At 65.4% G+C, this 54300-nt stretch carries 62 protein-coding genes, 6 pseudogenes and 1 other annotated feature; of the genes and pseudogenes, 43 read left to right on the top strand and 25 right to left on the bottom strand.

The window, feature by feature from the left end; translation table 11 throughout:
* Window positions 1-98 precede the first annotated feature (98 nt).
* The 6 genes and pseudogenes from arsB to BLT64_RS20405 all read right to left on the bottom strand — a co-directional run bounded on the left by arsB (window position 99) and on the right by BLT64_RS20405 (window position 4677).
* Window positions 99-1172 (bottom strand): ACR3 family arsenite efflux transporter, encoded by a 1074-nt coding sequence (gene arsB / locus BLT64_RS20425; protein ID WP_041530546.1) that lies wholly within the window; start codon window positions 1170-1172, stop codon window positions 99-101.
* A 12-nt stretch (window positions 1173-1184) separates the two neighbouring features.
* On the bottom strand, window positions 1185-2138 hold the full coding sequence (arsC, locus tag BLT64_RS27845) for an arsenate reductase (glutaredoxin) (protein ID WP_011749597.1): 954 nt from the start codon (window positions 2136-2138) through the stop codon (window positions 1185-1187).
* Window positions 2131-2493 carry an ArsR/SmtB family transcription factor gene (locus BLT64_RS20415; RefSeq protein ID WP_011749598.1) on the bottom strand — a complete coding sequence of 121 codons (363 nt, stop codon included), beginning with the start codon at window positions 2491-2493 and terminating at the stop codon, window positions 2131-2133. Before BLT64_RS20415 ends, arsC begins: the two co-directional genes overlap by 8 nt.
* A gap of 303 nt (window positions 2494-2796) precedes the next feature.
* Window positions 2797-2958 (bottom strand): universal stress protein, encoded by a 162-nt coding sequence (locus BLT64_RS27840; RefSeq protein WP_371862688.1) that lies wholly within the window; start codon window positions 2956-2958, stop codon window positions 2797-2799.
* A 58-nt stretch (window positions 2959-3016) separates the two neighbouring features.
* Window positions 3017-3175, bottom strand: a pseudogene (locus tag BLT64_RS27835) (universal stress protein); the annotation flags it as partial.
* Between the two features lie 11 nt (window positions 3176-3186).
* Window positions 3187-4677, bottom strand: coding sequence for a SulP family inorganic anion transporter (locus BLT64_RS20405; protein ID WP_011749599.1), 1491 nt, complete (start codon window positions 4675-4677; stop codon window positions 3187-3189).
* Window positions 4678-4751: 74 nt separating this feature from the next.
* Window positions 4752-4809, bottom strand: a sequence feature (sul1 is cis-regulatory element that is thought to sense ions involved in sulfur or methionine metabolism; They are found in Alphaproteobacteria).
* Between the two features lie 363 nt (window positions 4810-5172).
* On the opposite strand from BLT64_RS20405, the gene BLT64_RS20400 reads away from it, so the two are divergent.
* The 6 genes from BLT64_RS20400 (at window position 5173) to BLT64_RS20380 (ending at window position 7666) form a co-directional block, all read left to right on the top strand.
* Window positions 5173-5370, top strand: coding sequence for a DUF1127 domain-containing protein (locus BLT64_RS20400; RefSeq protein WP_011749600.1), 198 nt, complete (start codon window positions 5173-5175; stop codon window positions 5368-5370).
* A gap of 156 nt (window positions 5371-5526) precedes the next feature.
* Window positions 5527-5748, top strand: a complete 222-nt coding sequence (locus BLT64_RS26540) for a hypothetical protein (RefSeq protein ID WP_128493045.1) — start codon at window positions 5527-5529, stop codon at window positions 5746-5748.
* 21 nt (window positions 5749-5769) lie between these two features.
* Window positions 5770-6180 carry a VOC family protein gene (locus tag BLT64_RS20395; RefSeq protein WP_011749602.1) on the top strand — a complete coding sequence of 137 codons (411 nt, stop codon included), beginning with the start codon at window positions 5770-5772 and terminating at the stop codon, window positions 6178-6180.
* The gene (locus BLT64_RS20390; RefSeq protein ID WP_241663492.1) at window positions 6138-6620 is read left to right on the top strand and encodes a class I SAM-dependent methyltransferase; all 483 of its coding nucleotides are present in this window, start codon (window positions 6138-6140) and stop codon (window positions 6618-6620) included. The genes BLT64_RS20395 and BLT64_RS20390 overlap by 43 nt, the downstream gene beginning before the upstream one ends.
* 95 nt (window positions 6621-6715) lie before the next feature.
* Entirely contained in the window at window positions 6716-7033 is a 318-nt protein-coding gene (locus BLT64_RS20385; protein WP_011749604.1) for an H-NS histone family protein, read from the top strand.
* Between the two features lie 15 nt (window positions 7034-7048).
* On the top strand, window positions 7049-7666 hold the full coding sequence (locus BLT64_RS20380) for a plasmid pRiA4b ORF-3 family protein (protein WP_011749605.1): 618 nt from the start codon (window positions 7049-7051) through the stop codon (window positions 7664-7666).
* Window positions 7667-7822: 156 nt separating this feature from the next.
* Here BLT64_RS20380 and BLT64_RS20375 read toward each other — a convergent pair whose 3' ends face one another.
* Window positions 7823-8596, bottom strand: a complete 774-nt coding sequence (locus tag BLT64_RS20375) for a class I SAM-dependent methyltransferase (RefSeq protein ID WP_011749606.1) — start codon at window positions 8594-8596, stop codon at window positions 7823-7825.
* A gap of 84 nt (window positions 8597-8680) precedes the next feature.
* Here BLT64_RS20375 and BLT64_RS20370 point away from each other — a divergent pair, with 84 nt between their 5' ends.
* The 13 genes from BLT64_RS20370 to BLT64_RS20310 all read left to right on the top strand — a co-directional run bounded on the left by BLT64_RS20370 (window position 8681) and on the right by BLT64_RS20310 (window position 16474).
* Window positions 8681-8953 (top strand): metal/formaldehyde-sensitive transcriptional repressor, encoded by a 273-nt coding sequence (locus BLT64_RS20370; RefSeq protein WP_011749607.1) that lies wholly within the window; start codon window positions 8681-8683, stop codon window positions 8951-8953.
* A 15-nt stretch (window positions 8954-8968) separates the two neighbouring features.
* Window positions 8969-9925: a CDF family Co(II)/Ni(II) efflux transporter DmeF gene (gene dmeF / locus BLT64_RS20365; RefSeq protein WP_011749608.1), complete on the top strand. Its 957-nt coding sequence runs from the start codon at window positions 8969-8971 to the stop codon at window positions 9923-9925.
* Between the two features lie 97 nt (window positions 9926-10022).
* Window positions 10023-10382, top strand: a complete 360-nt coding sequence (locus BLT64_RS20360; RefSeq protein ID WP_041530347.1) for a hypothetical protein — start codon at window positions 10023-10025, stop codon at window positions 10380-10382.
* 29 nt (window positions 10383-10411) lie between these two features.
* Window positions 10412-10870 (top strand): aminoglycoside N-acetyltransferase AAC(3)-Ih, encoded by a 459-nt coding sequence (gene aac(3)-Ih, locus BLT64_RS20355; protein WP_058096835.1) that lies wholly within the window; start codon window positions 10412-10414, stop codon window positions 10868-10870.
* 233 nt (window positions 10871-11103) lie between these two features.
* Window positions 11104-11520: a hypothetical protein gene (locus BLT64_RS20350; RefSeq protein ID WP_011749611.1), complete on the top strand. Its 417-nt coding sequence runs from the start codon at window positions 11104-11106 to the stop codon at window positions 11518-11520.
* A 428-nt stretch (window positions 11521-11948) separates the two neighbouring features.
* Window positions 11949-12626, top strand: coding sequence for a DNA methyltransferase (locus BLT64_RS20345; protein WP_011749612.1), 678 nt, complete (start codon window positions 11949-11951; stop codon window positions 12624-12626).
* A 74-nt stretch (window positions 12627-12700) separates the two neighbouring features.
* The gene (locus BLT64_RS20340; RefSeq protein ID WP_011749613.1) at window positions 12701-12991 is read left to right on the top strand and encodes a hypothetical protein; all 291 of its coding nucleotides are present in this window, start codon (window positions 12701-12703) and stop codon (window positions 12989-12991) included.
* 296 nt (window positions 12992-13287) lie between these two features.
* Entirely contained in the window at window positions 13288-13731 is a 444-nt protein-coding gene (locus BLT64_RS20335) for an acetyltransferase (RefSeq protein WP_011749614.1), read from the top strand.
* A gap of 754 nt (window positions 13732-14485) precedes the next feature.
* Window positions 14486-14896: a single-stranded DNA-binding protein gene (locus tag BLT64_RS20330; RefSeq protein WP_074810615.1), complete on the top strand. Its 411-nt coding sequence runs from the start codon at window positions 14486-14488 to the stop codon at window positions 14894-14896.
* A gap of 557 nt (window positions 14897-15453) precedes the next feature.
* The gene (locus BLT64_RS20325; RefSeq protein WP_011749618.1) at window positions 15454-15657 is read left to right on the top strand and encodes a hypothetical protein; all 204 of its coding nucleotides are present in this window, start codon (window positions 15454-15456) and stop codon (window positions 15655-15657) included.
* A gap of 54 nt (window positions 15658-15711) precedes the next feature.
* Window positions 15712-15921, top strand: a complete 210-nt coding sequence (locus tag BLT64_RS20320) for a hypothetical protein (protein WP_041530348.1) — start codon at window positions 15712-15714, stop codon at window positions 15919-15921.
* A gap of 34 nt (window positions 15922-15955) precedes the next feature.
* On the top strand, window positions 15956-16156 hold the full coding sequence (locus BLT64_RS20315; RefSeq protein ID WP_041530349.1) for a hypothetical protein: 201 nt from the start codon (window positions 15956-15958) through the stop codon (window positions 16154-16156).
* A 105-nt stretch (window positions 16157-16261) separates the two neighbouring features.
* Window positions 16262-16474 (top strand): hypothetical protein, encoded by a 213-nt coding sequence (locus BLT64_RS20310; protein WP_011749619.1) that lies wholly within the window; start codon window positions 16262-16264, stop codon window positions 16472-16474.
* Between the two features lie 20 nt (window positions 16475-16494).
* Here BLT64_RS20310 and BLT64_RS20305 read toward each other — a convergent pair whose 3' ends face one another.
* The 4 genes from BLT64_RS20305 to BLT64_RS20290 form a co-directional block, all read right to left on the bottom strand.
* A complete protein-coding gene (locus tag BLT64_RS20305; RefSeq protein ID WP_375790557.1) occupies window positions 16495-17019 on the bottom strand; it encodes a DUF2285 domain-containing protein in 525 nt (174 codons plus the stop codon).
* Window positions 17020-17038: 19 nt separating this feature from the next.
* A complete protein-coding gene (locus BLT64_RS27455) occupies window positions 17039-17305 on the bottom strand; it encodes a transcriptional regulator domain-containing protein (RefSeq protein ID WP_011749621.1) in 267 nt (88 codons plus the stop codon).
* A 146-nt stretch (window positions 17306-17451) separates the two neighbouring features.
* Window positions 17452-17715 (bottom strand): DNA -binding domain-containing protein, encoded by a 264-nt coding sequence (locus BLT64_RS20295; RefSeq protein WP_011749622.1) that lies wholly within the window; start codon window positions 17713-17715, stop codon window positions 17452-17454.
* 185 nt (window positions 17716-17900) lie between these two features.
* Window positions 17901-18116 (bottom strand): helix-turn-helix domain-containing protein, encoded by a 216-nt coding sequence (locus BLT64_RS20290; RefSeq protein ID WP_041530016.1) that lies wholly within the window; start codon window positions 18114-18116, stop codon window positions 17901-17903.
* 212 nt (window positions 18117-18328) lie between these two features.
* Here BLT64_RS20290 and BLT64_RS20285 point away from each other — a divergent pair, with 212 nt between their 5' ends.
* From BLT64_RS20285 to BLT64_RS20235, 11 genes are all read left to right on the top strand, one after another.
* Window positions 18329-18598 carry a helix-turn-helix transcriptional regulator gene (locus tag BLT64_RS20285; RefSeq protein WP_011746481.1) on the top strand — a complete coding sequence of 90 codons (270 nt, stop codon included), beginning with the start codon at window positions 18329-18331 and terminating at the stop codon, window positions 18596-18598.
* The gene (locus tag BLT64_RS20280; RefSeq protein ID WP_011746482.1) at window positions 18595-19464 is read left to right on the top strand and encodes a replication initiator protein A; all 870 of its coding nucleotides are present in this window, start codon (window positions 18595-18597) and stop codon (window positions 19462-19464) included. Before BLT64_RS20285 ends, BLT64_RS20280 begins: the two co-directional genes overlap by 4 nt.
* A gap of 255 nt (window positions 19465-19719) precedes the next feature.
* Window positions 19720-20220, top strand: coding sequence for a DUF2840 domain-containing protein (locus BLT64_RS20275; protein ID WP_011746483.1), 501 nt, complete (start codon window positions 19720-19722; stop codon window positions 20218-20220).
* Complete coding sequence (locus BLT64_RS20270) at window positions 20217-21725, top strand: DNA cytosine methyltransferase (RefSeq protein ID WP_011749623.1); 1509 nt, start codon at window positions 20217-20219, stop codon at window positions 21723-21725. The genes BLT64_RS20275 and BLT64_RS20270 overlap by 4 nt, the downstream gene beginning before the upstream one ends.
* Window positions 21722-22288: a S26 family signal peptidase gene (locus BLT64_RS20265; RefSeq protein WP_011749624.1), complete on the top strand. Its 567-nt coding sequence runs from the start codon at window positions 21722-21724 to the stop codon at window positions 22286-22288. The genes BLT64_RS20270 and BLT64_RS20265 overlap by 4 nt, the downstream gene beginning before the upstream one ends.
* 35 nt (window positions 22289-22323) lie before the next feature.
* Entirely contained in the window at window positions 22324-22659 is a 336-nt protein-coding gene (locus BLT64_RS20260; protein ID WP_011749625.1) for a DUF736 domain-containing protein, read from the top strand.
* Window positions 22660-22662: 3 nt separating this feature from the next.
* Window positions 22663-23481, top strand: a complete 819-nt coding sequence (locus BLT64_RS20255) for a lytic transglycosylase domain-containing protein (protein WP_011749626.1) — start codon at window positions 22663-22665, stop codon at window positions 23479-23481.
* Window positions 23482-23530: 49 nt separating this feature from the next.
* Entirely contained in the window at window positions 23531-24112 is a 582-nt protein-coding gene (locus BLT64_RS20250; RefSeq protein WP_011749627.1) for a hypothetical protein, read from the top strand.
* Between the two features lie 241 nt (window positions 24113-24353).
* Entirely contained in the window at window positions 24354-26093 is a 1740-nt protein-coding gene (locus BLT64_RS20245; RefSeq protein ID WP_011749628.1) for a relaxase/mobilization nuclease domain-containing protein, read from the top strand.
* A gap of 68 nt (window positions 26094-26161) precedes the next feature.
* The gene (locus BLT64_RS20240) at window positions 26162-26413 is read left to right on the top strand and encodes a type II toxin-antitoxin system Phd/YefM family antitoxin (RefSeq protein ID WP_011749629.1); all 252 of its coding nucleotides are present in this window, start codon (window positions 26162-26164) and stop codon (window positions 26411-26413) included.
* A 9-nt stretch (window positions 26414-26422) separates the two neighbouring features.
* Window positions 26423-26851: a PIN domain-containing protein gene (locus BLT64_RS20235; protein WP_198140541.1), complete on the top strand. Its 429-nt coding sequence runs from the start codon at window positions 26423-26425 to the stop codon at window positions 26849-26851.
* A 210-nt stretch (window positions 26852-27061) separates the two neighbouring features.
* On the opposite strand, the gene BLT64_RS20230 is transcribed toward BLT64_RS20235, so the two are convergent.
* Window positions 27062-27313 carry a hypothetical protein gene (locus BLT64_RS20230; RefSeq protein ID WP_011749631.1) on the bottom strand — a complete coding sequence of 84 codons (252 nt, stop codon included), beginning with the start codon at window positions 27311-27313 and terminating at the stop codon, window positions 27062-27064.
* Here BLT64_RS20230 and BLT64_RS20225 point away from each other — a divergent pair.
* Window positions 27276-27530, top strand: a pseudogene (locus BLT64_RS20225) (helix-turn-helix transcriptional regulator); the annotation flags it as partial. The gene BLT64_RS20230 and the pseudogene BLT64_RS20225 sit on opposite strands and share 38 nt — an antisense overlap.
* Window positions 27531-27768: 238 nt before the next feature.
* On the opposite strand, the gene otnC reads toward BLT64_RS20225, so the two are convergent.
* Genes otnC through BLT64_RS20190 form a run of 7 tightly spaced genes read right to left on the bottom strand, consistent with a single transcriptional unit; the run spans window position 27769 to window position 34663 of the window.
* Complete coding sequence (gene otnC, locus BLT64_RS20220; protein ID WP_011749633.1) at window positions 27769-28422, bottom strand: 3-oxo-tetronate 4-phosphate decarboxylase; 654 nt, start codon at window positions 28420-28422, stop codon at window positions 27769-27771.
* Entirely contained in the window at window positions 28419-29678 is a 1260-nt protein-coding gene (gene otnK, locus BLT64_RS20215; protein WP_011749634.1) for a 3-oxo-tetronate kinase, read from the bottom strand. Before otnK ends, otnC begins: the two co-directional genes overlap by 4 nt.
* A 17-nt stretch (window positions 29679-29695) precedes the next feature.
* A complete protein-coding gene (locus BLT64_RS20210; protein WP_011749635.1) occupies window positions 29696-30973 on the bottom strand; it encodes a TRAP transporter large permease subunit in 1278 nt (425 codons plus the stop codon).
* Window positions 30970-31530 (bottom strand): TRAP transporter small permease, encoded by a 561-nt coding sequence (locus BLT64_RS20205; RefSeq protein ID WP_011749636.1) that lies wholly within the window; start codon window positions 31528-31530, stop codon window positions 30970-30972. The genes BLT64_RS20210 and BLT64_RS20205 overlap by 4 nt, the downstream gene beginning before the upstream one ends.
* The gene (locus BLT64_RS20200; RefSeq protein ID WP_011749637.1) at window positions 31527-32198 is read right to left on the bottom strand and encodes a cyclase family protein; all 672 of its coding nucleotides are present in this window, start codon (window positions 32196-32198) and stop codon (window positions 31527-31529) included. The genes BLT64_RS20205 and BLT64_RS20200 overlap by 4 nt, the downstream gene beginning before the upstream one ends.
* 16 nt (window positions 32199-32214) lie before the next feature.
* Complete coding sequence (locus tag BLT64_RS20195; RefSeq protein ID WP_011749638.1) at window positions 32215-33222, bottom strand: TRAP transporter substrate-binding protein; 1008 nt, start codon at window positions 33220-33222, stop codon at window positions 32215-32217.
* Window positions 33223-33259: 37 nt separating this feature from the next.
* Window positions 33260-34663, bottom strand: a complete 1404-nt coding sequence (locus BLT64_RS20190) for an NAD(P)H-dependent oxidoreductase (protein ID WP_011749639.1) — start codon at window positions 34661-34663, stop codon at window positions 33260-33262.
* Window positions 34664-34943: 280 nt separating this feature from the next.
* Between BLT64_RS20190 and BLT64_RS20185 the strand changes: the two genes are divergently transcribed.
* Window positions 34944-35615, top strand: coding sequence for a GntR family transcriptional regulator (locus tag BLT64_RS20185; protein WP_011749640.1), 672 nt, complete (start codon window positions 34944-34946; stop codon window positions 35613-35615).
* Between the two features lie 254 nt (window positions 35616-35869).
* Here the strand turns inward: BLT64_RS20185 and BLT64_RS20180 are convergent, their stop codons facing one another.
* Window positions 35870-38155, bottom strand: a complete 2286-nt coding sequence (locus BLT64_RS20180; protein WP_139171647.1) for a sel1 repeat family protein — start codon at window positions 38153-38155, stop codon at window positions 35870-35872.
* Window positions 38156-38767: 612 nt separating this feature from the next.
* Entirely contained in the window at window positions 38768-39967 is a 1200-nt protein-coding gene (locus BLT64_RS20175; protein ID WP_011749642.1) for an NHL repeat-containing protein, read from the bottom strand.
* Between the two features lie 513 nt (window positions 39968-40480).
* Between BLT64_RS20175 and BLT64_RS20170 the strand changes: the two are divergent.
* Window positions 40481-41372 (top strand): annotated as a pseudogene (locus BLT64_RS20170) (tyrosine-type recombinase/integrase).
* 12 nt (window positions 41373-41384) lie between these two features.
* A pseudogene (locus BLT64_RS20165) lies at window positions 41385-41903 on the top strand (IS91 family transposase); the annotation flags it as partial.
* A gap of 456 nt (window positions 41904-42359) precedes the next feature.
* On the opposite strand, the gene BLT64_RS20160 reads toward BLT64_RS20165, so the two are convergent.
* A complete protein-coding gene (locus BLT64_RS20160; RefSeq protein WP_011749645.1) occupies window positions 42360-43232 on the bottom strand; it encodes a LysR substrate-binding domain-containing protein in 873 nt (290 codons plus the stop codon).
* Between the two features lie 100 nt (window positions 43233-43332).
* On the opposite strand from BLT64_RS20160, the gene BLT64_RS26535 reads away from it, so the two are divergent.
* From BLT64_RS26535 to BLT64_RS20145, 3 genes are all read left to right on the top strand, one after another.
* Window positions 43333-43611, top strand: coding sequence for a DUF1127 domain-containing protein (locus BLT64_RS26535; RefSeq protein ID WP_041530351.1), 279 nt, complete (start codon window positions 43333-43335; stop codon window positions 43609-43611).
* A gap of 386 nt (window positions 43612-43997) precedes the next feature.
* The gene (locus BLT64_RS20150) at window positions 43998-44477 is read left to right on the top strand and encodes a peptidase associated/transthyretin-like domain-containing protein (protein WP_011749647.1); all 480 of its coding nucleotides are present in this window, start codon (window positions 43998-44000) and stop codon (window positions 44475-44477) included.
* 5 nt (window positions 44478-44482) lie between these two features.
* Window positions 44483-45109, top strand: a complete 627-nt coding sequence (locus tag BLT64_RS20145; protein ID WP_011749648.1) for a ferric reductase-like transmembrane domain-containing protein — start codon at window positions 44483-44485, stop codon at window positions 45107-45109.
* A 143-nt stretch (window positions 45110-45252) separates the two neighbouring features.
* Here the strand turns inward: BLT64_RS20145 and BLT64_RS26965 are convergent, their stop codons facing one another.
* Window positions 45253-45945: a molybdopterin-binding protein gene (locus BLT64_RS26965; protein WP_049792398.1), complete on the bottom strand. Its 693-nt coding sequence runs from the start codon at window positions 45943-45945 to the stop codon at window positions 45253-45255.
* A 152-nt stretch (window positions 45946-46097) separates the two neighbouring features.
* On the opposite strand from BLT64_RS26965, the pseudogene BLT64_RS20135 reads away from it, so the two are divergent.
* Window positions 46098-46631 (top strand): annotated as a pseudogene (locus BLT64_RS20135) (transposase); the annotation flags it as partial.
* 40 nt (window positions 46632-46671) lie between these two features.
* Here the strand turns inward: BLT64_RS20135 and BLT64_RS20130 are convergent.
* A complete protein-coding gene (locus tag BLT64_RS20130; RefSeq protein WP_011749651.1) occupies window positions 46672-48075 on the bottom strand; it encodes a sensor histidine kinase in 1404 nt (467 codons plus the stop codon).
* A complete protein-coding gene (locus BLT64_RS20125) occupies window positions 48068-48772 on the bottom strand; it encodes a response regulator transcription factor (RefSeq protein ID WP_011749652.1) in 705 nt (234 codons plus the stop codon). Before BLT64_RS20125 ends, BLT64_RS20130 begins: the two co-directional genes overlap by 8 nt.
* Window positions 48773-48942: 170 nt before the next feature.
* On the opposite strand from BLT64_RS20125, the gene BLT64_RS20120 reads away from it, so the two are divergent.
* The 5 genes and pseudogenes from BLT64_RS20120 to BLT64_RS20100 all read left to right on the top strand — a co-directional run.
* Entirely contained in the window at window positions 48943-50184 is a 1242-nt protein-coding gene (locus tag BLT64_RS20120) for an ABC transporter substrate-binding protein (RefSeq protein WP_011749653.1), read from the top strand.
* 66 nt (window positions 50185-50250) lie between these two features.
* The gene (locus tag BLT64_RS20115; RefSeq protein WP_011749654.1) at window positions 50251-51123 is read left to right on the top strand and encodes a carbohydrate ABC transporter permease; all 873 of its coding nucleotides are present in this window, start codon (window positions 50251-50253) and stop codon (window positions 51121-51123) included.
* On the top strand, window positions 51113-51982 hold the full coding sequence (locus tag BLT64_RS20110) for a carbohydrate ABC transporter permease (protein ID WP_011749655.1): 870 nt from the start codon (window positions 51113-51115) through the stop codon (window positions 51980-51982). Before BLT64_RS20115 ends, BLT64_RS20110 begins: the two co-directional genes overlap by 11 nt.
* Window positions 51983-51985: 3 nt before the next feature.
* Entirely contained in the window at window positions 51986-53092 is a 1107-nt protein-coding gene (locus tag BLT64_RS20105; protein ID WP_011749656.1) for an ABC transporter ATP-binding protein, read from the top strand.
* Between the two features lie 809 nt (window positions 53093-53901).
* Window positions 53902-54300 (top strand): annotated as a pseudogene (locus BLT64_RS20100) (aminopeptidase P family N-terminal domain-containing protein); the annotation flags it as partial.

Here is a 54300-nt window from a genome sequence, read left to right as displayed (position 1 = left end):
ATAGAGCAGCAGGATGCGCGGCGGATGGGTTGCGCGCGGAACCGGGGGCAGGTCCGGCTGGTGGACCGCACCGGGCGACAGGTTCGGCAAGTCGGGGATCATGCGCGGGCCTCTTGCGGGGTTGCTGCGGGGAACCAGCGGCGGCCCAGCCACAGGGCGGCGTTGACCAGCAGGATCAGCACCGGCACCTCGACCAGCGGGCCGATGACCGCGGCGAAGGCCACGGGCGAGGTCAGCCCATAGGCGGCGATGGCGACAGCGATGGCCAGCTCGAAGTTGTTGCCGGCGGCGGTGAAGGCGATGGCGGTGCTGCGCGGATAGTCCCGGGCGATCAGGCGGCCCATGGCGAAGCTGACGACGAACTGGATGGCGAAATACAGCACCAGCGGGATAGCGATCCTGATCGTGTCGAGCGGCAGGCGCAGCACGTCGCCGCCCTTCAGGCTGAACATCGCCACGATGGTGAAAAGCAGCGCGGCCAGCGTGATCGGGCCGATCCTCGGCAGGAATACGTTCTGATACCAAGCGTCGCCCTTGCGCGCGATCAGCACATGCCGGGTCAGGAACCCGGCGGCGAAGGGGATGCCCAGGTAGATCAGCACCGCCTCGGTCACCGTCCGGAAACCCACCTCGATCACGCTGCCTTCCAGCCCGAACAGGGGCGGCAGCACGGTCAGGAACAGCCAGGCATAGGTCGAGAAGAACAGGATCTGGAAGATCGCGTTGAAGGCCACCAGCCCGGCGACATATTGCCCGTCACCGCGCGCCAGCTGGTTCCAGACCAGCACCATGGCGATGCAACGCGCCAGGCCGATCAGGATCAGCCCGGTCATGTATTCGGGATGATCGCGCAGGAAGATCACCGCCAGCGCGAACATCAGCACCGGCCCGATCAGCCAGTTCTGCACCAGCGACAGCACCAGCACCCGCCTGTCGGCAAAGACCCGGGGCAGGTCCTCGTAGCGGACCTTCGCCAGCGGCGGATACATCATCAGGATCAGGCCGATGGCGATGGGAATGTTGGTCGGGCCCACCGACATGGCGTGCAGCGCATCCGGCAGGCCGGTGAACACGGTGCCCAGCAGGATGCCGAACGCCATGGCCGCGAAGATCCACACGGTCAGGTAGCGGTCGAGAAAGGAAAGCCGGCGGGCCGGGCGGTCGAGGGTCATCATCTGTTCCTTTCAGGCCGGGCGGATACGGTTGCCCTGGGCATCCACGACTTGCTCGCCGTCTTCCTTGCTGAAGGCGGCGCGCTGCGGCGGCAGCAGGTCCAGCACCTGCTCCGAGGGCCGGCAGAGCCGCACGCCCCTGGGGCTGACCACGATGGGCCGGTTGATCAGCACCGGATGCGCCAGCATCGCCTCGACCAGCGCCGCGGCGGGCAGCGCCGGGTCGTCCAGGCCAAGCTCGGCATAGGGCGTGCCTTTCTGGCGCAGCAGATCGCGCGGCGCGATGCCCATGCGGGCGATAAGCTGTTCCAACATCGCGCGCGAGGGCGGCGTCTTGAGATATTCCACCACATGCGGCTCGATCCCGGCATTGCGGATCATGGCCAGCACGTTCCGCGAGGTGCCGCAGTCCGGGTTGTGATAGATCACGACATCCATGCCGTCCGCCGCCCCGTTCGCGCCTTCGGATCGCCCGATCTCGTGCAGCCTGGAGACGAGGCTGGCGCGATCGAGGGTGCCGATCGGCAGGGCGGCAAAGGTTTGGATGCGCGCCTTCATGTAGCGCAGCGTCTCGATGAAGGCCATGTCGCGCTGCAACTCGCTGCCGGTCGCGGCTGCCGGGTCTGGAAGGCCCCAATGCGCCGTCATCGGCTGGCCCGGCCAATAGGGACAGGCCTCGCCCGCCGCGTCGTCGCAAACGGTGAAGACGAAATCCATCACCGGCGCGTCGGGCCCGGCGAATTCGTCCCAGCTTTTCGAGCGCAGCCCTTCGGTCGGGTAATGGTAGTTCTGCAGGATCTTCAGGGTCCGCGGATGCACCTCTCCCTTCGGCTGGTTGCCGGCCGAGAAGGCGCGGAACCGCGCGTCGCCCTCCTTGCGCAGCACGCTTTCGGCGATGATCGAGCGGGCGGAGTTGCCGGTGCAGAGAAACAGCACGTTGAAGACACGAGGCGAGGCGTCAGCCATGCAGGGCATCCTTGCCGGGTTCACAGGAGCAGGACAGCGCGGCCGCGACCGGCGCGCAGATCTCGGGGTGGCCGTCGCAGCAATCCCGCATCAGGAATGCGATCAGCCCGGCCAACGTTGGGAATACGGCGCTGTAGATGATGAAGCGCCCTTCGCGCCGGGACCGGATCAGCCCGGCCTGTTCGAGATGGGTCAGGTGAAACGACAGCCGCGAGGTGCTGGCGCCCCCCAGAGCCTCGCCGATGGCCCCGGCCGCCATGCCCTCCGGCCCGGCCTTGACCAGCAGCCGGACGATGCGCAGCCGGGTTTCCTGCGACAGTGCCGCGAAGCCGGCAAGGGCGCGTTGCTCGTCCATCGAATCAACCTCTCAAGATATGTTGATATATAGCGCGCCGGGATGGATCAACGCAAGTTGAAATGGCGGGGTGATATCCTGCGCCGCTGCGAACGGCTGCAACCGTCGTGGTGATGAGATGCAGAGTCGCAGTTGCAGCCCTTGCTCGGACCTGGCTTGCCCGCTTCCGGAGGAGGGGCATCGTAAAACGGCCGTCCGGATGCGGCAGTGCCGCATTGCAACTCGGTTCGGATGCCCCCGCCTACTCTTGCCGAGGCGGAATGATGCCGGGGAACGAGGTCAGCGCATCAAGACGACAGGCACCTAGCAGGATCGGATCATGGCGGTGGTGGTGGGCCGATGATCAGGGCTGCGGATGCGCGAATGGCCGTAGGCCCCCATGACCAGCAGGTCGAAGAGCGCCTGCTCCACCAGCTTGCCGCGCGCGGTTTCCGGCTGCCCCGGCAGGATCGCGGTCTCGGCCATGAGCCCTGCCGCGTTCCTCCGGCAAGGCGGTGCGGGCGCCAAGCGCGATGGCCCCTGAGAGGTCCGGCCTTTCCGGCGCCTCGCGGCGGCCCAGCACGTGGATCAACTCGACCGGCGCGCCGGTGCGGCCCGACAGCCATGCGGCATGGTCGCAGACGCTGGCCGAATAGGCCGAGTCGCCGACAAGGGCGACGATCTTCTGCGGTTCTTCGCTCATGTCTTCCTCCCTCAATGCGCCATCAGCCTGTCCATCGCGCCGGGCTTGTCATGAATGGCAAGCCTGTCGACGATGGTTTCCGAGGCCTCGTTCATGCCGACGATCTCGACCTCGGCCCCGTCGCGGCGGAACTTCAGCACCGCCATGTCCAGGGCCTGCACCGAGGAAATGTCCCAGATATGGGCGCGGCTGACATCGATGATCACCTTCTCGACCGCCTCGTTGAAGTCGAAGGCTTCCATGAAATCCTCGACCGAGCCATAGAACAGCTGCCCCTCGATCACATAGCTGCGCAGCCGGCCATCGGGGGTGAGATGGGTCGTGACCTTGAACAGCTGCGCGATCTTGGCGGCAAAGAAGATGCCCGACAGCAGCACGCCCACCAGCACGCCGATGGCAAGGTTGTGGGTCCAGACCACCGAGGCCACGGTCGCCAGCATCACCATCGAGGAGGACCGCGGATGCGTGCGCAGGTTCTTCAGCGACGACCAGGAAAAGGTGCCGACTGACACCATGACCATGATCGCCACCAGCGCAGGCATGGGGATCTGCGCCACCCATTCGCCCAGAAAGACCACCAGGATCAGCAGCACGAAACCGGCGGTGAAGGTCGAAAGCCGCCCGCGTCCGCCGGATTTCACGTTGATCATGCTCTGCCCGATCATGGCGCAGCCGGCCATGCCGCCGATGAAGCCGGTGGCGGCATTGGCGATGCCCTGGCCGATGCATTCCTGGTTGCGGTCCGATTTCGTGTCGGTCAGTTCATCGACCAGGTTCTGCGTCATCAGGCTTTCCAGCAGGCCCACCACGGCGATGGCCAGCGAATAGGGCAGGACGATCAGCAGCGTCTCGCCCGTCAGCGGGATCTGCGGGATCATGAAGACCGGCAGCGTATCGGGCAGCACCCCCATGTCGCCCACCGTGCGCACGTCCCAGCCGAAGGCCATCGAAAGCGCCGTCAGCACGACGATGGCGACCAGCGGCGAGGGGACGGCCCGGGTCAGCAGCGGAAACAGGTAGATGATGGCCAGTCCGGCCGCGACCAGAACATAGGTCAGCCAGCTGACCCTGGACGGGTCCAGTTCCGGCAATTGCGCCAGGAAGATCAGGATCGCCAGCGCATTGACGAAGCCGATCATCACCGATTTCGACACATAGCGCATGACGAAACCCAGGCGCAGCAGCCCGGCGCCGATCTGGATCAGCCCGGCCAGCACGGTGGCGGCCAGCAGGTATTGCAGCCCGTGGTCGCGCACCAGCGTGACCATCAGCACCGCCGTTGCCGCCGTGGCAGCCGAGATCATGCCCGGCCGCCCGCCGGTGAAGGCAACCAGCACCGCGATGGAAAAGCTGGCGTAAAGCCCTACCTTCGGGTCCACGCCGGCGATGATGGAAAAGGCGATGGCCTCGGGGATCAGTGCCAGCGCCACGACCAGCCCGGCCAGCAGGTCGCCGCGGATATTGCCGAACCATTGGGTCCGGTAGGCATCAAGTGAAATCATGTCATCCGTTCCTGACCGATCAGGGCCCGGAATGGGGCCGCATGTCGAGTTTTCGATCTTGGGGTGTAGGTTCGGGTTGTCCGGCGGATCGGCGGCCGGAACAGCCAGCCGGGAGTTGCACCCGGCTCCATGCGTTTCGGGTGGCTGTTATGCGCAAACATCGCGCATTTGCAACCCGGAACAGCAAAACCGGAGCGGAGGCCAGCGATCCTGCCGGCATTTCAACCCTGTCTCCGCCGCTGCTTTGGCGAAGACGCTTTCCCCACGCCCCGCCTGGGCGGTCGTCGCGGAAAATGCCGATCGGCAACGGAGCAGGTAGAAATGTTCGGTTTGGGTCGGGACGTGATTTCTGCCCGCCCGTCCGCAGCCCATGCTGCAGCGCGGAATGCATGGCTGGTTTGCCGGCATTACGGCTACTTCCCGTCAGGTGCCCAGCCTATATCCGCCTTGTCCGAAACATGCCCGCCGGATGGGCAAGATGAAAAAGGTGCCGAGATGTCCGCTGTCGAGATGAGCCATAGCCGTGCTGCTGCCGGTGGCCTGGGTCAGGTTTTTGCCCGCGTGACCGCGATGGTCGCCGCCTGGAACGACGCCCGCATCACCCGCCGCGAACTGCACCGGCTGACGGATCGGGAACTGACCGATATCGGCCTGACCCGCGGCGATATCGAGCGCGTCGCCCGCGGCCTCTGAGGCCATCCCATCGATGAACGGACCCCGCGGCGATGCCTCGGGGTTTTTTCATGCGCGGGTGATGGAAAACCGAGGTTCGGCATGCTCGGAATTCTGGTCATGCGAGAAACAGTCCGCCATCATATCCGAGGCCGCGTGATAGGGGAATCGGAGGAGATGGCGGTCGATCTGCGGCATCGCCCTGAGCCGATCGCCGCGCGCTGTCGCATTCGGAGATCCACCGGGATGTCATGGCGCAGACGGCGTCCGGCGCCGCATCGCACACCTGACGGCAAGGGCGTTTCCGGCTATGATCCGGCGATGGACCGGATGCCGGTGAACTACCGCCCCATCGAGGCCGACGGCTTGACCGGTGCCGAAGACGGCATGGCACCCTAGGCCGTCAGACAGGAGGACAGCATGCTCGAGGCTCCACGCATCTACCCGACCTTCCGCTTCCGCAACGCGGCGGCGATGATCGACTGGCTGGAAAAGGCCTTCGGCTTCACCATCCACGCGAAATACATGGAGGACGGCAAGGTCGCCCATGCCGAACTGGCCTTCGGCTCGTCCATGATCATGTGCGGCGACGACAGGGACGACGCCTATGGCGAGATGGTGGGCCCGCCCTCGGCGCAGGGCGGCAAGTCGCTCTATATCGCCGTGGATGACGCTGACGCGATGTTCGCCCGCGCCCAGGCCGCCGGCGCGGCGATCGAGGAAGGGCTGACCGACCGCGACTATGGCAGCCGCGAATTCATCTGCCGCGACCCGGAAGGCAACCTGTGGTGCTTCGGCACCTGGTGGCCGAAGGTGACCGACAAGACCTGAGCATCATGGCACCGCGGATTTCGAACCGGATCGCGTCTTTCGTAGACGCTCTGCCGCTGGCGCCGAGCCATCGGGTGCTCGAGATAGGCTGCGGTCCGGGCGTGGCCGCCCGCGAGGTTTCCCGCCGTGTCGGGAACGGCTTCGTCCTGGCCATCGACCGCTCGGCCAAGGCGATCGAAAGCGCGGTTGCCGGATCGAAGGCGGAAATCGCCACCGGCCGCCTGCGGTTCCTGCGAGCGGCGATCGAGGATTTCGCATTGCCGCCGGGTGAAGAGCCTTTCGACATCGCCTTTGCGATGCGTGTGGGGGCGCTGGATGGACGCCACCCGGATATCGAGCAACGCGCCCTTGAACGATTGCGGGCGGTATTGAAACCGACGGGGCGGCTGTTCATCGACACGGGGCATCCTCTTCGGGAGATCGGGCTGCGAGGGCGGTGAGATATCCGCGAATTGCATGCGTCACGTAATGGGGATGAGATTTGCTGTCTGGCAGCCATTGGATTAAACCGGCGCCATAACAACAGGGAACGCTTATGACTGATATCGACCTGAATGCCTTGTCGCTGGCCGAACTGAAGCAGCTGGAAAAGAACCTGGCGAAGGCCATCGCCTCTTTCGAGGATCGCCGCAAGGCCGAGGCGGGGGCTGCGGCGGAAGCGGTGGCAAAAGAGCACGGTTTCTCGCTGGGCGAACTGGCGAAAATGACCCCGGCGCAAAAGCGCGCCGCCGTGGCGCCGAAATACCGTCACCCGGAAAACCCCGAGATCACCTGGAGCAGTCGCGGCCGCGAGCCTGGCTGGATTGCCGAGGCACTGGAGGCCGGCAAATCCCTCGAAGACTTCGCCATCTGACCGGGGAGGGCAGGGGTGTTCCAGCCTCCGAACGCGGTTCGGCTGCATGTCTCCCTGGCCGAGATCGAGCCGGAGATCTGGCGGCGGCTGGTGGTTCCCTGCGACTGGACGCTGGACCGGCTGCATCCGGTCCTGCAGGCGGCCTTCGGCTGGACCGACAGCCATCTGCACGAATTCCGCATCAGCGGGTTGCGCTACGGCGATCCGGTGCTGCTGGCTGACGGTTTCGGCGGCCCCCGCGTTTTCGACTCTGCCGAGGTGCGGCTACAGGATTTCGTCGGGAGCGACGTCGGTTTCACCTATGCCTACGATTTCGGGGACGGTTGGGAGCACCTGATCCGGATCGAGGATTGGCTGGCGCTCGATCCGGCGCCGCGCCACGCGCTCTGTCTGGAAGGCGCACGGGCGAGACCGCCCGAGGATGTCGGCGGGCCGTGGGGCTATGCGGATTTCCTCGGGATCATCCGCGACCCGACGCACGAAGAGCACCGCTCCACGCTGCGCTGGGCGGGCGGGCATTTCGATCCGGAATGGTTCGATCTTGATCTGATCAACAAGGATCTGCGCAATGCCTTGCGCGCGAACGCGCGACGCCGGCTGCATCAGCCGAAGCCGAAGGCGCCGAAGGGTTAACCGCGTCTGTTTCGCTGCCTCAGCGATTCGAGGTTGACACGGAAGGCTGGCCGGTTCTGGCGTCGGCTTGGATGGTCGAGGAAACAGTCGTCGGACATCAGCGCCTCGTTGTCCAGCACCTGCACCAGAGTGTCCCGCGCGGCAAGGCAGCCCGGATCAGGCTTTTCGTGCCGCGACCAGCAACATCATCGGGCGTTCCAACTCCTCCGCCAGAACCGGCATTGCCTCGATCTGCGCGGCTGTCGGCGCGAATTCCTGGACCCGGCGCAGCGCGAAGCCTGCGCCGATCAGCGTGTTGAGCGTGGTGGCCAGCGTCCGGTGGTACTTCAGAACGCCCTTGGCGAACCAGTCGGTGCGTCGCTCGCCCTCAACGGAATAGCCATTGACTGGCCAGGTCTTGCGACCGTCCTCGTCCAAGGTCCAATGCGGATGTGCCGCCGCCATGAAGATCGGATGCTCGATGGTGAAGACCAGATCCCCGCCCGGCGCCAGCGCCTTGTGGATCATGCGGATCAGCCGATCAAAATCCGCGACATAGTGAAAGGCCAGCGCGCTGTAGACCAGATCGAACACCGCCTGGGGCAGGTCCAGCACCTCCAGATCGGCGTTGCGGTAGTCGATGGCCGGATCGGAAGTGTCCGCCCGCGCACGGGCGATCATGTTGTGCGACAGGTCATATCCCGCGACCGAAGCTGCGCCCTGCTCGCGAAACCAGCGCGAAGCCCAGCCGAAGCCACAGCCCAGATCGGCCACGCGCTTTTCCGCCACATCCGGCAGCATGGCGCGGATGGCGGGCCATTCGGGCGCGCCGTCCAGCCCATGCACCTGCCGGGGCAGCTGGCTGTAGCCGGCGAAGAAGTCGGGATTGTCGTAGATGTTCTGTGCCATCGTCAGCGGAATACCGGAGCGCGAAGGCAGCGTCCATGCCATCCGCCCTAAACCATTCCCCGGCTTCACGGATCCTGCCTCTTATAGTATAGTCCCCCATGCCATATGAAGCCGAGGACCGCCGCCATGTCCCACACCATCCGCGACAAGCAGAAGCTGATCGCCCGGGTCCGCCGCCTCAGGGGCCAGATCGAGGGGATCGAACGCGCGCTGGAAGCCGAAAAACCCTGCGGCGAGATCCTGCGCCAGCTGGCCTCGGCCCGCGGCGCGATGAGCGGGCTGACGGCGGAGGTGATGGAGGATCACCTCCGCGAGCATGTGCTGCAGGCCGAAACCGATGCCGAGCGCCGGCAGGGCGGCGAGGAACTGATCGAAATCATCCGCACCTACATGAAATAGCCCTGGAGGGGGCCCATGTCCGCAATCGACATCTCCGCCCATACCCACGGGCACGACTTTCTCGGGCGGCACCACCGGCGCAACGAACGCCGGGTCTGGCTGGTCATCGCCCTGACGGCCGCGATGATGGTGGCCGAGATCGCCGCCGGCACGCTCTACGGCTCGATGGCGCTGGTGGCCGATGGCTGGCACATGTCCACCCATGCCGGGGCGATGCTGATCACGGCGCTGGCCTATGTCTATGCCCGCCGCCATGTCGGCGATGCCCGTTTCAGCTTCGGCACCGGCAAACTGGGCGATCTCGGCGGCTTCGCCAGCGCCGTCGTGCTGGCCCTGATCGCGCTGCTGATCGGCTGGGAGAGTTTGGTGCGGCTGGCCAACCCGGTCGAGATCCGCTTCGGCCAGGCCATCGCGGTCGCTGTGGTCGGGCTGGTGGTCAATCTGGCCTGCGCCTGGCTGCTGAGGGGCGACCATTCCCATCACCATCACGGGCATGGACGTCACCACGATCACGACCATGATCATCACCACGGTCATGCCCGGGACAACAACCTGCGCGCCGCCTATCTGCATGTGCTGGCGGATGCGCTGACCTCGATCCTGGCCATCGTGGCGCTGCTGGCCGGGCGCAGCTATGGCTGGACCTGGGCCGATCCGGCCATGGGCGTCGTCGGCGCGCTGGTGATCGCACGTTGGTCCTGGGGGCTGATCCGCGATTCCGCTGCCGTGTTGCTGGACCGGACCCCGCAGGACGCGGATCTGCCGCAAGAAATCCGCACGGCGATCGAGACCGGGACCGACCGGATCGCCGATCTGCATGTCTGGCAGGTCGGGCCGGGCCATCATGCCGCCATCGTCTCGCTGGTGTCGAGCGACCCGCAGGCGCCCTCGCATTACAAGTCGCGCCTGGCGCGGATCCACGCGCTTTCCCATGTTACCGTCGAGGTCGAGCGGGTGAGTGCCGCTTCCTGAAAGGACCATGGCGGGTTGGCGAGGCTGCAACCCGTTGCGGCCATTCGCCGGCCTGTGCGAAGCTGGTCCATGCTCCAACCCTTGCCCCGACAGACCCATGACCGAGATCGCACCGCAACCCCGGATCAAGCTGTCGAAGCTGCGCGATATCGGCTGGTCGTTCTGGGACCCTATCGGGTTGCTGGACCCGGAAAGCCCGGCGGGCAGATGGGACGACGAAGCCAACCTGTCCTTTGCGGACGAATACGACAGCTATCTGGTTGCGGCGGCCTCGCAACTGCGCCGGGGGACGCCCCGCGACGAGGTCGTTGCCTTCCCAGTCGAGATCGAAACGCAACATATCGGAGTGGGCGACAGCCCGAGCGCTGGCCCGAGGGCGGAAGTGGTCGTCGAGGCGATCCTCGCGGACGAGACCATTTGGACATGGCCCGATGCGCAGGGGCGGTTCAGGGTATGATACACCTGAAGCATGAGGAGGAGTTGCCGATGTCCGTGTCGATCAGGTGCCTGGGCCGATCCGACGTTTCCGTCCTGCGGCAGATGAACGCCTTGTTCGGGGATGCCTTCGACGATCCCGACACCTACCTGGGAGAGCCGCCGGACGACGCCTATCTGAGCGGCCTTCTGGCCGGGGATCATCTCATCGCGCTGGCGGCCATGGACGGCGCCGTCGTCGTCGGCGGCCTGATCGCCTACGAGCTCGAGAAATTCGAGCGGGCGCGTTCGGAAATCTACATCTACGATCTTGCTGTCGCCGAGACCCACCGGCGGCAGGGCATAGCCACCGCGCTCATCGGTGCCTTGCAACGGATCGCGGCCGAACGGGGCGCCTGGGTGGTTTACGTTCAGGCCGATTACGGGGATGAACCGGCCATTGCCCTCTATACCGGGCTTGGAAAGCGCGAGGACGTCCTGCATTTCGACATTCCGGTCGATGCGGGATAGTTGACGGACCTCATGAGCGCGTGGGCTGGCGGCTTGTCGCCGGCCATTGGCCATTGCCGGCAGCTATCCGCATCAATCCCCGGTCCTCCGCCTGTCGGCTTGACCCGTCGCAGGATGTTGGGAATGCTGCTATCCGCAGCAACGGCGTAGTGAACCTTGGTCGCAGGCGGAGCGCATCACCCTCTGGCAGCCTGTCGTGAACGATCCCTGATCCCTTTGGTCTGGAGGTTTCCATGACTCTGATCCTGCTTGCCCTCATGCTCACCGCGCTCACCTGCGTGATCGCTTGGTATCTCGCCACCTGGGCGCTGCCGGTGATGGTTTTTGTCGAGACGTTCAGCTTCATCCACGCGAACGAGACCGGATTCCTGCTCTCCGTCCTTGCGGCGGCAGCCGCCGCGCTGCTTTCCGTGGGGCTGGTGCTTCTGGTGCTGTTCAAGGCGAGGAACCCAATCCTCTGTCTGCTGGCGCGGGCGGTCTTCGTGATCCCGGCGATGATCGCCGGATATGCCGTCGTCCACGGCGTCACCCATGAGGCCATCGACTCCGCCATCGCGCTGACGCTGCTCTGCGGCACGGCCGGGCTGATCACCGGCATTGCCGCGCTGATCAACCTGAACGGGTTCGGGGAACTGGCGCCGCAGGTTTGATACCGGTAGCCAATCCGGCTCCCACACCTTGTCGCTTTGAACCAAGGTGATCCGCGCCGGGCGCGGATCGCGGCTGTCCAGAAGCCGTGCCGGCGGCTCGACCGGGCCTTGCCCGGCTCACCCCCGGCCCGACGGTTTTCTTATCTCGTGGATTTGTCCGCCACGCATCCGCCTGTCTGGCCGTCAAAGGGCAGGCGCCGCCTTGGGGCGTCGTCGGGGCGCAGGGCCGTGTCCTCGCCTGCGGCTGCGGGCCGCCCCACCCCTGCGCCCCGACCCATGACCGCCAGCCATGCGGCCGCGGGTCGGGCTGCGCCCTCGCCGCTCTGCCTCCGGGGAAACATGCGTTTCCCGAAGTCAGTCCGGTGAGGCGCGGCCCATCGGCGGATCAGGGCAAGGACCCTCCGCCCCGAACCCGAAAGGACAGAGACATGACCGCACAGGAAAATACCCCCCGCAACCTCGTCATCAACGGCGATTGCATCGAGGTGATGCAGGCGTTCGGCACCGGATCGGTGGATTTCATCCTGACCGATCCGCCCTATGTGACCCGCTTCCGCGACCGGCAGGGCCGCACCGTGGCCAATGACGACAACGCCCGCTGGCTGCGCCCGGCCTTCGCCCAGATGCACCGGGTCCTGAAGCAGGGCGGTTTCTGCGTCAGCTTCTACGGCTGGAACAAGGTGGATCTGTTCGTGGAGGCCTGGAAGGCGGCGGGCTTCCGCATCGTCGGGCATCTGGTGTTTCGCAAGCGTTACGCCTCCTCGGCGCGGTTCCTGCGCTACGAGCACGAACAGGCCTATCTGCTGGCGAAGGGCGATCCGGTTCTGCCCGCCCGTCCGGTGCCCGATGTGCTGGATTTTCCCTATACCGGCAACAAGCTGCATCCGACGCAGAAGCCGGTGGCGGCGCTGCGCAGGCTGATCGGGGCGTTTACCCAGCCCGGCGATCTGGTGCTGGACCCGCTCAGCGGCAGCGGCTCGACCTTGGCGGCGGCGCATCTGCTGGGCCGCGACTGGCTTGGGGTGGAACTGGACGTGGCGCATTACCAGACCGCCGGCAAGCGGATGGCGGCCCTGCAACAGCGAGACCGGAAGGCAGCGGCATAGGTCAGCCCCCGCCGAAGGCGCCTGTCCCCGAGGCGGGCGCCACACCCCTACAGCTTCACGGAAAGGATTGCGACATGCGTTGGATTGTCACGAAGGACCATCACGGCGGTTGCATCGGACTGGGCGAGGACGCAGACGGCGTTCCCGCACGAGGCAAGCCGGAAGATGGCGACGCCTTGCCGGTGGAGTTCCGGCTTTACACCGCGCGCGGCAGGCTGCTGTTCGAGGGCCGTTGCGGCGACATTGCCGCCGATTGGTGGCACGGCATGGAGCCGCTGCTTTACGCCTGGACCACGTTCCGGTGCCGCCGCCTGACCTGGCGCCCGGCCGAAACGGACGAACCGTGGCGGCCGCTGCGGCCATAGACCCCAAGCCAGCCCCAAAACATCACGGCCGCCGATCCATCGGATCGGCGGCCGTCGTGCGTGCAAGGCCGCAGGAAAAGCACCGCAAAAATCGCGCTCGCCGGGCATGGCCCGGCTCGCGAAGGTAAAGCGAAAACATCGGCAGTCGCCCCATGGCTGATGCGTCAGGGGCGAAAGGCGTGGCATGATCCGGACGGGCGGAGACGTCATCTATCGGAGCCCGGCCGGATCATGCCGGAGGCGGTACGAGGTGCGGCCCCTGTAGCGCATGGATTCCGGCGCTGGTAAGCACGGGCATGTTTGAGATTCGCACCTCCACCGATCAGGATACGGCCCGGGTCATGGACATCTGGCGCAGGGCTGTCGATGCCACCCATGACTTTCTCGCGTCGCATGACCGCGCTGCGATCGATGATGAGCTTTCGATCTTCCTCCCGCAGGTGCGCCTGTCGCTCGCTGTCGATCACACCGACAATCCGCTGGGCTTCATGTTTCTGCACGAAGGCCATCTGGAGGCCCTTTTCATCGATCCGGATCATCATGGCCGAGGTATGGGAACCGCACTCATCCGTGCCGCGCTCGCCGATCATCCGGACCTGACGACCGACGTGAACGAACAGAACCCCAAAGCACTCGGGTTCTATGAGCGTCTCGGCTTCGAGCGCACCGGCCGCTCGCCCTGCGACGGGCAAGGAAGAGCCTATCCGCTCATCCATCTTCGCTATCGGTCGCCGGCCTAGCGGCGGATCATCCCCTAGCACGATTGGGCCGATGCGGGCGCCCGCAACCTGCCGCGCCCATGGAAAACCCGGCGGCTGGAAGCGTCCGGCCTCTTGCCTCCGCACGGGGAATGTCATCGCCAACGAACCGCCGCTCGTCACCGGTCCCGGCCAGCCGCGCCCGGGACGGAAATCCGGTATCGTCGTCGACCCCACAGCCACAGCGGTCCTGGCCGTCCGCATCCGTCCATTTCGTGCCATGCATGCCCGCCGCGATGCGACCAGCTTCCTGCCGGCCCCGCAATACTGCCGGACGATCCGGCCCAGGGCCGATGAGATGGCAGCCATGCCATCCCGAGCCCCCGACCGACAGCCTGATCCTTCCCGCCCCGAACGCCCCGGCCTTCCGGCGGCGGTCGCAAGGGCGACCAGCAAAGGGAAGCGAAGCGGCATCGCCGCGGGTGGTGCCGCTTCCGGGGGGCTTTGCCGACGGGACGGCACCGGCGAGGACGCCGCCGTTCTGCGATCTGTCCCCGTCATGCCCCCGGACGAACCAATCCCTCCGCCTGTCCGATCCCCTAACTCCGTTCGGTTTTCACCAGCAACCCCCAAGGCTCCGGACCGTGTTGCCGCGCGGGGCGCGGCTGCCCGCCCCACTCCGAAGCCTTGCGGGCAAGCTGCCGCCCAGGGGCGTCAGTTGCAAGTGCCTCCCGACGGACTTTCCCGGGTCTCGTCGGAGGGAATGGTCCCTCCGGAGCAGCAACGGAGACAGACAATGCAGAACATCGTCATCCTCGCCGGCACCATCCGCCAGGCCCCCGAAACCCGCACCACCCGCACCGGCACCGACGTCACCCGCTTCAAGCTGGTCACCTCGCGCCCGCGCTATTCGGAAGGCCGGGTCGTGCGCGACGAGAAGGGCTATCGGGTCGAGGACGCGGAATGGCACCGCGTCGTCGCCTTCAACGGCCTGGGCCGGACCATCCGGCAATATTGCGAGTCCGGCACGAAGGTGCTGGTGCGCGGCCGCATCCACTACACGAAATGGCAGGATGCGGAAGGCCAGGACCGCTACGGCTGCGAGATCGTCGCCGAGACGGTGGATTTCCTGAGCCGGGCGCCGCAGTCCGAGACCGACGACGAGGACGAAGGCCGGTTCATCGACGAAGACGACATCCCGACCTGAGCGGGAGGCCAGAGGCCCGGCGGTTCCAGCCGCCGGGTTTTCCATGGGCAAGGCGGTTCGCCCCGAGGCCGCGCCGGCAAGAGAAGGCTTCCCGACCGGATTGACCGGCCGGAGATCCTCGGGCGGGGCCACCCCCGCAGACCTTCCTTCCCCAGATCCCCCAGCTTTCACCGGAGAAGAAGAAACAGGGGCTTGGGAAAAGGGGCTGGAAAGCGAGGCAGCGCCACGGCGCCACCGATGGGCTTCGCATGACCGTCGGCGCGTGGGCGGGCACGGCGCATTTTGCTTCAGAGCAGAAGGAAACGGATGCCGCCGGCGCACGGGGGCAGCCACCCGCGTGTTTCGGACGCTGCGCCAAGGGGCTTGGAAGCCGTCTAAGAGACTGAAAATAATTGATAAAACGCCACAATCCACTTGCATCAAGGCCTTGTTTTTGCTAGACTATTCTTAAGGCGCGCAGGTGGTCGACACCCGCCGGCGCCGTGCTCCCCCGCAATGCGGGGTCGGGGTGGTGGAAGGGGCCGGACGGATCGGCCCCCGAACCCGGAGACAGGCCCATGCATAACGCGACATTCGAGATCAACGTCCCCGCCAACCCGCTGGCAGGCCACATCAACCTCGAGGACATCGAGATGGGCATGGACGCCGATACCGGGGTCAAGGCCCGCACCAGCCGCGACAGCATGACCCTGATGGTCATTGTCCACGCAACCGATGCCGGCGATGCAGCGAACTGGCTTCAGAAGGCGGGCCTGATCTGACCTCACTGGCGGAAGCGCCGGAAACGGCCCACGAATACGCCAAGGAGAACCGCCATGACCACCGCCAAGATCGTCATCCCCTTCGCCGCCGCCCGCGCTGCCGCAACGAAGGCGGGCTGGCCGGTCGACGCATGCGCGACCGCATGGCTGGAAAGCAGGATCGAGGCCGTTTTTTCGCGCAGAAGGAACGGCGACATCAAGGTCGAGGTCGAGATCGAGCACCTGCCGACCATGGCCCAACTGGTCCACGATGTCATCGCCTGACCGCCACCACCAGCGCCCCGACAGGAGACCGACCATGCCCTGCGAAACCGAAACCACCGCCCTCGCGGCGAAGATCCACGCCGAATGCGAATTCGGCTTCGACCGAAACGATATCCATGAAGCCCTCGAATTGCTCGGCCAGATGGTCGAATACGGCGCGACCACTGCGGAAGAGATCGAAGCATTCCTCCGCCTGCGCCGAGCGCAATACGAGACCGACCTCTACGGCACCTGAATGCGCCAGCGAGATCGGAAGCCCCGCCAAGGCATACGCCTGGCGGGGCTGCGCCAGTGGAAGGGGCCGAATGGTTCAGCCCTGCAACCGGACCGGAGAACAACCATGAACCGCCCGACCACCGTGACCGAACTGATGGCCGAAGCGGCCAACGCCCTGATCCGCCGCGACCCGCACCGGCTTGAGGAACTGGAGCGGATCTCCAGAGGATGGATGCAGACCCACGACGAGGAACTGGCACAGATCATCCTTCTGCAGGCGATGACCGAAGCCGCCGATCTCCTCCTCGATACCCCGAGCGAGATCGAGAGCGCCTGACGCCGCCAGCGGAAGCCGGTTCAGCGTCGTCGTCGCACATCGCCGCGCAGCAACGTAAGATATTCGCCGCCGATCATGGCCCGTGCCTCGGCGAGGATGCGGGCCAGTTGCCGGCGTTCGGAGGCCGATTTCCACTCGGCGGCGCTGAGTCCGCTGAAATCCGACCGGAACAGCACGCCGGCGATGTCGCGGCGGGAGGCGCCGGAATCGGCTCCATCCCAGGCGCGCAGCATCAGGGTGGCGCGGTACCGCTCGGATGCCGACAGCGCCTGCAGGGAGGGGATCGGCCGGATCGGCTTGCCGGTCAGCAGGCGATGAAACCGCCGGATGCTGTTCAGCCGAAGCATCAGATCCTCGTCGAGCGGGACGATGATGGCCAGCCGGATCCGGGCCATGCCGTGAGGAAACCAGATCCGGTGATCACCGCTGTCGTCAGCGATAATGCCGTGCAGTCCATCACGGGCGTGCAGGATCGTCGCCAGCGGCAGATCGTCCGGGCCGAGCAGCACTGGCCGATCATAGCCTTCGGGTGCCGCAGTAAGGATCAGGGCGGCGGGGAACGCATCAGGACGCCAGAGCGGCTGGGCGTCCGATGCCGGAAGGGCAGGATCGACCGGGAAACATCAGCCCCCAGCGGCGGGCCATCCGGGCGATCTCCTCTCTTACGCTGTCAGCGGGGGGTACTCCGCGCCCGATATGTTTGCGGATCCGGGAATATTCCGCGCGATAGCGGCGGTTGCGGCGCAGGAACTGGAAGGTCATCCGGGCACGGTCGAGCGCCCGGAACCGGTCGTCATAGCCCGGAGACCTCCAATCGGTGGAAGACGGCATGGCTCTGTTCTCCATCGGAAGGAAAGGCGGGTCGGATGCCGGGAGTATGCGGACAACCGGCAATTGCGCGAAGATCGCGCCGGGGAATACGAAGCAGGTCGCAACCGACCCAAAAGCGCAGACAAATACGGCTGCCGTTCGGTGCGTTACCGCATGCGCGGTTTCAGGATCTGGCGGTAGCCGGCCTCGGTCATCCAGCGCGCCCGGGCGAGATGGCTGTCATGGATGCGCTTCGCCCGGTCGGGATCGGCAGCGACGTCGAGGCCGAAGACGATTCGGGCCACCTCGCGCCAGTCGGCCCCCTCCTCCTCTGCGTCAAGAAGCCGCAGATAGGTAGTCAGATGGGCCTCGTCGTAGCCAGTCAGCCGCTCGGACTGCGGCGGGGTTTCCTCGAAGGCGTCAGCAGCCATTGGGCTCTCCTCTATCCGATCCGTGCCCAGAATGAAGAACCCGGCGATCCCTTTCTAGGGGAACGATCCGCGCCGCGTATCGGGATTTTTCGAATACGCACATTCCGGAATGGACCTGAGCGCGTTTCGGCAATCGGCGCAAACCCGCGAATCCTCGCGTAAACGGGCGGGTCGCCGCTGACAGCCTAATCCTTGTCGCGGCGGAGTAGTTCCACCGGATCGACCTCCAGCACCGCGGCAAGCTTTTCCAGCATGTCGACGGTCGCGGCGTTCTCCTCGCGCTCCAGCATGCCGACATAGTTCCGGTTGATGTCCGCACGGTCGGCAAGCTCCTCCTGCGACAGGGATTTCTCCTGTCTCAGCCGGCGCAGATTCCTGGCAACTCGCTCCCGCAGTCTCATGCCGGAGGAGTCGCCGGGCACCCGATCCGGCACCACCCAGTATAATGGTGATTCGTGAGACGGCCAAGCTTTTCGTCGACCCGGCTCCGGCCCCCAACGAGAGGGGGTGACAAAAATTGGGCCGTCATTCTGTCACTCCGGCCTGATGCTGCTTTTGCGCCATCGTCGCCGCAATCCCGCCTCTCCGGCGGATCCTGCGACGGAGGCCGATGATGCAGAACGAACCCGATCCCGACTGGCCGCGCTTCGTGCGCACCGAGGAAGCCGCCCGGCTTCTGGACCTCTCGCCTCGCACGCTGGAAAAGCACCGCTGCGGCGGCACCGGTCCGGTTTACCGCAAGCTCGGCGGTCGTGTCGTCTACACGATTGCCGACCTGCGCGCCTGGATCGAAGGCTCGGCGCGGCAATCTACTTCGGAAATGGCAAAGATCGCCCGCAAGCCCGACCGGACGCTGGCCGAAGCGAGGAGGGCAGGGCGGTGAGTTCCCCCATTTCCGCGCGCCGCATCTGCGGCGGCCGGCAGATGGAACTGTTCCGGCCGGTCGCCAGCGACATTGCCGCCCGCGATTCCCGCGATCTGATGTCCTGGCCGTTCTTTTCGTTGGCCAAGTCCCGCCGCGTTGTGCCGATCGATTTCCACATGGGGCCGGTGTCGATCCGCGTGGAGGCGACGCCGGAACATGGCATGGCCACGATCTGGGATGCCGACATCCTGATCTGGGCGGCCAGCCAGATCGTCGAGGCCCGCAACCAGGGCTTGCGGACCTCGCGTCTGATGGCCGCGACGCCCTACGAGATCCTCACCTTCATCCGGCGCGGCGATTCCGCCCGCAGCTACCTGCGGCTCAAGGCCGCCCTCGACCGCTTGCAATCGACGACGGTCGCCACCTCGATCCGCCAGCCGGCGGAACGGCGGCGGCACCGGTTTTCCTGGATCAACGAATGGAAGGAACTGCTCGACGATCAACGCAGGCCGCTCGGGATCGAACTGATCCTGCCCGACTGGTTCTATGCCGGGGTGATGGACGATGCGCTGGTCCTGACCATCGACCGCGCTTATTTCGACCTCAAGGGCGGGCTGGAGCGCTGGCTCTACCGTCTGGTGCGCCGCCACGGCGGCCGCCAGCCCGGTGGCTGGAGTTTCGATCTCCGGCACCTGCACCTGAAATCCGGCAGCCTGTCGCCCTTTAAGCGCTTCGCCTTCGAAGTCCGGGCCATCGTCCAAAGACAGCCGCTGCCCGGCTATCGCCTGTCGCTGGCCGTCGGTTCCGACGGGCTGCCGCGGCTGTGTTTCCAACCAGCCCCCGCCAATCCCTTCGCCGCCGCGCCTCGCGCCGCGCGTCGGTGAACGGCCAACCTGTGAACAAGCTGTGGACAGAGCCGTGCTATCAGGAACCGACCGACCCGTGCTATCCGGAACCCGACTCCCGTGCTATCGGGAACCGAAACGCCATGTAACCATATTGAATCCGAACAAGGATTCGGCCTCTCCTAACTTACCTAACTTAAGGAATCCTAACCTTGTAGGCGCGCGTCGGTCGGTGGAGAACACCGATTTGTCCCTTAATTCGTGGACTGGCAGTGCCATGAATGGGGGTGACGAATGAGTGCTCGTCACCCTGAGCAGCCGAGGCCAGATCCTGGCTCGACCACCTTTGTCGACCTGATCTGGCAGGAGAAGCGGGTCGAGCACTGGCTGCGCTTCGGACGCTTCTGCCACGAGCACCGGATCGACCGTCAGCGCCGGACCGTCGGTTTTGCGTCGGACAGCACCTTCGCCGTCGTGCGCTGGGCGGGCAACGATTACGGCACCGTGGTCTCGCGTCTGGACATCCTGCGGGCTGTCGCGCCGGGCGAGCCGTTCCAGACGCTGCCCTTCATACGACCCGGCGCGGAGATCCTGCTGCGGGTCAGCGGCTGGCCGAAGGTCGAGCGGGTGCTGCAGGCGGTGGATGCCGTCGAGGCGCTGGGCATCGATCCCTGCTTGGTCTCGCTGGAGCACTGGCGGCACGTCCACAACCGCATTGCGGCAGGCGAGCCGTTCCGGACCTACGCCAAGGCCCAGCATGCCGCATGGCTGAAGCGCCGGAGGGTAGGGGCATGACCATGCCGCGTGCGTCTCTTTCCCTGCCGCTGCATGTGCTCGATCTGTTCAGCGGTGCCGCCGGCGGCTGGTCTCTCGGCCTGCACCGGGCGGGGTTCATGACCATCGCCGCCTGCGAGATCGTGGAATGGCGCCGCATCCTCTATTCGGAGAATTTTCCGCATGTCAGACTCTACGCCGATATCCGCGACCTCACGGCAACTCGACTTGTTTCCGACCTCGGCTGCCTGCCCGACATCGTCGTCGGCTCGCCGCCCTGCCAGGACATCAGCAGCGCCAACACGAAGGGGAAGGGGATCGAGGGCGAACGCTCGGGCCTCTACCTCGAGGCCGTGCGCCTGGTCGGAGAGTGCCGCCCTCGCTGGTTCGCTTTTGAGAATAGCTCTAACTTGCGAACTCGCGGCGCCGACCGGTTGCTCGATGCGCTGGAAGCGCTCGGCTACGCCTGCTGGCCATGCGTGGTGGGTGCTGCGGATATCGGCGCCAACCATGTCCGCAAGCGGTCCTGGCTCATCGGCTGCGACCCACGGCAGCTTGCCGACACCCGTGTCGCAATCCCAGCAGGGCGGCATGCGGCTGGAGGGCGGATCGGGGGCGCGGAAGGCGATGAGGGAGTCGGGGCTTTCCGAGCTGTTCCGCAATCGCCCGCTGCCGACGCCGATGGCCTCGGACGGGATGAAGGACGGGGCGGGTGGCGGGGCGGGCTCGACATATCCGCTGCGGATGATCCTGGCGACGCCGCGGAAGACGGACGCGGATCGCGGCGGCCGGGGCGATCTGCTGAGCCAGCTTCAGCGCCACAACAGCCGCCATGCGGGGATGATGGGCACGCCGACGGCGAATGCGGCGCCACGGGGGAGCGTGCTGCGGAAGCACAAGGGCAGGATGACCTCGGATCAGGACCGTTTCGACCGCAGCCCGACGATCGGCGAGGCGCTGCATTTCGACAGACCGCTGCACCGGGAACCCGAAACCTTACCGACGCCGACCAAGCGCGACAGCCGCATGGACGGCTGGAGTCCGGCCTACGACCGGCGCAAATCGCCGACCATGGACGCGGTGATGGCCAGAGCGATGGATGGTGCGATGACCGACCGGGCGCCGGACAAATGGGCGGGCGCGCGGGCTTTGGCGGCGATCTTGCGGAGCCATGGCCTCACTGGAACGGCGGCCTTGCCCATCACATACGGGTGGATGATGGGGTTTCCGCCTGGCTGGCTCGCACGCGCATTGCGCTCGGCAATCGCAAGGGGACATCTGCAGCCAGCCTGATCGTCGAGGCCTTCGGCGATGCGGTGGTGCCGCAGATCCCCGAGGCCATCGGCCGCGCCATCCTGCGCAGCGAGGCCGCGCTGAACGCGGTGCTGGGTGGCGCGCCGGCGAGCGATGCTGCCGCCGACGACAGTCCGACCATGAGCACAGTCGCAGGTGATGCCGCGACCGACGGCGATGCAGTCGGCAACGCGCCCACCGACAATCCTGCGGACCACGGAGGCGCGTCATGACCCGCAGAAACCGCATCACCTATCTCGCCGCAACCGCTCTCGCGGTTCTGGTGATCGGCGGCATCTCCGTCACCGAGATCGCGCCCCGGCTGATCTGGAATGCTTCCGCCAGCCTGCCGCTCGGGCTCTATCGCGTAGAGCCGCCGATCAACCTCGCCCTCGGCGATCTGGTCGCGGTCACGCCGCCCGAACCTCTGGCGCAGTTCGTCACCGCGCGCGGCTATATCGGCCCCGGCGTGCCGCTGCTGAAGCGCGTCGCCGCGCTTCCCGGCACGCGGGTCTGCCGCGAGGAAACCACGATCACCGTCGACAGCCAGGCCGTCGGCGAGGCGCGCGAACGCGACAGCCTCGGCCGGCCGCTGCCCGTCTGGCGGGGCTGCCGGCTGATCGTCGGGGGAGAGATCTTTCTCATGAACCGGGACGTCGGGGACAGTCTCGACGGCCGCTATTTCGGCCCGCTCCCGCTCGGCAGCGTCACCGCCCGCATCGTCCCGCTCTGGACCGATACGGCGGGCGACGGCCGCTTTCGCCGGCCCGCAATTGGGGCGGAAAGCGGCCTCTGATCCCACTACCAACCATCAAGCGAAGGATATACACGATGCCACAGATCGGAGAATTCACCCGCACGCAATCGGGCTACGAGGGCCGCATCCGTACCGTCACCCTCGACCTGAACCTGGTCTTCGTGCCCACCCACAATGCCGATATCGAGAAGGCCCCGGATTACCGGATCCATCTTGACGGCGAGGACGGCCCGGAGATCGGCGCCGGCTGGACCCATAGCGGCGAGAAGGCCGGAACTTATATCTCGGTCGCCCTTGACGATCCCGCCCTCGTGCAGCCGATCCGCGCCCGTCTGTTCCAGTCCGACGAGCAGGGCCGCAGTTGGGGCCTGCACTGGTCGCGTCCCAGAAAGCGCGACGAGCGGGACTGAGCCATGCCGCAATCTGTTCACCGAATTGCGGACGGGCGGGCTGGCGCCGCCCGTTGTGCCGCAGTCCTTCTTCTTTCCGGCCTGTCCTTCGCCGCCGTCCCGGCTGCCGGCCTGCTGACGCAGACCGTGCAGCCGGCCGCGCAACAGACCCGCGATCCCTTCGCGGCCCATGTCGCGGAAGCCTCGCTGCGCTTCGGCATCCCGCCCGGCTGGATCCGCGCCGTGCAGCATGTCGAAAGCCGCGGCAATCCGCGCGCTGTCTCACCCAAGGGCGCCATGGGGCTGATGCAGATCATGCCGAAGACATGGGCGGCGCTGCGCGCCCGCCATGGTCTCGGCGGCGATCCGTTCGACCCCCGCGACAACATTCTTGCGGGCGCCGCCTATCTCCGCGAGATGCATGACCGCTACGGCACCATCTCCGGCATGCTGGCGGCTTACAATGCCGGGCCGGGACGCTACGACGAGCATCTGGTCTCGGGCCGGACCCTTCCGGCCGAGACCCGTGCCTATGTCGCCACGCTGGCGTCGATGCTGGGCGGTGATCCGCTTCTCGGCACGAGTTCCGTCGCCGCAGCGCCGCCGGATTGGCGCGAGGCGCCGCTCTTCGCCGGCAGCACGACCGACGGCCCGGATGCGGAACGACCACAGCTCGGCGGTCTGTTCGTGCGCCGGTCCGCTGCAGAACCAGTGCTGTCCGATGGTGCATTGGCTGCCGATCCGGAACCGCCTGCTGAACCGTCCGACACCGCTCCAGACGCCGCCGCACCGCAATCCGACACCCTCTTCATCCGCCGATCCGACGCCGGGTCAGCGCAATGAAAAATCATTCCATTTGTCTTGCGATGCGTGCATTCGGAGGGCCCAACCCATGAGGATCGCCTATGCGGACCCACCCTATATCGGCTGTGCGCATCTCTACCGCGACCGTTCCGATTACGCCGGCGAGGTCGATCACGCGGCGCTGATCGAACGGCTGGAACGGGACTACGACGGCTGGATCCTGCACGCCGCCGCGACGCCGCGCTCGTTCGCCGTGCTCGCGCCGCTGGTCGAGCGAACCGGCGCGCGCTGGATGGCCTGGGTGAAGGGTTTCGCGGCCTTCAAGCGCAATGTGCCGGTCGCCTATGCCTGGGAACCAGTGATCGTCAAACCCGCGCGCAAACCGGTGGTCAGCAAGCGTCTGGTGCTGCGCGACTGGGTGCAGGAAAGCATCACCCTGCGCCGCGGCCTGACCGGCGCCAAGCCGGAAGCCGTCTGCCACTGGGCCTTCGAGATGGTCGCCGCGCGGCCCGAGGACAGGCTCGACGATCTGTTTCCCGGCACCGGTGCCGTCACCGCGGCGTGGCATTCCTGGCAGCGGAAATTCACCCTGCCGGACGATCCGCTTCCCGATTTTCCTCAGCCCGACAGCGCCCGCCGGGGGCGATCCCGCCTGGGAGGTCCCTCATGATTCCCAATTGCGGAAATCGCACTGCGGCGAATCTCAGCGAAGAATGGCGCGCCGCGTCCCGGTGGGTCGCGGCGCTTTTAGGACGGCAAGATAAAAGCCCGCGAGGTGCGGGCAGGGCGGTCGGGGGTGTTTGCAGGGTTTTCGAGGCATTTGCGCACCTCGCGGCGCCAAACCGCACCTCGCGGCTTCGCAGATTATGCAGGTTTTTGAACGAATCCCGCACCTCGCAGGAGATCGGCCGATGAGCAACGAGGACGATTTCCGCATTCGCTCGGGGCGCATCCGCTCCAGCCGCAGCCAGCGTGCCCGGCCTTTCGTGGCCCAGGCGCTGGCCGCCGCCCAGAAGGCCGGCGGGCGCGTCTCGCGCAGCGGCAGGATCGTGTCGCCGGGTGCCTCGCGCTTCGGCCGGGGCCGAACTGCTGCCGTCCGCGCCAACAGGCTGATCACCCGCCGCACCCGGCTCTGCACCGTCAAGGTCCGGGTGGTGCGCAGAATCGGGCAGGCCGCCGCGCTGCCCCGGCATCTGGGCTATCTCGGCCGCGACGGCGTCGCCCGCGACGGAGAAAAGGCCCACATGTTCGATCCGAGCAGCGACGATGCGGACATCAGGGAATTCGCCGAGCGCAGCGAGGACGACCGCCATCATTTCCGCTTCATCGTCTCGCCCGAGGATGCCGCCGACATGGCGGACCTGAAACAGTTCGCCCGGGACCTCATGGCGCAGGCGGAAAAGGATCTCGGCACCGAACTGGACTGGATCGCCGTCGATCACTGGAACACTGACAATCCCCATGTCCATGTCATCCTGCGGGGGCGGGCGGATGACGGCAAGGACCTGGTCATCTCCCGCGACTACATCCGGGAAGGCTTGCGCGACCGGGCGCAGGACCTGATCACCCGGGAACTGGGGCCGCGCCATGACCACGAGATCCGCCGCAGCCTGATGCGGCAGGTCGAGGCGGAACGCTGGACCGCGCTCGACCGCCAGCTGGTCCGCGACGCCGGCAAGTCCGGCGTCATCGACATGGCGCCGGGCATCGACGGTCCGCGCGACGATTTCCTGCCGCAGAAGGTCGGCCGGCTGCGGCATCTGGAACGCCTCGGCCTGGCCGATCGGGTCGGGCAGGCGCAATGGGTGATCCGGCGCGAGGCCGAGACCGTGCTGCGCGATCTCGGCGAGCGCGGCGACATCATCAAGCGCATCCATCGGGCGCTGTCGGGGCAGGGGATCGATCGCGGGGTTTCGGACTACGTCTTCGCCAGCGAGAAGGCCGATGGTCCGATCCTCGGCCGGCTGGTCGAGCGCGGCCATGACGACGAGTTGAAGGGGACCGCCTATGCGGTGATCGACGGTGTCGATGGCCGCACCCATCATATCCGGCTGCCGCATTTCGACGCCGCGGGCGACAGCGCGCCCGGCTCCATCGTCGAGCTGCGGTCCTACGAGGATGCGAAGGGCGTGCGCCGCACCGCCCTGGCTGTCCGCTCCGATCTGGATATCCGCGCCCAGGTGACCGCGAGCGGCGCCACATGGCTTGATCGCCAGGCGGTCTCTCGCGATCCCGCGGTGCTGTCGGAGGCCGGTTTCGGCGCCGAGGTGCGCCAGACGATGCAGCGGCGCACGGAACATCTGATCGGGGAGGGTCTGGCCGAACGGCAGGGCAGCCGCATCGTCTTCGCCCGCCGGCTGCTCGACCGGCTGCGCGAGCGTGAGATCGGCGCGCTGGCCGAGAAGCTTGCCGCCGAGACCGGCCTGTCGTTCGAGCGCGCGGCCAGGGGCGACACCATTGCGGGCACCTATCGCCGGCGCTTCGCCCTGGCCTCGGGTCGCTTCGCCATGATCGACGACGGGCTGGGTTTCAAGCTGGTGCCCTGGACGCCCTCGCTCGAACGCCATCTGGGCCAACACGTCTCCGGGGTCGTGCGCGGCGATGGCGGCGTGGATTGGAGCTTCGGCCGCAAGCGCGGGCTGGGGTTGTAGAGCCGATCACCTTGACGATCAGCGGGACCATCCCATATGACTACAGATAGTCATCGTGAGGATCAGCCATGAAGGAACTCCAGCTCAGGGATGCGAAGGCGACGCTCTCTGCCGTGGTCGATCAGGCCGTGGCTGGCGAGCCGACGGTGATCACCCGGCACGGCCGCAAGGAGGCGGTGCTGCTGTCCTTCGAGGAATGGCAGCGCATCTCCCGGGTGCCGGATTTCGCCGATCTGCTGCTGGCCTTCCCCGGCGATGCGGAGGACATCCCCGAACGCGCCCGCAAGCCTGCGCGGGCGCTGCGGGATCCGGGCCTCTGAAGCTTGTATTTGCTCGACACCAATATTCTCTCGGCCTTCGCGCCGACGCGGCGTGATGCCGATGCCGAGGCTCTTGCCGCCTGGATGCGCGCCCAGAGCGACCGGCTCTATCTCTCGGCCATCTCCATCGCCGAGATCGAGGCCGGCATTGCCCGCGCAATCAGGATCGGCGCGAGTACCAAGGCCCCGGCGTTGCGCCGCTGGCTGGCCGCCGTCGAGCATTTCTATGCCAGCCGGATCCTGCCTTTCGGCATTGAGGAAGCGCGTCATGCCGGCGCGATCCTCGACCGGGCGCGCGCCCATGATCCGGGTTTCGAGGATATTGCTATCGCCGCCACGGCCGCCGCGCATGGCCTGACGGTGATGACCGCCAACGAACGGCATTTCGCACCGCTGGGGGTGCCTTACGTCAACCCACTGAAGGAACTGCCCGCATAGCGGCAGGGGGTGCGGGGAAGACACCGCTTGATGACAGTCGGGAAACCGGAGAGCAGCGCTCAACGAAACCGGGTATGACCAGCGGGGCGGCTATGCGGGACAAAACTGCCGTGCGCAGTCGCAGCATCGGAACCAGCTTCATCGCAACTTAATCGCCCGACGGGGCGGGAAGCGGAAGTCCGCTGGGTTTGCGAGCGGATTGAGACATCGCTATTGTGCGTCTTGTGGTGAGAATGCCTCGAACAATCCGACCCAACGATCTACGAAATCGTGCGGGATCGCATTCAATCCCCGCGTCAACATTCGCTGTTTGACTTTGATCGAAAGCGGTACTTTCCAGTGCTCATCGAGGTTTACGCCTTGCGCTTGTGCCCACGCTTCGATCTGGCCAACAATCGGCTGACCAGCCTGCACAACATCCGCGAGCCCCGCGACCTTCCACCGCCATTTCAAGGTGGTCACGGCGATGACGCCGGTTCAGTACCAGAAACAGCTTCGGCTGCAGGAGGCGCGCCGCCTGCTGCTCTCAGACGACGCCGATGTCGCCCGGATCGGCTACGCCATCGGCTATGAGAGCCCGTCGCAGTTCAGCCGGGAATATCGCCGCCTGTTCGGATCACCGCCGGGACGGGATGGGCAGCAGATCCGAAGAAGCCTCACCTCGCAGGTAGAGGGCTGAGGGGGGCGGCGACATGTCAGGCGGGAAGCGGGCCTTCGCTGCGGAGGGGACGAACGACCACACCCGCCCCAGCAAACCCTGATCGACAGAGAAGGTCGAGCGATGCCTGTCTGCTCTGGACGGTTGACCCTTCTTCGATCTTTGCCGGTGCAATCGGCGGGTCACATCCAGAATGCCTCCCTCATTTCATCTGGCACATCAACACCGAGGCAGCGCTGCAACGCCGGTCGCACGCACCTCATCCGGCAGAGCTGATCGCGCTCAGCCGATCGGCCTCGGCCCGTGGCAGGATATTCAGTTTGCGCTCCTGCAACATCAGATGAAGTTTCGCCGTCTCCTCTAGTTCCTCGGCTGCATATTGTGCATCGAGCAAGGTTTTTCCCGCCACCACGGGCCCGTGGTTGGCCAGCAGCACAGCATGTGCAGAGCCCGCCCGCTCTTTCACCGCCAGGGCCAGAGCATCATCTCCCGGCGCGTAATAGGGCACCATCGGCAAATGCCCGACCCGCATGGCGTAGTAGGCCGTCAGCGGCGGCAGGGCATCTTCGGGATCGGTATCTGCCAGAATGCTGACCGCCACCGCATGGGTGGAATGCAGGTGCACCACGGCATTTGCACCGGCGCGTCGGCAATACATGCAGCCGTGCAGAAAGGCTTCCTTTGTCGGCTTGTCGCCTGACAAATGGTTGCAATCCGCATCCAGCAGCGACAGCCGGGCCGGGTCCAGCACGCCGAGGCTGGTATTGGTCGGCGTCATCAGCAGCCTGCCATCGCCCAAGCGGACGCTGATGTTGCCAGTAGAGCCGGCGGTCAGCCCACGGTCGAAAACGGATTTTCCGACAGCCGCGATCTGATCGCGCATCCGGGTTTCCTCCGACAGGATCGCCGTCATGCCAACATGTCCCATGCCTTGGCGAAGAAGTCCTCGCAGCCGAAATTGCCCGATTTCAGGGCCAGCGCCATCGGGGCCACGGGATCGGTCGAAACCACCCATGGAACGCCGGGGTCGATCTCGGGGCCGATGCGGACGGCCATGGCCTCCAAGGCCTCGACGACCGCGCCTGAGGTTTCGCCTCCGGCCACGATGAAGCGGCGGGTGCCCGCCTCGGCCAGCTTGCGCGCAACACCGGACAGGAAGGCCTCGACCACCACGCCCGCTTGGGCGCGGCCCAGCTTTTCCTGCGCCTGCGCCACTGCCTCTGGATCCGCAGAGGAGTAAAGCAGCGGCGGCCGGGGATCGCCTGCATGGGCGGCGATAAAGGCCAAGGCGTCTTCGATGCGGGTCTCGCCACTGGCAATCGCCAACGGGTCCAGTGCGAGTGTGGCAATACCGTTGGCCTCGGCGCGGGCAACCTGCTGCCGGGTTGCGGCAGAGCAGGAACCGGCCAGCATGATGCCTGGCCCTTTCGGGGCGGTGAAATCGGCATTGCCCGCGTCTTCGGCAAGCAATCCGGCGGCGCGGAAGTTCTGCGGCAGGCCCAGGGCCAGCGCCGACCCGCCGGTGACAAGGCCATAGCCTGCCAGCGCCTTGCCCAGCGTCATCAGATCGGCGTTGCAGATCGCATCGGTGATCGCGATGCCCTGGGCTCCCGCCAGTGCGGCGGCGACGGCTTCGGCGCCCTGCGCCACCGTCGCATGCGCCACCAGATCGACGGGCCGCGCCGTCTGCGCCGCCAGCACGCGGCGCAGATCGGCATCGCGCATCGGCGTCAGCGGATGATCTTTCATCGGGCTGTCGCTGAGCAACTGGCTGCCGACGAAAAGATGACCCTGATAGACCGTGCGGCCATTCTGCGGGAAAGCCGGACAGGCCACCGTGCGCGTCTCGCCGATCAAGTCGAGCAGGGCATCGGTGACGGGCCCGATATTGCCCTCGGCCGTGGAATCGAAGGTGGAGCAGTATTTGAAATACAACTGCCGCGCGCCGCGCGCTCGCAGCACCCGGGCCGAGGCGAGCGATTGCTCCACCGCCTCTGCGGCCGGGATGGTTCGCGATTTCAGCGCCACCACGACGGCATCGGCATTCCCGAAATCGTCCCCTTCGTCCGGTACGCCAACGACCTGGATCACTGACATTCCGGCCCGAGACAGGATCAGCGAGAGGTCGGTCGCCCCGGTCAGGTCATCGGCGATTGCACCCAGAAGCATGCAGCTATCCTTTCAGATCAGTAGAACCAGTTCGCGGGCACGATCACCAGCTGTGGGAACAGGGCCAGCAGCAAGATCAGGAAGGCCTGCACGATCAGGAAGGGCACGACACCCCGCACGGCATCCGTGTAGCGCATGTTGCCCACGGCGCAGACCACGTTCAGCACCGCGCCCACTGGTGGCGTCAGCAGGCCGATGGCGCCTGCCATGATGAACATGACACCGAAATAGACCGGATCGATCCCCGCGCTTTTGGCGATCGGCAGCAGCACAGGCGTCAGGATCAGGATGGTCGGGATGAAGTCCAGCGCAGTTCCGACGACCAGAATGATCGTCATGATGACCAGCATCAGCAGCACCGGATGTTCGCGCACACCGCTGAGCATGTCGCCAATCACGCCGGGAATGTTGGCGATGGCCACCAGATAGGCGGTGATCGAGGCCGCCGCGACCAGAAGCATCACCGAGGCCGTGGTGCGAACCGCGGCGATCATGACGTGATACAGCATCTTCGGGTGCAGTTCGCGGTAGACGAACATACCGATGAAGATCGCATAGACACAGGCCACGACACCGGCCTCGGTCGGGGTGAATATTCCGGCTTTCAGACCGACGATGATGATCACCGGAAGGATGAAGGCAAGGCTTGCCTGACCGGCTGCTTTCAGCACCTCGCGCAGCGGCGCACGCTGCGGCACGCTGACCTCGGAGTTCCGGGAAAGGAACCACCAGGTGACGGCAAGGGTCAGCGCCATCATGATGCCGGGGGCAATGCCCGCCATGAACAGCTTGGTGATCGACACGCCACCCGCCACACCGAAGACGATGTAGCCGATCGAAGGAGGCAGGATCGGCGCGATGATGCCGCCCGAAGCGATCAGACCGCCGGAATGATTGATGTCGTAGCCCGCCTGCCGCATGATCGGCAGCAGCATGCCTGCCAGAACTGCGGTATCAGCCACGGCGGATCCGGAAAGGCTGGCCAGCAGCAGCGCCGCGACGATGGTCACATAGCCCAGACCTCCGCGCTTGTGGCCGACAAGCGTCATGCCGAAGTTGACAAGGCGCTTGGAAATGCCGCCGGCATTCATCGCCTCACCGGCCAGCATGAAGAAGGGGATCGCCAGCAGGGGGAAGCTGTCGGCGCCATTGGTCATCTGCAGCGCGATCAGCTGCCAGTCCAGCGCACCAAGCCACCACATCATGACGATGCCGGACAGGATCAGGCCGAAGGCGATCGGGATACCGATCAGGATCGCTGCAAGAAGCGACAGGATGAAGACGAGGAGGATCATTCTGCCTTGCCCTTCTCTGTGATGTGTTCGACCGTATTTTCGGCGGGGGGGCGCGGCCCGCGGATCAGCAGGGAAATAAGTTCGGTCAGGCTGACCAGCCCGATGCCCACAGCGCCCACGAAGGGGGCGGCATAGGTCACGGCGGTCGGCAGGCCCGAGGCTGGAGCGATATTGCTGGTGTTGAACATCGTTTGCTGCCAGGCCCCTACACCCAGAACGACACAGCAGACGATGACACCCAGCAGCGCAACCATGCGGGCGACATGCGCCGTAGCCGGCGACATATGCGCGGTCAGCAGGTCGACGTCCAGATGCTCGTTGCGGCGGGCCACGACGATGGCGCCCAGAAAGCAGATCCAGACGAACATCATGCGCGATACTTCATCGGTCACGACAAGCCCGGTGTCGAGCAGATAGCGCATCACCACATTGGAAAAGACCAGCACGATCAGCCCGGTGAAGATCAGGACCAGCACCGCTTCGATCAGGCGGAAGCCGAGATCGGCGATCCGCTGCAGCTGTGTCCCCAAGGGGGACGAATTCGGGGAAGCGTTCATAGCGGCAAGCCTTCGATTGCATAGATCCGCGCCGGAGCACCGTCGGCATTCTCGATCTTCAGCGGAGCCGCGCTCAGGAAGACACGCGACTGCGTCAATGCGGCCGTGTTCACCACATATTCGATCAGCGTCACGCCGTTGCGCAGCAGCACGTCATGGGTGACATGCTCGGCGTCCGGCACCTCGATCCCGTCCAGCAGCAGGCGGATCGGATAATCCTGCGGGAAGTCCACCGCCAGCGCACGGGGCCGCAACGTCCACAGCCATTCGGCCGCCGCCCGGTTCAACCAGGGGGCCTCTGTCCAGAAGGCCCGGGTTTCATGGTCACGCCTGGTGTCCCAGCGGGTGGCGAGCAGGATGATGTCACCCTGCTTGCCGCCGGGATCGGCGGCGGCCAGGATTTCCGGCGTGATCTCAGTGTCAGGGCCGATCGCCGACAGGTCAAAGACCCGCGCCGCGCCTACGACCTGATCCAATGGGGTGGCTTCGATGGTCGGGCCATCCGCGATGAAATGTGCCTGCGCATCGACGTGGCTGAACCCGTGGCAGGTGGTGCCGAGGCGGGTCACCCGGAACTGGTCGCCGGCACTTTTGTTGCCTTTGACGGTGATCTCCGGCTTCCATCGGAAATGGTCCCGGACCGGCATGCTCAGATCGACGATGCGCATCACATTCTCCTCGTGATCAGCTGGCCAGAGCGGTGATCCGGTCGATCAGCTCGGGCCCGAACTTGGCCGAGAAATCTTCCTTGATCGGCGCTTCGACGATGGCGCGGAACGCGGCCTGATCGATATCCTCGACCGCTTCCATGCCATTTTCCTTCAGCGCGGCCAGCGCGGTGCCTTCGCGTTCGGTGTTCATCTGGCGCTGCAGCTTGGCCGCCTCGGCCGCCACGGAAACCAGGAGGGTCTGCTGATCCGCACCCAAGCCGTTGAACTTGGTCTCGTTCATCACCAGCGGCGACGAGGTGAAGGCATGGCCGGTCAGCGAGATGTATTTCTGGATCTCGTAGAAGTTTGAATTCAGGATCAGGGTAGTCGGATTTTCCTGCCCGTCGATCGAACGCATTTCGAGCGCCGTGAACAGCTCGGTGAAGGCCATCGGCGTCGGCACGGCGCCAAGCAGCTCGAACGCCATGATATGCGCCGGGTTCGGCGTGGTACGGATCTTCAGACCCTTCACGTCGTCGGGCGTGTGCACGGGGCGGCGGCTGTTGGTGATGTGGCGCCATCCGGTTTCCCAGGTGGACAGCGCCTTCAAGCCCGAACCGGCCAGGCCCATGCGCAGTTCGTCGCCCAACTCGCCGTCCAGAACGGCCCCAACATGTTCGCGGCTGTGGAACAGGTAAGGCAGGTCAAGAACATTCAGCTGCGGCGCAAGCCCGGTGAAGAACGGATTTCCCGTGACCATCAGGTCCAGCGTGCCGCCGCGGACCGAGTTGATCATCGTCGAGTCATTCCCGAGGATGCCGTTCGGGAAAATGTCGAGGCTGATCTCGCCGCCGCTCCTCTCGGCCAGCTGCTCGGCCATCCACTTGCCGGCATCCTGCCAGCTGTCGGTTTCGGGATGCGGGTGGCCGAAGCGCAGCTTGACGCTGCCTTGCGCACGCAGGATCTGCGGGGTGGCCAGAATGCTGGCCGCCGATACGGCTGCCGCCCCTTGCACGAACAGCCGGCGATTGATCTTGATCATGTCTCTCTCCCTCTGAAAACCTATGCGCAATGCGGGCTCAGCCCTGCATGCCTTTCGCCTTGGCGAAGATTGCATCCTGACGCTGGCGCAGCGTCAAAAGCTCCGTATTGCTCCGATGCTCCAGGTCGCCCATGCGGATGTAGCTGCCCGCGGCCACAGGACGCCGGATAGTCTGGTTGGACGCCAGATAGAAGGGAGCGGGGCTTTCATCGCTCAACGGGCCTGCGGCAACCATGCGTGCGCTGACCCCCGGAATGCTGTGGTGGTGACCGCCCATGACCAGCGCTTCGCCTGCCGCCAGATCACGGTCGGCAAAGGCCACAAGGTCGATGTGATGTGCCGGGGCGTGGCCGCCAGTGCCGCGCGCCAGAAGGCCCAGCGACAGGATGGTTGTCGCCGCCTCGAGTCCCAGGAGGTGGCGTGGGTTGTAGATCATCGCGGTGTTGCGATCCCGGGCCACCACATGGCCCTTGCCTTCCAGCATCTTCCAGGTCTCGGCATCGTCGCAGCGTATGACGACGAAAACACCGCCGGCAAAGCTGACCTCACCTGGTTCACGCAAGCAGTGGAACACATCCAGCACGCGGCGGCCGTCAAGGATTCCGCCCTCATCGCGCGTCGAGAACAATGTCGGCACTTCGGTGATGCGCGCGATCGGGGCGTGCAGAGGGGCGGCATCGGGGGCAAAGCCGGTGGCATTGGCGACCACGGTCAATTCGCATAGGTCCGGAACGGCCCGCTGCGGCAGAGCAGAGGCAGCATTGGCCCGGCCTGCAACCACCTCGGCCGCGGGACGGTCGTCAAGATCGGCCCATTGCGCAAAATCGGGGGCCGATACCATGCGGCCATCCGAGGTCAGCGTGCCCGCCGCGGCGTCGAAGATGAAATCATATTCGCTGGACTTGCCGGCGGCGATGATCTCGAAGCCCAGAAGCTCTGCCCAGGTGATCAGCTCGATCAGCAGGCTGGGCTGATCGCCATCAACAGGGCTGACCACGCAGCCTTTTTCCCGCGCCAGCGCGGCAAGGCCCGGGCCAACCACGCTGTCCACCTCTTTCGAGACCAACGCCACATGGTGCCCGGCCTCGACCGCGAGCCTGCAGTGCCGCGCCCCGGCTTCCGGGTGGCCTGTGGCCTCGATCACCACATGGACCGGCAGCGCGGCCACATGGGCGAAATCGCCCGCCGCGATGAAATCGCCTGCCGCCCAGGCCGCTGCCGCCTCTTCGGCAGTGTCGCATTTTCTGATGCGCGCCTCGGGATAGCCCACCTCGATCATGGTCCGGGCGGCCTGTTCGGCCGTGACATCCACAGCGACGCGCGCCTCGAGCAACGGCACCTTCCGGCACTGCGCCAGATAGCTGCGGCCGAACCCGCCGGTGCCGATGATCGTGGTCGCAACCTTGTCGGAACTGGGGGGGAACTGGATGTGGTAGTTCATGTCGGGCCGTCACCTTCCTGTCCGGGGACCGTCATCCTTCCGCAAAAAGCACCTTGCAGCCTGACCGAACGGGTCAGGGCAACACTCGCCCGAGCCACATTGCATGCAATGTGGCAACGAAAGGCAAGCTTCAGGCAGTCTTTCCTCTGGAAAGCGCAACGAATCCGCTTTATGGCGGCTTGTTTGCATGCAACTGCCCGATGGAGTCAATCAAAATGTTGATCCCGCCAACGCCCCTCCCTAGATTGCATGCAACTTTCGTGTCAAAGCAGAGGCGATCTTGGATATCGAAAAACAGTGGCCGCGCGGACAACGCGCCGCCTTTGTCGCAAATTTCATTCGCGATCAAATCGTCTCGGGCGAGCTTGCCGCCAGCACCAGGATCAATGAACGTGTGCTTACGGAACAACTGGGCGTGTCGCGCACGCCACTGCGTGAAGCCTTTAAGATTCTGGAAAGCGAAGGTCTGCTGACTATCGAGCCGAACCGCGGCGCAATGGTGACGGCGATCTCGCCGCAAGAGGTGGAACTGGCGATCGAGGTGCTGATCGCGCTGGAGAGCGTGGCCGCCGAACGCGCCTGCAAACATGCCACCGACGCCCAGATCGACGAGATCCAGGCCCTGCATGACGAGATGGTAGGCGCCTGGAAGGCTGGGGCGCTTATGCGCTATTTCCACATCAACCAGACCATCCATCAGAAGATTGTCGACTGCGCAGCCAATCCGACGCTTTCAAGGCTCTACATGGCTGAAAGCCAGCGGATCCGCCGGTTCCGCTATGCGGGCAATCAGATCAGCGACCGCTGGGCGCGCGCGGTCTACGAGCACGAGCAAATCCTCGATGCCCTGCGCCATCGCCAGGGCGCCTTGCTGCGCGAGGTCCTGCGCAGCCATCACCTCAGTGGCTGGCGTACCACCCGTGCGGTGCTGGAAGGCGAGATCCGGCTTTAGGCGGCGTTCGCTTTCCGTACTGGGCATCGGTGCGCTACGCGCTTCAGATCGAGCAGCCACGCAAACCATGGCCTGACGTTTGCAAGGCTTCAAGGACGAGGAGATCCGCAATGCGAAGCACCATCCCGCATCACGACCACGACACAGTGGGCTTTGCAGCAGAACGGGCGGACCGACCTCTTGGGGAAATGCGGCCACGCAGCACAAGGCGGGCCCCACGGGTCGGCTTGAGCTGCTTCCCTCATCGCTGATCGTCAACCCGCTGGCGTCACACAGAAGCTGCGGGTCGATATCGGGTTGCGCCAGCAGCGGCTGTTTCCCTCGGTCGCAGGATAATCCGTCCTGACCTCGTTCAACCGCCAGATACCATCCCGGATATAGGTTACGCTGCGGTCGCCATCCGGCCAGACATAGACATTGAGCCCGACCTGCTCGCGCGTCTCCTTCCGGGCCTCCGCTGCCTGATAGAAGATCAGACCGCGACAGGGTTTTTCCGACGTCACCTCTCCCGCCGCATTCCTGACCTGACAGATGAAGCGGTCATAGGGCAGATCGCCGGTGCTCCATTCCTCCAGGAGGCGCACATTGGCCGCGCAGGCGGGCGCGATGCTGTCGAGGCAGCCCATATCGAAGGCGCGTGACGCCTCGGCCAGCATCAATGGCGGCTCGGGCTCTTCGCCATCCTCACGATGCGCGAATGCCAGAGGTTCTGCCGGCTTTTCGCCCCTGCGGACGGCTTCGATCAGCATCGTGCCGTAATGCAGACAGGCCTCGCCATCGGTGGTCGCGACCCGCGGGTGGAAGCAGCCGCGCTGATAGGCGGAGAGGGCGCCGGCAGGATCGGCGGGCTGACCGAGGCCTTGCGCCAGCATGTTCCCCACCAGCTTGCAGCCGTAGGGTGAGACCGAGACATCCGCACCCCGGCAGACGTAATCTGCCCAGCGATGAGCACCCGGCAGTCGCTGGCTCTGATCCAGTGCCTGTTTGGCCGCATCGTAGCATTCCCACAGGTCGCGTTCCTCTCCTGCCGCGATCGCTCTCTCGCAGGCCTCGCCGCGAATATGGAGAGCGTTTTCGCCATCACCCTCGACAGTCATGAGGTCAGCAAGCTGGTCGCATGTGCTGCCTGCCTCGACCCCACCGCGGCAACCCATGCGCAATGCGGCGATTCGGGCTTCGGGGTCATTGCGACCCGGAATCGTCACGCCTGAAAGGGACTGGCCCTCGGTGCCGTAAAGCTGCGCCAATGCCGGGCAGCCCTTGATATTGGCCGGCCCGCAGGCATCTTTCAGCATCGCTTCGGCCGTGGCCAGGCCATCCGGCGCATCCAGCGCCGCGTAGCTGTGCAGCGCCCAGGCGCAATCCTGCGCGTCACCCTCGCCGGGGCTGAGGCAGGACCGCGCAAGCCGTTCATAGCGCGCCGCCATGACCGGACGGCTTTCCGGGAAGGTGGGGTCGAGGACACCGCCAAGGCTTTCGCAGATCGTATCCTTGGCGCTTTGCGCATCGCACAGGGCGATGGCACGGGCGGTTGCCGCGCGCCGATCCGCCTCTGGCCAGAAACCGGCCATGCCGGCCAAGGTGGCGCAGGCCGGGGGATCGCCCGCTGCACAACCGCTGCTCAGGAACGCGGTCGCCTGCGCCACGCGACCCGCATCCAGCGTGGCTGCATCGCTGTAGTTCAGGAAATCGCGGTAGAGGTAATAAGCGCCGGTGCAGCTGCGCTGATTGGGTTCACGCGGGCCGGGGGCGCATAGCCCTGCCTCGATCCCGGCCAGAGCATAGCGTTCATTGCCGGTCAAGCCGGAGCCACGGGCCGCGCTGACCGTTTTCAGGTCGTCGTTCAGCCCTTCGCAGATCCATGTGATGCCCTGCTGACAGGCCGTCAGATTGGCCGAGAAGTTCGACGATGCCTCCACCAGGGAGGGCGCCCGGTCGACAGCCGTCCCCCGCGCCAGCAGAACGCAGCCAAACCGATCTTGTGCGTCGCAAAGACCCTTTGAAATTTCCGTCGTCACGCTGCCATCATCCGGCCTGGCATCGGGCAGAACCTGCTCTCGCGTAAGCTCCAGCGTATTGCCCTGGCGGTTGATGGCCATCTGGCAGCCCTCCATATCTCCGGCCATGCAGCCCAGCAGCGCATAGCGGGTGACCACGGCAGGACCGCGCCCCGGGCCATCCGGCGCGTCATGGATCCGGCTGGCGAATTCGGTGCAGGCCGCGCCGAGGCCGAGATCGCAGGACCGTTTCAGCATGGCCGGATCACCGCTCTCAAGCCCCCGTGCGCGCAGGGCCTGTGCGGTGGAAAGCCGGGCAGCATCATCGGACAAGCCGCCGGGATCTGCCGGGGTAAGGACCGTCCCGTCATGGACCAGTGCTTCGGCGAAATCGGCGCCAGACACACAGGTGATGCCGGTCTGGAGGCGCGCAGCGGGTGAACCGATCCGATCGCGGAGGTTGGTGCTGACAAGTCCCAGCGACAGTGCATAGCCGCCCGAATGCAGCCGGTAGCCAGATATCACAGGGGCATAGGCGGGCATGGAGCGGGCTTGGCCGTTCAACTCCTCGACCGTATCGGCCCGGGCCGCCACGACATGACAGGTGTTCGGCGGCGCAAGATAGGATTGCAGGCGGCTGGTGCTGTCCTCGGGGGCCGCCCCCTCCGGCGCACAGAAATGTTTGACCGAGGACACCGGCAAATAGCCGATGGCACGCTCAAGCCCCTTGCCGGTGGGGTAATCCAGCGCAAACCATGCGCCACCCTCGGGGCCGAAGGTCACGTCCCGCAGCATGACCTCAGCGCCCGCACCCAGCACGCGCGCTTGCGTTCCGGCCGGGGTCTCATGAATAGGCTGTGCCGTGCAGACGTGGCGGGTTTCCAGCGACTGATAGGGCGGAAGATCCTGCGCCAGCGCAGGACCAATGGCCGCCAGCAGAAACGCGGTCAGGGCAGGCAGGGTATTTTTCGTCATGAAGGCCGCCAGGGATTGAATGACAAGGATGCCGGACTCGGCAAGACCCGAGAAGCGCGCGGGATGGACCTCGATTCGGCCCAACCCGGCAAGCCCAGGTTTCAGCACCATCTTGCCGATCACATATGGCCCACAAGTGCGCATCCCCGCGGTTGTGCATTTCACGGCTTTGGCCTTTTCTCAGCCAGTGCCGATGCTGAGGCGGGCAAATCGCCATGCCGACACGCCGATGACCGCAATGTCACCGTTCGGATAAGCCGCGATCGAGCGGATGTTGCCGATCTGTGCGCCATTCTCTCGCCCGACTGCTGCAAGACCAACGCGCCGGATGCCGTCGGGCGTGACCTCTTCCAGCATGTTGTCCCAGGGATCCGAAAGCCAAATCCTGCCGTCGGGACTGGCAACGATGCAGGGAAAGAATTTCGGCGTGGTCGCGATACGGCGCTGGAAACGGCCATCGGCATTGAACTCGAATATGCCATCGCGGCTGTCCTGATCCTCGCTGCGTCTCATCACGATGTAGATGGTGCCCGCACCATTGATCGCGATGCCGGTTGCCCTTGGTGCACTTGTGACCATGGGGTCGGCGGCTATCGCTTGTGCCATCAGCCCGGTCAGGCGGCGCTGTTCGGTCAGATTGCGGTCGAGAAGGATCAGCGTATCTGATGGCGGCAGGCTTGCGTCATCGCCGGCGCTGCGCGGTGCGACGCGGTAAATGGCCAGCCCCCCGTCCGGTGTGACGCAGGAGCCTTCACCGTTGCTCCAGTAGCTTTCCCCCTCCGGCATGGGCTGGCTGCCGGCGATCTCGCCGCTCGCCGGATCGATCCGCAAAATGCGGCGCGAACCGTCGGTGATGATGCTGCCATCCGGCAGCACGGCCAGCATCGCACCGCTGTCTTCCGGAGAAGGGAACTGGTTCAGAAAGGCGCCATCCGGGCCAAAGATGTAAAACCGCCTTCCGCCGTCCTGGATCATGGCCCGGCCAAGGCTGTCGATACCGATATAAGACGGATATTCTCGGAAAAGTCCGGGGCCTGCGCCTTCGCCACCGACATTGAAAACGGTCTTGACCGCAAGCCCTTCCTCGGGTGCTGCCCTGTGCGCGCTGCGCAGGAATTGCGGCAGCACCAAGGCCCCGCCACCGATCGCCATCACGCAAAGCCCGGCCGCAAGCGCCCCTCGGCGCGAGACCGGCCCTGGCAGGACAGCCCCAGCGGGCTGCCCGTCGGGAAAGCGGTGTTCCAGCACGACATGGTGGCGACCTTGCGTTTCGACCACATATTCGGATCCGCAACTGCCGCATCTGCCGATCAGGTGACCCTCTGCCGTGGTCACGAGACCGAGCGTCCCACCGCAGCTCGTGCATTTCAGTTTGCGCATCCGGTTTCCCTTTTTCCGAAATGGCAAACTAGCCCGCAGGAACAACTAGGCCAAGCCGGTTCAGGGCGCATCCGCGCAAGCCATGCGTGGGGCTGATATGAGCAGGATTCCCCGACGCTTTTCCTGTCAACTATAGATTGGCACAGTCATGCTTGCCGCACTCCTCTAGTTGATGTTCCGAACGTGCAAAACGCATGCAGATCCATCTCGCTACCATGATAACAGGACTTCGCCGCGGCACAGGCTGAATGGCTGCTCTGGCGAACGCGATCACGCGCCATCCAGCGGGCTAGACTGACGGCTAATGGGCCGCCACAGTTCAAACGGTCTGCATGATCCGGCAACGGCCCGCCGAATGAGGCGGCACCGTCGCTGGGAGCCCTTGGACGAAGCCGCTCGCGCGGCAATGGCGCCCGTGGCTGGTGTTCAGGGTTGTTGTGATCGTGGTGCATTTGGTGGCGGCCGTTTCTGCCTGTCGATTGAGACCTCTCAATCATCAGACAGGAGGTTCCCATGACAGAGGAGAGAGTAAGCCCGCTGCGTCAGCGGATGATCGAAGACATGCGCATCCGCGGGATGGGCGACAAGGCACAGAAGTCGCACATCCGGGCGATCAAGGATTTCGCGGCCTTTCTCGGACATTCGCCTGATACGGCCACGCCAGAGGAACTGCGGGCCTATCAGCTCCACATGACCGACAGCGGGGTCACGCCATCGACGTTCAACGTGCGGATCGTGGCGCTCAGGTTCTTCTTCGGCATGACCTGCGGGCGCGAGGATATGAAGCGCTACATGCAGTTCAGGATCGAGCCGCGCAAACTGCCGGTGGTGTTCAGCGTCGAGGAAGGCTCCGACATCCTGATGGCGGCGCCCGGGCCGGGGCTGAAGTATCGCGCCGCGCTGAGCATTTCCTACGTCGCGGGATTGCGCGCCGCCGAGGTCTGCAACCTGAAGATCGGCGATATCGATGAGCCAACCGGATGCTGATCCATGTCGAACAGGGCAAGGGCAGGAAGGATCGCAAGGTGATGTTGTCGCCGGGCCTCTTGAACCTGCTGCGCGACTGGTGGCGCGAGGCACGGCCCGAGGGCTGACTGTTTCCAGGCAAGCCGAAGATCAACCCGATCTCGCCGCGCCAGTTGAACCGGGCCTTCACGTCCGCCAAGCACATGGCCGGGATCAGCAAACCGGCGACGCTGCACACGGCTCGCGTCACAGCTTCGCCACGCATCTCCTGGAGGCGAACACCGATGTGCGGGTGATCCAGGTTTTGCTCGGCCATGCCAAACTGACGACCACGGCGCAATATACCCATGTCGCCACCAAGACGATCCGCGATACCGTCAGCCCTTACGAGATGCTGGCCAAGTTGCAGGATCAGACGGTGAAGCGAAGCCTGGAGTGACCGTCGCCGGGCGTGACCCGGTCCAAGCTGGAGATCGCTGACATCTTCCGACGATACGGCCCCGCGTGGCGGCGGGCCAATGCCGGGCATGTCAGCCTGACCCAGCTGAAGGTGATGTCGGCCATCGAGGCCTGCCGGATCGAGGCGCTTGGCGGGCATGTGGCTGCCTGCGGCAAGTGCGGCCACCACCATATTGCCTATAACAGCTGCAAGAACCGGCATTGCCCGAAGTGTCAGGCACCGGCAGCGCGTGACTGGATGGAGGCGCGCGCCGATGACCTGCTGCCCGTCGAGTATTTCCACGTCGTCTTTACCCTGCCGGCCAGGATCGCGCAGATCGCCTTCTGGAACAAGAGGGCGGTGTGTAGGCTGCTGTTCAAGGGTGAGGGCATGACTGCCATCGGTCCGAAGGAATGCCCGAACGCGGAAACGGTGACGACCATCGCCGCCGATCCAAAGCGGTTGGGTGCGCGGATCGGCATGACGGCGGTGCTGCACACCTGGGGATCGGCGCTGACACATCATCCGCACACCCTGCGCGAACCATGTCCTTGCTGCGGCGGCCCGATGCGCATCGTCGAGATCTTCCGTCGCGGGCAAAAACCCTCATCCCGCGATCCGCCCCGGGAGAAAGCCGCATGACGAGACGCTCGTCACTGTCGAAAGAAATGTCCCGGGGCTTGACCGCAAGCCGGATCACCTCCGGCTTGCCCGCTGCCGCGATCGGCCCGAAAATGCATCGTCATCTGCTGCGGCCGCCTCCCAAAACGGCGCCCCAGACCGACCCGGCAAGCCGCCGAGGCCTTCCTTTTCCCGCCAGCCGACGCCCTGGCCCGGCTGTCGCCACATCGCGCAGCACACTTTCCCCATAGACAGAGCCCGGACCCCCGCGGCTTCCACCTTGGGAGGATTTCCAACGCGGGTCGACCCCGCACCAAGCCGCACCATCGCGCCGCGGCCCGCATCGGAAATCCTTCACCAGAGCCGTCATTCCTGCCGACCAAAGCTCTCGCGCACATGATCCGCAAAAGCCTGCGCCGCCGAGCCGATATCGGGGTTCTTCTGAAGCCTCAGCTGATAGGAACCGATCGCGCCGAAGCCTTCCTTTTCCGTCAGCCGCCGATGCTGCTCGTCCACCAGGCTGACCGGCAGAGGCGCGATCGCCAGGTCGGCCATGACTGCCGCCAGCTGGCCGGCTGCGGCCTCCGACGTGTATGCGATCCTGTAACGGCGACTGGCCTTGTCGAGCGCGGCAAGGGCCGCAGCCCGCCAGGGGCATCCGTGTGAGGACAGCGCGAGCGGCACGGGGGTCCTGGAGAATGCCATGCCGTCGCGGGCACCGACCCAGACGAGAGGCTCCGAATGAATGACCTGTCCCGGCGCCGGATCGGATTGGGCCGAGACGGTGAGGATCATGTCGATCTCTGCCGCTTCGAACCGCCGGGCCAAGATCACGCTGGTCGACAGAAAGACCTCGACCTCGACAAGGGGATGGGTCGCGGCGAAGCGTGACAGGATCGCGGGAAGATAGCGCACGCCGAAATCGTCGGGTGCGCCGAACCGGACCCGCCCTTCAAGCTGCGGCACCCGAAAGCGGGACAGAGCCTCGTCATTGATGCGCAGGATGTCCTTGGCATGCACGAGAAATGCCTCGCCGTCCGCGGTCAGCGTCACATGGCGCGGATGCCGCACAAACAGGGCGCGCCCCAGCTGATCCTCAAGCCGCCTGATCTGCATGCTGACCGCCGAGGGGGTTCTGAATACCCGTTTCGCCGCGACCGTGAAGTTCCCGGTCTCGGAGATGGTCACGAATGTCTTCAGAAGGTCGGTCTCGAGAAGGTTGTTCTGTTGCGGTTGCATGGCTCATCGCGATCAATTTTCTTGAATGATACACTAAGAACTATGCGCTGTATTGAAGAATATCGCCATGCCACCCTGGCCTGAGCCAAGGAGGATTACGATGGCCAAGGAAATCTGCACCATGAGCCCGCCCTCACGAAGCCCGTGGATCGGGGCTGCCTTTCGCGCGCTGATGTCACGGCTGCGGGGTCTGTTTGAAACCTATCGTCGGAACAAGGAGAGGCGCGATGCGTTCCTGACCTTGCTCCGCCTGGACGACCAGATCCTGGACGATATCGGTGTGAGCCGGGCGGAGGTGGAATGCGCTGCCCGCCTGCCGCTTCGTTCGAACGCGTCGGATGCGCTGGCAGCCAAGGCCGATGCACGACGGAAAGGATAGACCGGCTACCGCGGGATAGCGGCCGATTGCTTTCCAAGGTTCGCTCCGTGCCGTATCGGCGACATTGCCCTGGAAAATCGCTGTGGCAAGCGTGCGTGCCCAGATTGGGGCAGTCCTACCGCAGCAGCATTGCCGACCTCCCGAACGTCGGCTCTGGGCTATCCGCTACGGGCCTCTCACGGTCGTCTGCAAGTATCAGGCGGACAGGAATCCGCACCTGTCGATGGCCGTTCACCATGTCACCGAGCCGTGAGCAAAGTTTATCGCGTCTTCAATGCTCCTCGGGTCAGAGCCGGCGAAAACGTGCTATGATCCAGCCACAGCCCTGTCTGTGAGCTGTCTTCGGCAGAGCAGCCGCGCGCCCGTACCGCGACAGGAGAGACCATATGACTGACGTCCTGACCAACCGTCGTACTCTTCTGATCGCCGCCAGTGTCGCCGTGGTGCCCGGCCTGTTCGTGCCCGCCCGCGCGCAAGGGCTCGCCCCGACGCCCTCGATGCGCGGCGGTGCCAACAACTACCTGCCGGGCGCGCCGATCGTGGACCGGATCGGCGGCGGCGGGTTCTGGATGACGGGCTCGGTCCGTCGTGTCGGCGATGGTGTCCCGCTGGCGGGTCAGCGCATCCAGATTTGGGCGCATACCACCGAGGGACATGAGCGCGATCCGCATAGCCACGGCGCCACGCTTACCGATGCGAATGGAGTGTTCCGGCTCGAAATGCCCCAGATCGTCCCCGCTTTCGGCCAGCCTCACGGCCACCTAGCCTATGACAGTGGCGACTTTGAAACCGTCTTTCTCCGTCCGGTCATGCGAAGCGCCCGCGATACCAGCCTCCACGCGGATTTCGTGCTCGTGCCGGTCTGATCGGGATGAGGATCGGATGGGCTGATCTGGTCCGCGGGATCCTGGTCTGGACAGGCCTGACGACAGCGGTTGCCGTGCCGGTCGCCGCCGCGGCGGCAAGCCCGCTGTTGGCATGGCGCGAACCGATCTATATCGCGGCCGGATTCACCGGGGTGATCGCGCTGGCGCTTCTGCTCTTTCAGCCCTTGCTGGCGGGCGGATACCTGCCGGGACTGCCCGCCCTGAAAGGCCAGCGCGTTCACCGACTTGTCGGCGGCGTTCTGGTCGCGGCGGTGATCCTGCATGTCGCGGGCCTTTGGGTCACCAGCCCGCCTGACGTGATCGACGCCCTTCTCTTCAGATCGCCCACGCCGTTCTCATTCTGGGGAGTGGTCGCCATGTGGGCCGTCTTCGCCTCGGCGCTCATGGCGGCATCCCGCCGGCGCTGGCGCCGTCACCCGCATGCCTGGCGTCTTGGTCATACGGTTCTGGCGGCGGTCATCGTCGTCGGGAGCGTCGTTCATGCGCTGCTGATCGAAGGGACGATGGAAACGAAATCGAAGGCCATCCTTTGCGGGCTGCTCATTGCAGCGACCATCATGGCGGTCGCCAAGATGCGGGGCTGGACGATCCGGGCACGCCGGGATTCATAAGGGTTTCACCGGATTCCTTGTAGAATATTCACCTTCCCCGGTGCGGCCGCTTCCATTCGCGAAGGTGCAAACGAGCCAACCTCGAAGAGGTTTTCCTCACGGCCGCCCCTGCCTCGCCAGTCTCGCCTACTGGCCAAGACCGCTCACGCTGGAAAACCCTGCCGCACCGGCACGATCTCGACCGGATCGCTGCCGTTTATCACGGTCTGTTCGGAATGGAGCAGGATCATCACATCCGCAAGCGCAAGATACCGCAGGCTGGCGGAACCCTGGTCAGGCAGCGGCTCGACGACCGTTGAGCGACCGGACGGGTCATGGCACAGCCGTCCCAGCAGAATCTGCGTCCGTCCCGCCGGCTTGGACAGTGAAGTGGCGACAGGCAGGCGCCAGCCCGTCCCGGCCGGGGGCCTGCTTTCGAGCCGGGCGAGGATCGCGCGCCCGATCAGAGCGAAACCGGCCGCCGCAGCCAGGGGGTTTCCAGGCTGCAACAGGGTCGGGCAATCGTCGACATCGCCGAAGCCGATCGGCTTGCCGGGACGCATGGCAAGCCTCCAAAACTCGAGATAGCCGCGGCGGGAGATGATCTGCGTGAGGTGGTCCGCGAAGCCCACGGGTGCGCCACCCGAGGAAATCAACAGATCATGATCGCTCGCCGCCCCGACAAGCCGCGCAGCAATCGCCGCGGGATCATCCTTCGCGATCCCGAGATCCGTGACCACCGCGCCGGCGGCCTGCAGCATCCGGGAAAGCATCGGCCTGTTCGAATCGTAAATCAGGCCCGCCTCGAGCGCCCCGGGGCTTTCCACCAGTTCGTTGCCGGTGGACAGCAGGGCCACCCTCGGCCGAGGGACCACCAGCACGGAACGCAGGCCAAGTGCCGTAAGAGGGGCCAGTTGGCCTGGGCCGATGCGGCTGCCGGCCTTGAGAACAGGCGTTCCGCGGACGACATCTTCCCCGATCCGGCGAATATGCGCCCTGCAGATGGTGCGACAGCACCGTGGTTCGCGCTCATCGTCGGGCAGAGGGCGCAAAGGGGGGCTCCGCGGCAGAGTTTCGGCCGTTCAAGAGCGTTCGGCGGGAAAACGATCCACTGGATCGTCTTCTTAACCACCTTCCACTTCACGACCAAGGTCCACCTCCGCGTCAACGGCGCGGGCCTGCCCATGAGGTCGGAGATCGCGCCGGGGCAGATATCGGACTATCTGGGCTTCGATCCGGTCATGGCCGACAATCAGCCCGAGCCCAGCGTCCCGCTGGCGGATCGCGGCCATGACTCCGACAACGTTCGCAAAGCCATGGAGGCGCACAACGTGGTGCCCGTCATCCCGATGCGCAAGACCCGCAAGTGCGCGTGGCGATGGATCGCACCCTCTACCGGCTGCGCAACCTCGTCGAGCGCTGCTGCAACAAGCCGAGGCACGCCCGCCGCGTCGCAACCCGCCATGGCAAGACCGCCGAAAGCTTCCTGGACTTCATCGACATGACCTCGATCCGCCTCTGGCTCCGCCATTCGTCAACATGACCTGGGGGCGAGTTTCAGGCAAGGTTCGCGTCACGTCCGGTCAGGCCCACCGGCGGCACAGCACCAGTTTCGCCGCAAGCCCCTGATCGGCCCGGAAGAATTCCAGCCGCCCGCCATGCTGCGCGGCGATGGTCGAGACGATGGCCAGCCCCAGCCCGACACCCGGGGCCGTGCCCGCATTGCCGCCCCGCTGGAAGGCGCCGGTCAGGCGGGCGAGATCTTCTTCCGTCAACACCGAGCCGCGATCGGTGACGGTGATCCACGCGTCATCCGCATCGCCATCCACCATCACCTCGGCCTCGCGCCCGTATTTCAGCGCATTGTCGATCAGGTTCGACAGCGCGCGGCGCAGCGAGGTGGGCTGGCCGCGCATCAGGATGGCGTGGGTCTCGACCGGCTGGCGGCGGCTGCGGGCAAACAACGTTCCCGCGCGGGCGGCCCGGATCGGCGCGGGGACAAGCCGCACGGGCATGTCCACGTCCTGATAATCGGCCACCACCGCCTCGGCCAGAGAGGTCAGAGAGAGTTGCCGGAACGGCTCGGCCCCGATCTCGGCGCGGGTATAGGTCAGCACGCCTTCGATCATGGTGGTCATCTCGTCGATATCGTGCTCCAGCTTGCTGCGCAGGGTATCATCCTCGATCAGTGTGCTGCGCAGCCGCAGCCGCGTGGCGGGGGTGCCCAGATCGTGGCTGACACCCGACAGCACCAGCGCGCGGTTCTCCAGCGCGGCGCGGTCCTGCGCGACATAGGCGTTCACCGCCTCGGCGGTCTGGCGCAACTCCTCGACGCCTCCCACCGGCAGGGCGGCGTTGCGCGCCCGGTGGTCGCGCAGCGCGGCGGCGAAGCCGGCGAAGGCGCCCGAGACCTCGGCCACCCAGCCCAGCAGCAGGATCAGCGCGCCCGCCAGCACCAGCGCCGCCAGCAACCGCCGATCCGGCGGCGCGGCGTCGCAGCCCCAGATCGCGGCGCCCTCGATGCGCATCCACGGCCCCGTATCGAATTGCACGAACAGCCGGGGCGTGCTGCAGAACCGGGCCAGCGTGCGCGTGACCGATGCCAGCCCCGCCGCCTGAGAACCGCCGCCGAAGCTCTGCACTTCGGCGACCGGGTATTGAATGTCGGGCGATTGGACCCGGATCGACAGCCGCGCGCCGCGCGACAGATCGGGTCGCCCGCCGCCGGTCAGCGTCAGCAGCGTCTCGCGCCATCCATTCGGCAGAGAGGGCGCGGCTCCCTGCTGCACCATCGTCACGCCCGCCGGCAGGGCGCTGCGATTTTCCAGTGAATCGTGCAATGCCAGCCCGGCGATATAGGCGCGGTCCAGATGCGTCTGCCAAGCCGCTTGGCTGGCCATCCACAGCCAGACGCCGCCACCCCCGGCCGCCATCGCCAGCACCACCCACAGGCTGGCCAGCCAGCGCAGGCTGAGGCGGCTAAGCATCGTCGCGGCTGACCTCGGCCGCCAGCACATAGCCGGTGCCGCGCTCGGTGCGGATCAGCGCCGGGTCGGTCTTCTGGCGCAGCCGGCCCACCAGCATGTCGATGGCCCGGCCCCCGGCGGCTTCGTCATGGTCCAGCGCCGCGGCGATTTCCTCGCGCGTCAGCGGGATCAGCGGGTTGGCCAGAAACACGCGCAGCAATGCGGTTTCGCGTGAGGACAGCGAGACCTGCCAGCCGCCCGGCGCCGTCACCTCGTCGCGCCGCGCGTCATAGCGCCAGCCCTGAAAGCGCAGGATCGCGTCGCGGCGGCGATGGGTCAGGCTGGGCGCGCGGCGGGCGCGGCGCAGCACGGCGCGGATGCGGGCCAGCAGCAGGTCGGGGTTGAACGGCTTGGCGATGTAATCGTCCGCGCCAACCTCGTAGCCCGCCATGCGCTGATGATCCGCCGACAGCGCCGAGACCATGACGATCGGCACATCCTGCGCCGCGCGGATCTCGGCGCAGATCTGCACGCCGTCATCCTCGCCCAGCGACACGTCCAGCAGGATCAGGTCGACCCGGCCCGCCCGCAGCGCCTCCAATGCGCCGGCGCGGCTGTCGGCGCGGCTGACATGAAAGCCCTGCCGTTGCAGATAGGCGGCCAGCATCGCCGCCATCTCGGCGTCGTCCTCGACCAGAAGCAGGCGATGCAGGCTCATGTCGTCCTCCCGGCCTTCGACATATCACTTCGTAACAGTTTGTAACATAACGGTGGGAAATCCGCCTTGCGCATGGCTGTGTTGCGTTGCGCGAATGGCCGCGGCTTTGGCATGATCCTTTCACGGCGCGGTCCCTGCAAGGTCCGTGCGATCAAGATCTGGGAGGATCCATGACCATGAAACCCCTTCTGGCGGCGTCGACCGCCGTGATGCTGGCCGGGCCGGTGCTGGCCGAGCCGCAGGCCGAAGTGCTGCACTGGTGGACCTCGGGCGGCGAGGCGCGCTCCGTCGCGGTGCTGCAAGAGCAGTTCGCAGCCGAGGGCGGCAGCTGGACCGACATGCCCGTGGCGGGCGGGGGCGGCGACGCAGCAATGACCGCGCTGCGCGCCCGCGTGCTGTCGGGCAATGCGCCGACCGCCGTGCAGTTGAAAGGCCCGGCCATTCAGGAATGGTACGAGGAAACCGGGCTGGCCGATATCGGTCCCGTGGCCGAGGAAAACGGCTGGGAAGCCGTCCTGCCCGTCCGCATCGCCGAGCACATGCAATGCGAAGGCCAATGGTGCGCCGCGCCGGTGAACGTCCATCGCGTGAACTGGATCTGGGGCAACAAGCAGATCCTGGACGAGCATGGCATAGCGATGCCGACCACATGGGAGGAGTTCAACGCCGCTGCCGAGACGCTGAAGGCGGCGGGCGTGACGCCTCTGGCCCATGGCGGGCAAAGCTGGCAGGACGCGACCGTGTTCGAGACCGTCGTCCTGGGCCTGGGCGGGCCGGAATTCTACCAGCAGGCGCTGGTCGACCTGGACCCTCAGGCGCTGAACTCGGATACCATGCGCCAGGTGTTCGACCAGATGCGGGTGATCCGCGGCTATGTGGACGACAATTTCTCGGGGCGCGACTGGAACCTCGCGACCGCGATGGTGATGAACGGCGAGGCCGCCTTCCAGATCATGGGCGACTGGGCCAAGGGCGAGTTTCTGGCCGCCGACAAGAAGCCGGGCGTGGATTTCGTCTGTGCCGAGACGCCCGGCGGCGGGTTCCTCTACAACGTCGACAGCTTCGCCTTCTTCAAGGTCGATGGCGATGACCGCCAGCAGGGGCAGGCGCTGCTGGCCCGCCTGATCATGGGCGAGGGCTTCCAGAAGACCTTCAACCTCAACAAGGGCTCGATCCCCGCGCGCACCGACGTGGCACTGGACGAGTTCGACGATTGCGCCCGGCAATCGGCCGAGGCGATGAATGCGGGTGCGGAAAACGGTTCCCTGCTGCCCTCCTATGCGCATGGCATGGCGCTGCGCGGCGCGCCCGCCGGGGCGATCACCGATGTGGTGACGGCGCATTTCAACAGCGACATGACCTCGGACGAGGCCGTGGAGCAACTGGCCAACGCCGTCGCGAGCGCGATGTAAGGCCGACAGCCCCGCATCCGGCCGCAAGCCCGGGTGCGGGGTTTCCTTTCTGGGGGAAATCGGGAAATGGAATGGCTTGAACGCAACGTGCCCAAGCTGGTCTTGGCGCCGTCTTTCGTGGCGATTCTGGTGTTCGTCTATGGCTTCATCGCCTGGACTGCCTGGATCAGCCTGACACGCTCGCGCCTGATGCCGCGCTATGAATTCGAGGGTATCGGACAATACGAGCGCCTGTTCGCCGCGCCGCGTTGGGATGTGGCGATGGACAACCTGTTCATCTTCGGCGGGCTGTTCATCGTGATCTCGATGGTGATCGGGCTGATGCTGGCGATCTTTCTGGACCAGAGGATCCGTGCCGAGGGCGTCCTGCGCACCGTCTACCTTTATCCGATGGCGCTGTCGCTGATCGTGACGGGGACGGCGTGGAAATGGATCCTGAACCCCGGTCTGGGCATTCAGGCCACCGTGCGAAGCTGGGGGTTCGAGAACTTCACCTTCGACTGGCTGATCCGCCCCGAGATGGCGATCTATACCATCGTGCTGGCCGCTGTCTGGCAGGCCTCGGGTTTCGTGATGGCGCTGTTCCTGGCCGGGCTGCGCTCGGTCGATACCGAGATCATCCGGGCCGCGCAGGTGGACGGCATCCCGACGCACCGCATCTATTCCGCGATCATCATCCCGACCATGGCGCCGATCTTCCTGTCGGCCTTCATCGTGCTGGCGCATCTGGCGATCAAGGCGTTCGACCTGGTGATCGCGCTTACCAATGGCGGCCCCGGCTATGCGACCGACCTGCCTGCGACCTACATGTACGCGATGGCGTTCTCGCGCGGCGATCTGGGTCAGGCGGCGGCAAGCGCGATGGTCATGATGATGGTGATCTTCGCCATCGTCGTTCCCTATCTCTATAGCGAATTGAGGCCCCGCCATGACAAGTAAGGCCGTGACCAGTAACACCATGCTGCGTTGGGGCCTTTATGCGGTCCTGATCCTGTTCGCGCTGTTCTACCTGATGCCGCTGTTCGTGATGCTGACCACATCGCTGAAAAGCCTTGAGGAAATCCGCACCGGCAGCCTCTTGTCGCTGCCGCGCGAACTGACATTCGCCCCCTGGGCCGAGGCCTGGTCCAGCGCCTGCGCGGGCACGCAATGCCAGGGGCTGCGGCCGTTCTTCTGGAACTCGGTGCTGATGGCGGTGCCTGCGGTCGCGATCTCGACCATCGTCGGCGCGCTGAACGGCTATGTCTTTGCGCAATGGCGCTTCAGGGGTGCGAACCTGTTCTTCGCGGCGATCCTGTTCGGCTGCTTCATCCCGTTTCAGGTCGTGCTCTTGCCGATGGCGCAGATGCTGGGGCTGATGGGCATCGCGGGGACGATTCCGGGGCTGATCTTCGTCCATGTGATCTATGGGATCGGCTTCACCACGCTGTTCTTCCGCAATTACTACGTCACCATCCCGCAGGAACTGGTGCGCGCGGCCAAGGTGGACGGGGCGGGGTTCTTTCGGATCTTCTTTGCGATCTTCCTGCCCCTGTCGCTGCCGATCATCACCGTTTCGGTCATCTGGCAGTTCACGCAGATATGGAACGACTTCCTGTTCGGCGTCAGCTTCAGCGGGCCGGGCAGCCAGCCGGTCACGGTCGCGCTGAACAACATCGTCAACTCCACCACCGGCGTGAAAGCCTACAACGTGGACATGGCCGCCGCGATCATCGCGGCAGCGCCCACGTTGCTGGTCTATGTCATCGCCGGCAAATACTTCATCCGCGGCCTGACCGCCGGCAGCGTGAAAGGATAAGCCATGCCGATCCTCGAAATCGACCATCTGCAGAAAGCCTATGGCGACACGCATATCCTGCATGACATCAACATCAGCATAGAGCCGGGCGATTTCCTGGTCCTTGTCGGTCCCTCGGGCTGCGGCAAGTCCACCTTGCTCAACTGCATCGCCGGGCTGGAGCCGATTACCGGCGGCACCATCCGCATCGGCGGGCGCGACGTGACCGGCGTGTCGCCCAAGGACCGGGACATCGCCATGGTGTTCCAGTCCTATGCGCTTTACCCGACGATGAGCGTCGCCAGGAACATCACCTTCGGGATGCAGGTGCGCGGCGTGGACAAGGCCACGCAGGCCGCGAAACTGGCCGAGGTCGCCCGGCAACTGCAGATCGAGCCGCTCTTGGCCCGCAAGCCCGGCCAGTTGTCGGGAGGGCAGCGCCAGCGGGTGGCGATGGGCCGGGCGCTGGTGCGCGATCCCAAGCTGTTCCTGTTCGACGAGCCGCTGTCCAATCTGGACGCCAAGCTGCGCGTGTCCATGCGGACCGAGATCAAGAAGCTGCACCAGGATCTGAACGCCTCGATCGTCTATGTCACCCATGACCAGATCGAAGCAATGACGCTGGCCACCAAGATCGTCGTGATGAAGGGCGGCGTGATCCAGCAGATCGGCGCTCCGGCGGAAATCTACAACCGCCCGGCCAACATGTTCGTGGCCGATTTCATGGGCAGCCCGGCGATGAACCTGATCCCGGCGCAGGTGCGCTCCGAAGGCGGCCAGACCCGCATCGAGATTGCGCGCGAGGGTGCGGCGCCGCTGGTCATCACCGACCCGGTGGCGCGCCAGCTTCCGGCCGAGATCGTCCTGGGCGTCCGTCCCGAGGATATCCACGAAGCGACCGGCAGCGCCCATCTGCCGGGGCTGGCGCAGGGCGCGGGCGGCGAGGTGATGATCGAGATCGTCGAGCCTGCGGGCGCGGATACCTTTGCCGTCACCCATCTGGGCGGCAAGCCGGTCACGGCGCGGCTGCGCGCGGAAAGCGCGGTTCGGGCGCGGGCGATGTTTCCGCTCGCCTTCGACCTCTCGAAAGTGTCCTACTTCTCGCCCGAGAACGGAGAGCGGTTGAACTAGGACAAGCGCGACGGCGTTGCTTCCGTGCGATCCGGGGCGCACCGATCAGCGACTGGGCGCGCCGTCGCGGGGCGGTCAGGATCTGGCGATCCGAGGATCGCGCGAAAGCGGCCCCGTATCGCCAAGGCAGGGGGTAAGCTGATCCTGGCCCCCTGCATGCTCTGCCGTCCCGCTGCCGGGGATGGAAAAGTTGCAATCTCGCATTCATGCCGCGAAGACCCGGAATCGGCATGATGCCGAGGCGCATCGCATCATCGACGGCACGGCCGATCAAGACGGATAAAACGCCCCGGCAGGCGGCCGAGTGTCTGGCGAGGGAGAAAGAGCGAGGAGTGCGACGCAATCCCGCATCCGTGCCGGAGGCGCGGCATCGAGTATCGAGATGTGACAGGGACAGGGTGGCCAGGCAAGTTCTTCATACTCGACCAGCATGGTTATACGGTTTTCCTCGCCAAGTCGGTGCGAAAATGGACAAGCCCTGGTTTAAGTGATGCCGGTGCGGTGTCCCGCATATATCTTGAAGCGCTTTCAACTTGCGTCATTCTTTTTTGCAGTCATGCACTCATGTTTCTCCGTAATCCTCAGGCTTTGTGTGATGCGAAAGAGTGCCATGCGCTCCTGTTGGCTTCTCGACAGATACGGTAGGCTTCAGCACAAGGGGTGCTGCGGTGTTGAGCTGGTGCTGGCCAGCTGCGAGAGTTCGACGCAGCCCCTCATTCGTCCAAATCCTGAGATTATCAAAACAAATTTTAGTCCCGCTGCAGCGGCGGATAGCCTCGTCGTCAGGAAACCGACGGAGGACGGATCTCATGACCGACGACATGCTTCATGTCATGGAATGGCATAATGGCGATAAGGATTTTCCCCTTTCTCGGATGCCGAGATGCAGCGGCGCCAGGACGACATGCGCCGCTGGATGGCCGGGAACGGCGTCGATGCGGCACTGTTCACCTCGTATCACTGCATCAACTATTATTCGGGCTGGCTCTACTGCTATTTCGGCCGCAAATACGGCATGGTCATCACCCAGGACGCGGCGACCACCATCAGCGCCGGCATCGATGGCGGTCAGCCGTGGCGGCGCAGCTTTGGCGGCAACGTCACCTATACCGATTGGCGGCGCGACAATTATTTCCGCGCGGTGCGGCAGCTGACCCCCGGCGTCAAGCGGCTGGGAATCGAGTTCGACCATGTCAACATGGACTTGC

This window comes from Paracoccus denitrificans (assembly GCF_900100045.1).
Lineage (GTDB): Bacteria > Pseudomonadota > Alphaproteobacteria > Rhodobacterales > Rhodobacteraceae > Paracoccus > Paracoccus denitrificans.
Note: the sequence above shows the minus strand (reverse complement) of the source record. Positions and strands in the feature narration are given on the sequence as shown.

Excerpts from the sequence above, each read along its gene's own strand:
- arsB (WP_041530546.1), bottom strand. The coding sequence starts at position 1,172 with ATGACCCTCGACCGCCCGGCCCGCCGGCTTTCCTTTCTCGACCGCTAC.
- arsC (WP_011749597.1), bottom strand. The coding sequence starts at position 2,138 with ATGGCTGACGCCTCGCCTCGTGTCTTCAACGTGCTGTTTCTCTGCACC.
- BLT64_RS20415 (WP_011749598.1), bottom strand. The coding sequence starts at position 2,493 with ATGGACGAGCAACGCGCCCTTGCCGGCTTCGCGGCACTGTCGCAGGAA.
- BLT64_RS27840 (WP_371862688.1), bottom strand. The coding sequence starts at position 2,958 with ATGGCCGAGACCGCGATCCTGCCGGGGCAGCCGGAAACCGCGCGCGGC.
- BLT64_RS20405 (WP_011749599.1), bottom strand. The coding sequence starts at position 4,677 with ATGATTTCACTTGATGCCTACCGGACCCAATGGTTCGGCAATATCCGC.
- BLT64_RS20400 (WP_011749600.1), top strand. The coding sequence starts at position 5,173 with ATGTCCGCTGTCGAGATGAGCCATAGCCGTGCTGCTGCCGGTGGCCTG.
- BLT64_RS26540 (WP_128493045.1), top strand. The coding sequence starts at position 5,527 with ATGGCGGTCGATCTGCGGCATCGCCCTGAGCCGATCGCCGCGCGCTGT.
- BLT64_RS20395 (WP_011749602.1), top strand. The coding sequence starts at position 5,770 with ATGCTCGAGGCTCCACGCATCTACCCGACCTTCCGCTTCCGCAACGCG.
- BLT64_RS20385 (WP_011749604.1), top strand. The coding sequence starts at position 6,716 with ATGACTGATATCGACCTGAATGCCTTGTCGCTGGCCGAACTGAAGCAG.
- BLT64_RS20375 (WP_011749606.1), bottom strand. The coding sequence starts at position 8,596 with ATGGCATGGACGCTGCCTTCGCGCTCCGGTATTCCGCTGACGATGGCA.
- BLT64_RS20370 (WP_011749607.1), top strand. The coding sequence starts at position 8,681 with ATGTCCCACACCATCCGCGACAAGCAGAAGCTGATCGCCCGGGTCCGC.
- dmeF (WP_011749608.1), top strand. The coding sequence starts at position 8,969 with ATGTCCGCAATCGACATCTCCGCCCATACCCACGGGCACGACTTTCTC.
- BLT64_RS20360 (WP_041530347.1), top strand. The coding sequence starts at position 10,023 with ATGACCGAGATCGCACCGCAACCCCGGATCAAGCTGTCGAAGCTGCGC.
- BLT64_RS20350 (WP_011749611.1), top strand. The coding sequence starts at position 11,104 with ATGACTCTGATCCTGCTTGCCCTCATGCTCACCGCGCTCACCTGCGTG.
- BLT64_RS20345 (WP_011749612.1), top strand. The coding sequence starts at position 11,949 with ATGACCGCACAGGAAAATACCCCCCGCAACCTCGTCATCAACGGCGAT.
- BLT64_RS20340 (WP_011749613.1), top strand. The coding sequence starts at position 12,701 with ATGCGTTGGATTGTCACGAAGGACCATCACGGCGGTTGCATCGGACTG.
- BLT64_RS20335 (WP_011749614.1), top strand. The coding sequence starts at position 13,288 with ATGTTTGAGATTCGCACCTCCACCGATCAGGATACGGCCCGGGTCATG.
- BLT64_RS20330 (WP_074810615.1), top strand. The coding sequence starts at position 14,486 with ATGCAGAACATCGTCATCCTCGCCGGCACCATCCGCCAGGCCCCCGAA.
- BLT64_RS20325 (WP_011749618.1), top strand. The coding sequence starts at position 15,454 with ATGCATAACGCGACATTCGAGATCAACGTCCCCGCCAACCCGCTGGCA.
- BLT64_RS20320 (WP_041530348.1), top strand. The coding sequence starts at position 15,712 with ATGACCACCGCCAAGATCGTCATCCCCTTCGCCGCCGCCCGCGCTGCC.
- BLT64_RS20315 (WP_041530349.1), top strand. The coding sequence starts at position 15,956 with ATGCCCTGCGAAACCGAAACCACCGCCCTCGCGGCGAAGATCCACGCC.
- BLT64_RS20310 (WP_011749619.1), top strand. The coding sequence starts at position 16,262 with ATGAACCGCCCGACCACCGTGACCGAACTGATGGCCGAAGCGGCCAAC.
- BLT64_RS27455 (WP_011749621.1), bottom strand. The coding sequence starts at position 17,305 with ATGCCGTCTTCCACCGATTGGAGGTCTCCGGGCTATGACGACCGGTTC.
- BLT64_RS20295 (WP_011749622.1), bottom strand. The coding sequence starts at position 17,715 with ATGGCTGCTGACGCCTTCGAGGAAACCCCGCCGCAGTCCGAGCGGCTG.
- BLT64_RS20290 (WP_041530016.1), bottom strand. The coding sequence starts at position 18,116 with ATGAGACTGCGGGAGCGAGTTGCCAGGAATCTGCGCCGGCTGAGACAG.
- BLT64_RS20285 (WP_011746481.1), top strand. The coding sequence starts at position 18,329 with ATGCAGAACGAACCCGATCCCGACTGGCCGCGCTTCGTGCGCACCGAG.
- BLT64_RS20275 (WP_011746483.1), top strand. The coding sequence starts at position 19,720 with ATGAGTGCTCGTCACCCTGAGCAGCCGAGGCCAGATCCTGGCTCGACC.
- BLT64_RS20270 (WP_011749623.1), top strand. The coding sequence starts at position 20,217 with ATGACCATGCCGCGTGCGTCTCTTTCCCTGCCGCTGCATGTGCTCGAT.
- BLT64_RS20265 (WP_011749624.1), top strand. The coding sequence starts at position 21,722 with ATGACCCGCAGAAACCGCATCACCTATCTCGCCGCAACCGCTCTCGCG.
- BLT64_RS20260 (WP_011749625.1), top strand. The coding sequence starts at position 22,324 with ATGCCACAGATCGGAGAATTCACCCGCACGCAATCGGGCTACGAGGGC.
- BLT64_RS20255 (WP_011749626.1), top strand. The coding sequence starts at position 22,663 with ATGCCGCAATCTGTTCACCGAATTGCGGACGGGCGGGCTGGCGCCGCC.
- BLT64_RS20250 (WP_011749627.1), top strand. The coding sequence starts at position 23,531 with ATGAGGATCGCCTATGCGGACCCACCCTATATCGGCTGTGCGCATCTC.
- BLT64_RS20245 (WP_011749628.1), top strand. The coding sequence starts at position 24,354 with ATGAGCAACGAGGACGATTTCCGCATTCGCTCGGGGCGCATCCGCTCC.
- BLT64_RS20240 (WP_011749629.1), top strand. The coding sequence starts at position 26,162 with ATGAAGGAACTCCAGCTCAGGGATGCGAAGGCGACGCTCTCTGCCGTG.
- otnC (WP_011749633.1), bottom strand. The coding sequence starts at position 28,422 with ATGACGGCGATCCTGTCGGAGGAAACCCGGATGCGCGATCAGATCGCG.
- otnK (WP_011749634.1), bottom strand. The coding sequence starts at position 29,678 with ATGCTTCTGGGTGCAATCGCCGATGACCTGACCGGGGCGACCGACCTC.
- BLT64_RS20210 (WP_011749635.1), bottom strand. The coding sequence starts at position 30,973 with ATGATCCTCCTCGTCTTCATCCTGTCGCTTCTTGCAGCGATCCTGATC.
- BLT64_RS20205 (WP_011749636.1), bottom strand. The coding sequence starts at position 31,530 with ATGAACGCTTCCCCGAATTCGTCCCCCTTGGGGACACAGCTGCAGCGG.
- BLT64_RS20200 (WP_011749637.1), bottom strand. The coding sequence starts at position 32,198 with ATGCGCATCGTCGATCTGAGCATGCCGGTCCGGGACCATTTCCGATGG.
- BLT64_RS20195 (WP_011749638.1), bottom strand. The coding sequence starts at position 33,222 with ATGATCAAGATCAATCGCCGGCTGTTCGTGCAAGGGGCGGCAGCCGTA.
- BLT64_RS20190 (WP_011749639.1), bottom strand. The coding sequence starts at position 34,663 with ATGAACTACCACATCCAGTTCCCCCCCAGTTCCGACAAGGTTGCGACC.
- BLT64_RS20180 (WP_139171647.1), bottom strand. The coding sequence starts at position 38,155 with ATGCCCGCCTATGCCCCTGTGATATCTGGCTACCGGCTGCATTCGGGC.
- BLT64_RS20175 (WP_011749642.1), bottom strand. The coding sequence starts at position 39,967 with ATGCGCAAACTGAAATGCACGAGCTGCGGTGGGACGCTCGGTCTCGTG.
- BLT64_RS20160 (WP_011749645.1), bottom strand. The coding sequence starts at position 43,232 with ATGCAACCGCAACAGAACAACCTTCTCGAGACCGACCTTCTGAAGACA.
- BLT64_RS26535 (WP_041530351.1), top strand. The coding sequence starts at position 43,333 with ATGGCCAAGGAAATCTGCACCATGAGCCCGCCCTCACGAAGCCCGTGG.
- BLT64_RS20150 (WP_011749647.1), top strand. The coding sequence starts at position 43,998 with ATGACTGACGTCCTGACCAACCGTCGTACTCTTCTGATCGCCGCCAGT.
- BLT64_RS20145 (WP_011749648.1), top strand. The coding sequence starts at position 44,483 with ATGAGGATCGGATGGGCTGATCTGGTCCGCGGGATCCTGGTCTGGACA.
- BLT64_RS20130 (WP_011749651.1), bottom strand. The coding sequence starts at position 48,075 with ATGCTTAGCCGCCTCAGCCTGCGCTGGCTGGCCAGCCTGTGGGTGGTG.
- BLT64_RS20125 (WP_011749652.1), bottom strand. The coding sequence starts at position 48,772 with ATGAGCCTGCATCGCCTGCTTCTGGTCGAGGACGACGCCGAGATGGCG.
- BLT64_RS20120 (WP_011749653.1), top strand. The coding sequence starts at position 48,943 with ATGACCATGAAACCCCTTCTGGCGGCGTCGACCGCCGTGATGCTGGCC.
- BLT64_RS20115 (WP_011749654.1), top strand. The coding sequence starts at position 50,251 with ATGGAATGGCTTGAACGCAACGTGCCCAAGCTGGTCTTGGCGCCGTCT.
- BLT64_RS20110 (WP_011749655.1), top strand. The coding sequence starts at position 51,113 with ATGACAAGTAAGGCCGTGACCAGTAACACCATGCTGCGTTGGGGCCTT.
- BLT64_RS20105 (WP_011749656.1), top strand. The coding sequence starts at position 51,986 with ATGCCGATCCTCGAAATCGACCATCTGCAGAAAGCCTATGGCGACACG.